The organism is Arthrobacter sp. MYb221, from assembly GCF_002979835.1.
Taxonomy (GTDB): domain Bacteria; phylum Actinomycetota; class Actinomycetes; order Actinomycetales; family Micrococcaceae; genus Glutamicibacter.
Genome location: NZ_PCPW01000012.1, coordinates 57672 through 115342, shown reverse-complemented (window position 1 = coordinate 115342; position 57671 = coordinate 57672). Strand labels below are relative to the sequence as shown.

General features: G+C 57.5%; 58 protein-coding genes and 2 pseudogenes (2 of these 60 cut by a window edge). 11 read left to right on the top strand and 49 right to left on the bottom strand.

Annotated elements, in window-relative coordinates:
- The 7 genes and pseudogenes from CQ015_RS14495 to CQ015_RS14465 all read right to left on the bottom strand — a co-directional run.
- Positions 1-1754, bottom strand: partial view of an ATP-dependent endonuclease gene (locus CQ015_RS14495; protein ID WP_105650456.1) — the 5' portion only. The gene continues 178 nt to the left of window position 1, outside the view; the window shows 1754 of its 1932 coding nt (coding positions 1-1754); the start codon lies at positions 1752-1754; its stop codon lies off the left edge, out of view.
- Complete coding sequence (locus CQ015_RS14490) at positions 1751-3157, bottom strand: Shedu immune nuclease family protein (RefSeq protein ID WP_105650455.1); 1407 nt, start codon at positions 3155-3157, stop codon at positions 1751-1753. Before CQ015_RS14490 ends, CQ015_RS14495 begins: the two co-directional genes overlap by 4 nt.
- A gap of 34 nt (positions 3158-3191) precedes the next feature.
- Positions 3192-6233, bottom strand: a complete 3042-nt coding sequence (locus tag CQ015_RS14485; protein WP_105650454.1) for a type I restriction endonuclease subunit R — start codon at positions 6231-6233, stop codon at positions 3192-3194.
- Positions 6230-7072, bottom strand: coding sequence for a GIY-YIG nuclease family protein (locus CQ015_RS14480; protein ID WP_105650453.1), 843 nt, complete (start codon positions 7070-7072; stop codon positions 6230-6232). Before CQ015_RS14480 ends, CQ015_RS14485 begins: the two co-directional genes overlap by 4 nt.
- Positions 7069-8250, bottom strand: a complete 1182-nt coding sequence (locus CQ015_RS14475; RefSeq protein ID WP_105650452.1) for a restriction endonuclease subunit S — start codon at positions 8248-8250, stop codon at positions 7069-7071. Before CQ015_RS14475 ends, CQ015_RS14480 begins: the two co-directional genes overlap by 4 nt.
- Positions 8247-9803 (bottom strand): type I restriction-modification system subunit M, encoded by a 1557-nt coding sequence (locus CQ015_RS14470; protein ID WP_105650451.1) that lies wholly within the window; start codon positions 9801-9803, stop codon positions 8247-8249. The genes CQ015_RS14475 and CQ015_RS14470 overlap by 4 nt, the downstream gene beginning before the upstream one ends.
- A gap of 240 nt (positions 9804-10043) precedes the next feature.
- Positions 10044-10808 (bottom strand): annotated as a pseudogene (locus CQ015_RS14465) (tRNA (adenosine(37)-N6)-threonylcarbamoyltransferase complex transferase subunit TsaD); the annotation flags it as partial.
- Between CQ015_RS14465 and CQ015_RS19030 the strand changes: the two are divergent.
- A complete protein-coding gene (locus tag CQ015_RS19030; protein ID WP_181150434.1) occupies positions 10773-11144 on the top strand; it encodes a fumarylacetoacetate hydrolase family protein in 372 nt (123 codons plus the stop codon). The pseudogene CQ015_RS14465 and the gene CQ015_RS19030 overlap by 36 nt on opposite strands.
- Before the next feature lie 278 nt (positions 11145-11422).
- Here the strand turns inward: CQ015_RS19030 and CQ015_RS14460 are convergent, their stop codons facing one another.
- From CQ015_RS14460 to CQ015_RS14425, 8 genes are all read right to left on the bottom strand, one after another.
- Complete coding sequence (locus tag CQ015_RS14460) at positions 11423-13015, bottom strand: glycoside hydrolase family 32 protein (RefSeq protein WP_258138563.1); 1593 nt, start codon at positions 13013-13015, stop codon at positions 11423-11425.
- On the bottom strand, positions 13012-13959 hold the full coding sequence (locus CQ015_RS14455; protein ID WP_105650449.1) for an ABC transporter ATP-binding protein: 948 nt from the start codon (positions 13957-13959) through the stop codon (positions 13012-13014). Before CQ015_RS14455 ends, CQ015_RS14460 begins: the two co-directional genes overlap by 4 nt.
- A complete protein-coding gene (locus tag CQ015_RS14450) occupies positions 13956-14873 on the bottom strand; it encodes an ABC transporter ATP-binding protein (protein ID WP_105553110.1) in 918 nt (305 codons plus the stop codon). The genes CQ015_RS14455 and CQ015_RS14450 overlap by 4 nt, the downstream gene beginning before the upstream one ends.
- Positions 14870-15844: an ABC transporter permease gene (locus CQ015_RS14445; RefSeq protein ID WP_105650448.1), complete on the bottom strand. Its 975-nt coding sequence runs from the start codon at positions 15842-15844 to the stop codon at positions 14870-14872. The genes CQ015_RS14450 and CQ015_RS14445 overlap by 4 nt, the downstream gene beginning before the upstream one ends.
- Before the next feature lie 5 nt (positions 15845-15849).
- Complete coding sequence (locus tag CQ015_RS14440; RefSeq protein ID WP_096256852.1) at positions 15850-16827, bottom strand: ABC transporter permease; 978 nt, start codon at positions 16825-16827, stop codon at positions 15850-15852.
- 72 nt (positions 16828-16899) lie between these two features.
- The gene (locus CQ015_RS14435) at positions 16900-18576 is read right to left on the bottom strand and encodes an ABC transporter substrate-binding protein (RefSeq protein WP_105650447.1); all 1677 of its coding nucleotides are present in this window, start codon (positions 18574-18576) and stop codon (positions 16900-16902) included.
- 44 nt (positions 18577-18620) lie between these two features.
- Positions 18621-19646, bottom strand: a complete 1026-nt coding sequence (locus tag CQ015_RS14430) for a LacI family DNA-binding transcriptional regulator (protein ID WP_105650446.1) — start codon at positions 19644-19646, stop codon at positions 18621-18623.
- A gap of 395 nt (positions 19647-20041) precedes the next feature.
- Positions 20042-21070, bottom strand: coding sequence for a LacI family DNA-binding transcriptional regulator (locus CQ015_RS14425; protein ID WP_258138566.1), 1029 nt, complete (start codon positions 21068-21070; stop codon positions 20042-20044).
- A 121-nt stretch (positions 21071-21191) separates the two neighbouring features.
- On the opposite strand from CQ015_RS14425, the gene CQ015_RS14420 reads away from it, so the two are divergent.
- From CQ015_RS14420 to CQ015_RS19595, 4 genes are all read left to right on the top strand, one after another.
- Entirely contained in the window at positions 21192-22664 is a 1473-nt protein-coding gene (locus CQ015_RS14420) for a glycoside hydrolase family 32 protein (RefSeq protein ID WP_181150433.1), read from the top strand.
- On the top strand, positions 22661-23566 hold the full coding sequence (locus CQ015_RS14415) for a carbohydrate kinase (RefSeq protein ID WP_105650444.1): 906 nt from the start codon (positions 22661-22663) through the stop codon (positions 23564-23566). The genes CQ015_RS14420 and CQ015_RS14415 overlap by 4 nt, the downstream gene beginning before the upstream one ends.
- A 36-nt stretch (positions 23567-23602) precedes the next feature.
- Positions 23603-24898: an MFS transporter gene (locus CQ015_RS14410; protein ID WP_105650443.1), complete on the top strand. Its 1296-nt coding sequence runs from the start codon at positions 23603-23605 to the stop codon at positions 24896-24898.
- A gap of 93 nt (positions 24899-24991) precedes the next feature.
- The gene (locus CQ015_RS19595; protein ID WP_105650442.1) at positions 24992-25165 is read left to right on the top strand and encodes a fumarylacetoacetate hydrolase family protein; all 174 of its coding nucleotides are present in this window, start codon (positions 24992-24994) and stop codon (positions 25163-25165) included.
- A gap of 63 nt (positions 25166-25228) precedes the next feature.
- Here the strand turns inward: CQ015_RS19595 and tsaD are convergent, their stop codons facing one another.
- From tsaD to coaA, 7 genes are all read right to left on the bottom strand, one after another.
- Entirely contained in the window at positions 25229-26311 is a 1083-nt protein-coding gene (gene tsaD, locus CQ015_RS14400; RefSeq protein ID WP_105650441.1) for a tRNA (adenosine(37)-N6)-threonylcarbamoyltransferase complex transferase subunit TsaD, read from the bottom strand.
- Positions 26308-26781: a ribosomal protein S18-alanine N-acetyltransferase gene (rimI, locus tag CQ015_RS14395; protein WP_105650440.1), complete on the bottom strand. Its 474-nt coding sequence runs from the start codon at positions 26779-26781 to the stop codon at positions 26308-26310. The genes tsaD and rimI overlap by 4 nt, the downstream gene beginning before the upstream one ends.
- Entirely contained in the window at positions 26778-27455 is a 678-nt protein-coding gene (gene tsaB / locus CQ015_RS14390) for a tRNA (adenosine(37)-N6)-threonylcarbamoyltransferase complex dimerization subunit type 1 TsaB (protein WP_105650439.1), read from the bottom strand. The genes rimI and tsaB overlap by 4 nt, the downstream gene beginning before the upstream one ends.
- Positions 27448-28026 carry a tRNA (adenosine(37)-N6)-threonylcarbamoyltransferase complex ATPase subunit type 1 TsaE gene (tsaE, locus tag CQ015_RS14385; RefSeq protein ID WP_105650438.1) on the bottom strand — a complete coding sequence of 193 codons (579 nt, stop codon included), beginning with the start codon at positions 28024-28026 and terminating at the stop codon, positions 27448-27450. Before tsaE ends, tsaB begins: the two co-directional genes overlap by 8 nt.
- Entirely contained in the window at positions 28019-29218 is a 1200-nt protein-coding gene (alr, locus tag CQ015_RS14380) for an alanine racemase (protein WP_105650437.1), read from the bottom strand. The genes tsaE and alr overlap by 8 nt, the downstream gene beginning before the upstream one ends.
- Before the next feature lie 146 nt (positions 29219-29364).
- Positions 29365-29757: a large conductance mechanosensitive channel protein MscL gene (mscL, locus tag CQ015_RS14375; RefSeq protein ID WP_105553122.1), complete on the bottom strand. Its 393-nt coding sequence runs from the start codon at positions 29755-29757 to the stop codon at positions 29365-29367.
- Positions 29758-29852: 95 nt separating this feature from the next.
- Positions 29853-30812 carry a type I pantothenate kinase gene (coaA, locus tag CQ015_RS14370; RefSeq protein ID WP_105650463.1) on the bottom strand — a complete coding sequence of 320 codons (960 nt, stop codon included), beginning with the start codon at positions 30810-30812 and terminating at the stop codon, positions 29853-29855.
- 167 nt (positions 30813-30979) lie between these two features.
- Here coaA and glmS point away from each other — a divergent pair, with 167 nt between their 5' ends.
- The 3 genes from glmS to CQ015_RS14355 all read left to right on the top strand — a co-directional run bounded on the left by glmS (position 30980) and on the right by CQ015_RS14355 (position 34876).
- A complete protein-coding gene (glmS, locus tag CQ015_RS14365; RefSeq protein ID WP_096283615.1) occupies positions 30980-32851 on the top strand; it encodes a glutamine--fructose-6-phosphate transaminase (isomerizing) in 1872 nt (623 codons plus the stop codon).
- An 88-nt stretch (positions 32852-32939) separates the two neighbouring features.
- Complete coding sequence (locus CQ015_RS14360) at positions 32940-33290, top strand: holo-ACP synthase (protein WP_096283617.1); 351 nt, start codon at positions 32940-32942, stop codon at positions 33288-33290.
- 59 nt (positions 33291-33349) lie between these two features.
- On the top strand, positions 33350-34876 hold the full coding sequence (locus CQ015_RS14355) for an NAD(P)H-hydrate dehydratase (RefSeq protein WP_105650436.1): 1527 nt from the start codon (positions 33350-33352) through the stop codon (positions 34874-34876).
- A gap of 77 nt (positions 34877-34953) precedes the next feature.
- Here the strand turns inward: CQ015_RS14355 and CQ015_RS14350 are convergent, their stop codons facing one another.
- From CQ015_RS14350 to truA, 5 genes are all read right to left on the bottom strand, one after another.
- On the bottom strand, positions 34954-36285 hold the full coding sequence (locus CQ015_RS14350; RefSeq protein WP_105650435.1) for a UDP-glucose/GDP-mannose dehydrogenase family protein: 1332 nt from the start codon (positions 36283-36285) through the stop codon (positions 34954-34956).
- 126 nt (positions 36286-36411) lie between these two features.
- Entirely contained in the window at positions 36412-37758 is a 1347-nt protein-coding gene (glmM, locus tag CQ015_RS14345) for a phosphoglucosamine mutase (protein ID WP_096283776.1), read from the bottom strand.
- Between the two features lie 162 nt (positions 37759-37920).
- Complete coding sequence (gene rpsI, locus CQ015_RS14340) at positions 37921-38421, bottom strand: 30S ribosomal protein S9 (protein ID WP_096283623.1); 501 nt, start codon at positions 38419-38421, stop codon at positions 37921-37923.
- 38 nt (positions 38422-38459) lie between these two features.
- Complete coding sequence (gene rplM, locus CQ015_RS14335) at positions 38460-38903, bottom strand: 50S ribosomal protein L13 (protein ID WP_096283625.1); 444 nt, start codon at positions 38901-38903, stop codon at positions 38460-38462.
- A 309-nt stretch (positions 38904-39212) separates the two neighbouring features.
- Complete coding sequence (gene truA / locus CQ015_RS14330; RefSeq protein ID WP_105650434.1) at positions 39213-40148, bottom strand: tRNA pseudouridine(38-40) synthase TruA; 936 nt, start codon at positions 40146-40148, stop codon at positions 39213-39215.
- Between the two features lie 150 nt (positions 40149-40298).
- On the opposite strand from truA, the gene CQ015_RS14325 reads away from it, so the two are divergent.
- Positions 40299-40775 carry a hypothetical protein gene (locus tag CQ015_RS14325; RefSeq protein ID WP_146114071.1) on the top strand — a complete coding sequence of 159 codons (477 nt, stop codon included), beginning with the start codon at positions 40299-40301 and terminating at the stop codon, positions 40773-40775.
- A 129-nt stretch (positions 40776-40904) separates the two neighbouring features.
- Here CQ015_RS14325 and rplQ read toward each other — a convergent pair.
- The 19 genes and pseudogenes from rplQ to CQ015_RS14230 all read right to left on the bottom strand — a co-directional run.
- Positions 40905-41351, bottom strand: a pseudogene (gene rplQ, locus CQ015_RS14320) (50S ribosomal protein L17); the annotation flags it as partial.
- An 84-nt stretch (positions 41352-41435) separates the two neighbouring features.
- Positions 41436-42440, bottom strand: coding sequence for a DNA-directed RNA polymerase subunit alpha (locus CQ015_RS14315; protein WP_096283635.1), 1005 nt, complete (start codon positions 42438-42440; stop codon positions 41436-41438).
- A 167-nt stretch (positions 42441-42607) separates the two neighbouring features.
- The gene (gene rpsK, locus CQ015_RS14310; RefSeq protein ID WP_096283637.1) at positions 42608-43009 is read right to left on the bottom strand and encodes a 30S ribosomal protein S11; all 402 of its coding nucleotides are present in this window, start codon (positions 43007-43009) and stop codon (positions 42608-42610) included.
- A gap of 43 nt (positions 43010-43052) precedes the next feature.
- The gene (gene rpsM, locus CQ015_RS14305) at positions 43053-43427 is read right to left on the bottom strand and encodes a 30S ribosomal protein S13 (RefSeq protein WP_096283639.1); all 375 of its coding nucleotides are present in this window, start codon (positions 43425-43427) and stop codon (positions 43053-43055) included.
- Positions 43428-43572: 145 nt separating this feature from the next.
- Positions 43573-43686, bottom strand: a complete 114-nt coding sequence (gene rpmJ, locus CQ015_RS14300) for a 50S ribosomal protein L36 (RefSeq protein WP_013349661.1) — start codon at positions 43684-43686, stop codon at positions 43573-43575.
- A gap of 135 nt (positions 43687-43821) precedes the next feature.
- Positions 43822-44043, bottom strand: coding sequence for a translation initiation factor IF-1 (infA, locus tag CQ015_RS14295; RefSeq protein WP_096256877.1), 222 nt, complete (start codon positions 44041-44043; stop codon positions 43822-43824).
- Between the two features lie 207 nt (positions 44044-44250).
- Positions 44251-45081 (bottom strand): type I methionyl aminopeptidase, encoded by an 831-nt coding sequence (gene map / locus CQ015_RS14290; protein ID WP_105650462.1) that lies wholly within the window; start codon positions 45079-45081, stop codon positions 44251-44253.
- Between the two features lie 135 nt (positions 45082-45216).
- On the bottom strand, positions 45217-45789 hold the full coding sequence (locus CQ015_RS14285; protein WP_096283641.1) for an adenylate kinase: 573 nt from the start codon (positions 45787-45789) through the stop codon (positions 45217-45219).
- The gene (gene secY / locus CQ015_RS14280) at positions 45786-47090 is read right to left on the bottom strand and encodes a preprotein translocase subunit SecY (protein WP_105553129.1); all 1305 of its coding nucleotides are present in this window, start codon (positions 47088-47090) and stop codon (positions 45786-45788) included. Before secY ends, CQ015_RS14285 begins: the two co-directional genes overlap by 4 nt.
- A 254-nt stretch (positions 47091-47344) precedes the next feature.
- Positions 47345-47797 carry a 50S ribosomal protein L15 gene (gene rplO / locus CQ015_RS14275; RefSeq protein ID WP_096283645.1) on the bottom strand — a complete coding sequence of 151 codons (453 nt, stop codon included), beginning with the start codon at positions 47795-47797 and terminating at the stop codon, positions 47345-47347.
- A gap of 2 nt (positions 47798-47799) precedes the next feature.
- Positions 47800-48006, bottom strand: coding sequence for a 50S ribosomal protein L30 (rpmD, locus tag CQ015_RS14270; protein ID WP_096283647.1), 207 nt, complete (start codon positions 48004-48006; stop codon positions 47800-47802).
- A 3-nt stretch (positions 48007-48009) separates the two neighbouring features.
- Entirely contained in the window at positions 48010-48690 is a 681-nt protein-coding gene (gene rpsE / locus CQ015_RS14265) for a 30S ribosomal protein S5 (protein ID WP_176484079.1), read from the bottom strand.
- A 29-nt stretch (positions 48691-48719) separates the two neighbouring features.
- Entirely contained in the window at positions 48720-49091 is a 372-nt protein-coding gene (gene rplR / locus CQ015_RS14260) for a 50S ribosomal protein L18 (RefSeq protein ID WP_096283652.1), read from the bottom strand.
- A 2-nt stretch (positions 49092-49093) separates the two neighbouring features.
- Entirely contained in the window at positions 49094-49630 is a 537-nt protein-coding gene (gene rplF / locus CQ015_RS14255) for a 50S ribosomal protein L6 (protein WP_096283654.1), read from the bottom strand.
- 20 nt (positions 49631-49650) lie between these two features.
- A complete protein-coding gene (rpsH, locus tag CQ015_RS14250) occupies positions 49651-50049 on the bottom strand; it encodes a 30S ribosomal protein S8 (protein ID WP_096283656.1) in 399 nt (132 codons plus the stop codon).
- 57 nt (positions 50050-50106) lie between these two features.
- Positions 50107-50676, bottom strand: a complete 570-nt coding sequence (gene rplE / locus CQ015_RS14245) for a 50S ribosomal protein L5 (protein WP_096283658.1) — start codon at positions 50674-50676, stop codon at positions 50107-50109.
- Positions 50676-51020 (bottom strand): 50S ribosomal protein L24, encoded by a 345-nt coding sequence (gene rplX, locus CQ015_RS14240; protein ID WP_096256888.1) that lies wholly within the window; start codon positions 51018-51020, stop codon positions 50676-50678. The genes rplE and rplX overlap by 1 nt, the downstream gene beginning before the upstream one ends.
- A 2-nt stretch (positions 51021-51022) precedes the next feature.
- On the bottom strand, positions 51023-51391 hold the full coding sequence (rplN, locus tag CQ015_RS14235) for a 50S ribosomal protein L14 (protein ID WP_096283660.1): 369 nt from the start codon (positions 51389-51391) through the stop codon (positions 51023-51025).
- Between the two features lie 325 nt (positions 51392-51716).
- Complete coding sequence (locus tag CQ015_RS14230) at positions 51717-52679, bottom strand: endonuclease/exonuclease/phosphatase family protein (RefSeq protein ID WP_105650432.1); 963 nt, start codon at positions 52677-52679, stop codon at positions 51717-51719.
- A 382-nt stretch (positions 52680-53061) separates the two neighbouring features.
- Here CQ015_RS14230 and CQ015_RS14225 point away from each other — a divergent pair, with 382 nt between their 5' ends.
- Entirely contained in the window at positions 53062-53886 is an 825-nt protein-coding gene (locus CQ015_RS14225) for an MBL fold metallo-hydrolase (RefSeq protein ID WP_096283664.1), read from the top strand.
- A 33-nt stretch (positions 53887-53919) separates the two neighbouring features.
- Here CQ015_RS14225 and CQ015_RS14220 read toward each other — a convergent pair whose 3' ends face one another.
- The gene (locus CQ015_RS14220) at positions 53920-54429 is read right to left on the bottom strand and encodes a glyoxalase/bleomycin resistance/extradiol dioxygenase family protein (protein ID WP_105650431.1); all 510 of its coding nucleotides are present in this window, start codon (positions 54427-54429) and stop codon (positions 53920-53922) included.
- A gap of 69 nt (positions 54430-54498) precedes the next feature.
- On the opposite strand from CQ015_RS14220, the gene CQ015_RS14215 reads away from it, so the two are divergent.
- A complete protein-coding gene (locus tag CQ015_RS14215) occupies positions 54499-55338 on the top strand; it encodes a helix-turn-helix transcriptional regulator (RefSeq protein ID WP_105650430.1) in 840 nt (279 codons plus the stop codon).
- 371 nt (positions 55339-55709) lie between these two features.
- Here the strand turns inward: CQ015_RS14215 and CQ015_RS14210 are convergent, their stop codons facing one another.
- Both CQ015_RS14210 and rpsQ read right to left on the bottom strand, forming a co-directional pair.
- Positions 55710-57302 (bottom strand): exo-alpha-sialidase, encoded by a 1593-nt coding sequence (locus CQ015_RS14210; protein WP_105650429.1) that lies wholly within the window; start codon positions 57300-57302, stop codon positions 55710-55712.
- 276 nt (positions 57303-57578) lie between these two features.
- Positions 57579-57671 carry the 3' portion of a 30S ribosomal protein S17 gene (gene rpsQ, locus CQ015_RS14205; protein ID WP_096256894.1) on the bottom strand. 195 nt of this gene lie beyond the right edge of the window, so 93 of the gene's 288 nt are visible here — the last part of the coding sequence; its start codon lies beyond the right edge, outside the window; the stop codon is at positions 57579-57581.

Sequence of the window (57671 nt, the reverse complement as noted above, 5' to 3'; positions counted from 1 at the left end):
CCCTTCTTTTGCCTGAGCATACGAGCGAATTCCTTTGAACGAATCTTGGTGTCGTCTTCAAGTTCACTGAACGCATCTTCCCACTTTTTATCTGAACGTGGATGTATTTTCTTGTAAGCATCCTTTAGTAGTTTTTCGTTTTCAGACATCCCAAAAATGTCCGCTTCAAGCGTCGTGAGGCCGTGCCGAACGAACAGTCGGTCTGCGCTGACGTCATTTGCAAACTTCGTCTCGATGCGCTCTTTGCGCGCTTTACCTTGGGATGCACCAGTCTTATCTATGTCTCCGTCCGTCAAGACAACCACGCGGTCTACTCGTGGAAAATCTCCTTTAAGCAGTATGTTCAGGTAGGGGTCAAAATCAACACCATCTATGGGAATATATGCGACCGATGACAGATGTCTCTTGGCCTCTGTACTTTGTGCTCGGGGGTGCCGTCTCGCCACTTCTGGAATAAGGATGGATTCTGCAACACCTTCTACCAAGAAGACGTGTCTTGCGAACAAAAGTGCTGAACGCGTTGCATTGAGGTATCGGTTAATCTTCCGGTAATCCCACTCGTCTAGATCGAGGTCACCTAATGCTGTTGTCTTCGTGCTCCATTGCTCAGGAATATTCAGGCTTGTGCTAGGTACATCTTCATTCCTTACAGTTTGCTTGGTTGATCCGGAGCCAGAAATACTAGCGCTTATGTGTGTCTGGTGGCGCGAAACGACCACAATATCTTCAACATCCACGGAACTCGCCAGCTGCGGCGAATGCGTAGATACTACAACCTGAATTCTTCCAGCCGGTTCAGTAGACGAATCCTCTACATCGACGGCACTCTCTTTGGCTTGTTTCTCTAAATAGTCAAGCAGTACGGATTGTAGCTGCGGATGAAGATGAGCCTCAGGCTCTTCAACAAGCAAGAGGGTGAGATCATAATCTCGTGCGTTCGTCAGCTGTAAAACGATGGTTGCAATGAATACAAGATTTGCATACCCCAATCCTGAAGCGCCTAGTTCTTTTGGATTAATCCCGGCCTCCGTTAGTTGAAGACGCATCATGCCAGCTAGTCGTCGAAGTTCATGTCGGCGGCCATCAAATTGAACTTTATGCTGCCTAGTTGGAGGTGTTATCTGACTAAGGTGAGCTTCAATCTCACTGCGTGCTTTCTCTGGAAGGGAAAGCTTTACAACTCCGTCTACGATCAGGTTTGCTTCATCAACAAATTCCTGACGGGTAACATCATCTCCAGTCGTTAGGACCTTGAGAACTTCTGCCAGACGGTCTCCGCTCCCGCTATCGAGCTCGCGAAAGGCATCACGTAACGGGGGTAAATAAACATGTGCGAGACGCATTCTATTGGAAGGCTCAGCATCTTCAACTTCGATAGAACCAACAGTGTGAGAAGCGCGTTTCCAATAAGGTACGTCGGCTGACGCATTGAACGTATATGTGTATGTAAGGCTCTCATCTTCGTCCACAACTTGCGTCAGAAACGTCGCAAGTTGGCCAGGTGTCAGATTCTCATATCTGAGAGCAATTTTCGAAGCTGTACCTTCAGGTGCGGAATGAGTCAGATCTCGCTCGGGAGCAAAGGATATGCCGCGACCTTCTAGCGCTGATTGTGTGCCTAGCCGAATCGCATCGATAATTGCAGTTTTTCCTGATGCATTTTCACCGACGAGAATAGTGATGTCTTCCGACAGGTCAACTGTCGTTTCGACACAAGATCGAAAATTTTCTACCCTGAGTTGCTTGAGCCTCACGATCTGGCCTCCATAGGCTCATCTACTGTTGTCTCAACGGGAAGGAGAAAATCACGAAGTAGCTTTATCCTCTCCAGAATTTCATCGTAAGTAACAATAGTTACACTTCGCGAATTCGCACGGAAAAGCTCTAGCGACTTTTGCTTTGCCGGGTTGTCGGCGTTCGGTGTTCGTCCAGCAATTACGAAACACGAGACTGCGTACGACTCCAAGTCCCACTGACGCGAACTCTCCTTCAGCCCTGCAAAATTCTTAGTCAGCTGATAAGCCTGATCAAGCACTTGCGTTACGGCGCCGTTCAACTCTTTCGAAGCACCAAAAACGCCTTTTCGATACTCACGTGATTCGAGCAAGTCAGTTGTTGGCTTTTTGATTTCCACGAGGGCCACGTTGTTCGTTAGCGAGTTTTTGAATAGATAGTCTGCAATCTTGTCGCCACTTCCTGAAAATCCTCGGCCACCGACTGACGCACCAGACTGAACACTTACCATCGGCACACCGAACACCTGTTGCAGAGCGAATGCATTGTCGTCAAAGAAAGTCTGCCAGTACTTCTCATTCTTGCTTTGACCTAAAGAATGCGAATAAGTTTCAATGAGCCGGTCGAGACTAACCAGCTCAATATCCCGTTGGAGCTTCTTGAATTTTTCTGGTGCGCTCTTTGCGATCGCCACAGATTCGGAAGTCACCGCACCAATGAGATTATTACGATCGGCATCAGTCAGCTCATCAACTCCGTTAGCTGCCTTCGTTATGATGCGTGAATCACGGAATCTTCCGAGTGATAACTCAACCGTTGAAATATTAAGTTCCTTGGCTAGTTCATTATGAACGAAGAAGTCTTTCACTCGTCCGGTAGCGCGGCTTCCACGGCCACCTATCCGATTAATCTCGCTCAAGATAGCCGCGAATCTCGACTCTCCAAGAATGAAAGTTGTGTCGTCGATTCTTGCCCCATCACCGTCCGTAAAAGAGATCTCATCGCAGGATGTCTTATCTTCAATCAGTCGTATAAGGCGATTACAGTCCTTGAGTAGTCCCAGTCCATACGTGAAATCCTTCACGAATCCCGACGGTAGTGTTGCAAAAATGAACTCAAGTTCTGCATCTTCGGCATAGTCTTCCAGTGCCGAAGTTCTATAAGTGAGCGTATGTATTTTGTCGTATTTAGGACCCAAATATCCCGCGGTGCCTGCCAGCGTGTTAATTGGGTAGATCTTGATGATTCCCAAACTAGGATCAAACTCCGCAAGCTTTATTCCTTTGGAGAGGAGTTTTGCTGCGGCTGAGTTTTCCGGCGGTTTCTGGGTCGGCGTATAGAATGCTTGAAATCGGCGACTATCGCTAACAGGGCGGAGCTCCATTGTTGCGGTTCCTGCCTGGTTGTTGCCAAACTCGGCCATGATTATATGCACTCCTTTATGCGCAAACTGTCTGTCATCTGCCAGCCCCTGAATCTAGCCCAAAGAACCGCTCAAAAAAGGCGGTTAGTCTTTCAATCACACGACGTTTCTTTTCACCATGATTCTTCTCTTTCGAGAACCGAGACACTGGTGGAAGAATCTTCGTGACTTCAGTCCCTGTCGTGCGCAGCACTCCATCGGTAAACGCCAAGTCAACAAATCCGACGGTCTGCTCTCGCTTCAGATTCTCCGAAGCTATGATCTCATCAAGCTCACTCTCACGTCGTGCCTGAACATACGCACGCCATTCGTCCTCGACGGTGCCATCCACTGAGACAGAGTCCACGAAATTTTCGATGAGGTCCTTCTTGTTACGAAGGGAAGGGCTAGAGTCAATCGCGCGCGAGATCCCCGCACGCAGTTCCTTGTCATCGCCGTCGCCACGTTCTTCTCGGTACTTCTGTACGAGTAGCAGAATGTAGTCAACGTTGATTTCGACCTGTTTGATCAGCTCGATCTCGAACACCAGATCACTGGTGATCTGTTCCTTCTCACCGGAATCCTGTTTCTTCCGCTGATTCCAAAGATCCAGATATACCGACTGGTAGTCTTGTGCCTGGCGCTCCGAGAGGATCTCGTTTCCGGCAAACTCGTCAAACGAGGTCAAGATGTTCTTCAGTCGGAGAATCTCGCCATACAGCTTGATGAATTCGTTCTGCCCAGCTTCACTCTCGATTACCTGGCCGGGAACGAACTTCTCCAGTAGGTCCGAGACCTTCTGCGCGTATTCGTCGTAGTACTCCCGGTACGGGCGTAGCAACACAATCCCGGCCGCGTCCTTATTACCGAAGAGGGCAATCGCGTCGTTCGTTGCTTCTTCCAGATCACGGAAGTTCACGATATTCCCGTAGCTCTTCACTGAGTTCAGGATACGGTTCGTGCGTGAGTACGCTTGAATCAGCCCGTGGGAGCGCAAGTTCTTATCCACCCACAGAGTATTCAATGTGGTCGCGTCAAAACCAGTGAGGAACATGTTCACCACAATGACCATATCTAGATCACGATTCTTGAGCCGAAGCGATAAATCTTTGTAGTAGTTCTGGAAGCTATCCGAACTCGTATCGTAGCTCTGACCAAACATCTTGTTGTAGTCGGCAATCGCCGTTTCCAAGAACGAGCGGGAGTCTCCCGAAAGATTCTCTGTTTCAAACCCTTCTTCTTCCAGCACTCCGTCCTCGGAGTCTGGATTCGGGGCGTAGGAGAAGATCGTGGCGATCTTCAGCCTGCGATCAGGTGTCAGGTCAGCTTGTTGGCGCTTGAACTCGTTATAGTACGTCCTTGCAGCCGTAATCGATGCCGTGGCAAAAAGGGAGTTGAACCCACGAACACGCTTCTCCCCCAGCGCATAACCAACGGATCGCTTCGTCTTTTGATCGAAGTGCTCCAAGATGTATGAGGCCACTTGGGCCACCCGCACAGGCGACAGCAAAGCGTTCTCTGTGTCGATCGATGACACTTGCTTGTCGATGACCGAGCCAACCTTCATCGTATTCACATAATCAATACGGAAGGGAAGAACGTTCTGATCGGTGATCGCGTCCTTGATCGTATAGGTATGGAGCTTTTCTCCAAAGGCCTGGGCGGTGGTCTTCAACTGCGGGTTGCCACCACTGCCAGAGTTCTCAGCAAAAATCGGGGTACCGGTAAACCCGAATAGGTTGTACCGCTTGAACGCCTTCGTAATGGCCGTGTGCATGTCGCCAAACTGGGAGCGGTGGCACTCGTCGAAGATCAGCACAATATGGTCTGAGTAGATCTCATGACCCTTGTTCTTTGCGATAAAGGTTGACAGCTTCTGGATCGTCGTAATGATGATCCTCTTCGAAGTATCCTCCAGCTGCCGCTTCAACACTGCCGTCGAATTGTTCGAGTTAGCCGAGCCCTTTTCGAACCGGTCATACTCCTTCATCGTTTGGTAGTCCAGATCCTTACGGTCAACGACGAACAGTACCTTGTCGACGCTTTCCAGACGAGACGCGAGCTGCGCAGCTTTGAAACTGGTCAACGTCTTGCCAGAGCCAGTCGTATGCCAGACGTAACCGCCCGCTTCCTGAGCGCCAAGCGTCTTGTAATTCGTGGAGATGTCGATCTTCTGCAAGATCTTCTCGGTCGCCACAATCTGGTACGGACGCATCACCAACAGCAGTCGGTCACTCGTGAGCACGCAGTAGCGGGTGAGGATATTCAGCAGTGTGTGCTTGGCGAAGAAGGTCTTGCCAAAGGCAGTCAGATCAAGAATCGGCTTATTCTGCGCGTCAGCCCACCACGACGTGAATTCGAAGCTATTGGACGTCTTCGATTTCTTCTTCATACCCGTCGCACCAGCAACATGCTGACGACGAGTTGTGTTCGAATAATACTTCGTTTGCGTACCGTTGCTGATCACAAACAGCTGCACATACTCGAACAGGCCAGAGCCAGCCCAGAAGCTATCTCGCTGATACCTGTCAATCTGGTTGAAGGCTTCACGAATCGGCACGCCGCGGCGCTTCAACTCGATATGTACCATCGGCAACCCATTGACCAGAACGGTCACGTCATACCGGTTCGAGAAGCTTGCGCCACCCTCACCACGATCCACCGCATACTGGTTGATCACCTGCAAACGGTTGTTGTGAATGTTCTGCTTATCCAGCAGGGTGATGTTCTTCGTCGTGCCATCATCACGGGTCAGTAGCTGGACGTGGTCTTCTTGGATACGCACCGTCTTTTCGACGATCCCGTCCCCGGTGCTGGCGATCCGTTCTTTGAAGAACCGTTGCCACTCCTCGTCCGTGAAGGTGAAGCGATTCAGGGCCTCGAGCTGAGTTCGAAGATTCGTGACGAGGTGTTCTTCACTCGTCAGCTCCACATACTCGTAAGCTTGGCCTTCTAATAGGCGAATAAATTCACGTTCCAGCTGTGCTTCCGACTGGTACGAAGTTTCTTTTGACGGATCGGCATCATAGACCGAAACGACAGTGCTCTCGTTGCTTACTGCGATAGTGTCGTATTTACGTGCCTGCGCTTCGATCATTTTTCTGCCTCCTCCGCTTGTTGTATTAGCCATTGTTGTCGCAACGTATCGAGCGGCGGACCGGACTGACTGCCCACCTTCCATGTCATCCAGCCGTTAGAGGATTGCAATTCTAGGGCTTTTGCGGCTGCGGTGCTCGGGGATTTATAGGAAACACTGCGAACGATAATCTCTCCGTCCGCGGTGACGCTGCCTTCGGCTTCCTTGCCCGCTTGACTTAAGAAAAGTGAGTGGCCCGCCTGAAGCAGTCCGCTAGACACCAAATCGGCAACGGTCACTGTCTTATATGGCTTGTTAGATGGCACTGGCGCAGATGAAGGTTGTTCGTCTTCGGTCAGTGTTTGAGGATTACTCCGGCTAATATCCAGACCAGCTAGACGCAGGGCACCGAGGATGCTTTTCACGAAAGCATCCAGGGAGATCATCATGTGCTTTGGCAACGTCTCGTCACCGCTCGTCTGGCCTTCAATGACCGTGATCTGGTGCAAGGCGTTCAGTTCGGCCGCAATGCGGCCTTCCAAGTACCCGATTTCGGCCGTGTTGAACCCAGCGGTCGTATCGCGCTTAACCGCAAGAGCCCGACTCCAAGGAAGCTTTTCCTTGTTGTTGTGCTGCAGCAAACGGCCACGCAGTTTGCGTGCTTGCCCTACATACACTCGATTCGATCCGTCGTTTGTCATCAGGACATACACGCCAGGCGCGTCCCAGTCGCTAGAAGGCAGTGATGCCCAGTGTCGCCGATCAAAATACGCCACACGCAGAGCGTGCTCGACAAAGTCAGCAATGATCGGCGCTTCAGTATCCGAAGGGATCTGCACGTTCACCGGAGTCGTACTCATGATGCAGACTCCAACTTCTTGAAGGTCAGAAGTTCGTCGCGGTAATACTCGTACTGCTGACGACGCGCAGCCAACTCCGCAGGCAAACCAACGCTCAGGTCGTTTACGAGGGCGTCGAACCTATCGAGAATATCAACGATGTTCTGTTGTTCTTCCAACGGCGGAAGAGCTACTGGATATTTCAGAAACATCGGCCTTCGCAGAGAAGTAACTGAAGCATGTACAGATGTACGCTCTAGATACCGAGAAAAATCGGCCCGCAAATAATGGTAAAGATAACGAGGAACAACATTTGCGAAAGGCACGATTCGGTAAGCTCGCTGGTGTAGCGCATACTTTCCTGATGCAAAATGAAAGACTTTTCCCACACCTACACCATCGCCTGCAGTGATGATGGCATCTTCATCAAAATCATAAGTATCCAGCCGAAGTGGCTCACGGCCACGTGCGTAGAAGACAAACTTACCTTCAGAAAGCGCGTCTTTGGTGTCGTGGTTCCCAGTACCAATGGTGGAGATATCACCAAGAGAAACTTTATCAGCTTGGTTAGTATCGACCATTAACTGGCTGCGAAAATAGTTATACTGGTGCTTCCGAGCTTCCAGCTCCGCTTCCAGCTCCGCTTCCAGCTCCGCTTCCATTTTACTAAAAGTATCAAGGATATCAGCGATATGACGCTGAATTTCAAAGGATGGAACAGGAATAATTATTTTCGCCAACTGCTTTGCGGAGACATCAATTACTTTTGTTCCGGTCGCAAGCTTTTTCTTTTGAAAATAAAAATCAGGGGTTTGGAACCAGTATGCTAGGAATCGAGAATCGAATTCATGCTTTATGACCGTTGCGTGACCGCCGGTTACAATCTGATCATTACCGAGCCATGCGACCGCTTTACCGACGTCATCCAGATTTTCACTGGTGTTAGTGATAATGATGTCCCCAGGATCCGACTTAGTAAGCTTCTTCGCGTCCTCTTCAGTAACAAATGAGAAGGTTTCAGTCGCACTCGTGCCGTACCGGGTATAGATTTGCCCATAATGAATGGCTCCAACGCCAGATTCAGTCAGCATAGTCTTGGGCATGCCATTTCCACGAAGGAGTGTGGCAATATCTCCGAGCTTTCTGTGGGGAACCCCGTTCGGATAATGCTCCGTCAGCAGCTGGTCTAGTTCGCTCATTTCGCGATCTCCAAATCTGCCACAATCGCATCAATCGACCTGCGCAGCTCAGCTTGCCGAGCAACAATCTGTTCGATCCGGGCATTCAACTCAGTTATATCGATGACTTCACGAGTATCCTCAGCCTCAACGTACGAAGATACCGCAATGTTGTAGTCATTTGCCGCGATATCACTGTTGTCAACGAGTCTTGCGAAATGCTCTGATGATTCACGATTCATGAACGTATCAAGCAAGACCTGCTGATTGGCTTCACTCAGCTTATTTTTATTGCCTCCGCGCACGAACTCAGCCGAACCGTCAATAAATAGCACGTCATTGGTCTTCTTCGACTTCTTCAGCACGATAATGCAAGTGCCAATCGTGGTACCAAAGAACAGATCAGAAGGAAGCTGAATCACCGTATCAACGTAATTATTGTCGATCAGGTACTTACGGATCTTTTGCTCAGCGCCGCCACGGTAGAGCACGCCAGGGAACTCAACAATCGCTGCCGTACCGTTAGTCGCCAACCAGTGCAGCATATGCATCGTGAAAGCAAGGTCTGCCTTCGACTTAGGTGCCAGCACACCAGCCGGCGCATAGCGTGGATCGTTGATCAAGATTGGGTTAGCGTCACCCTCCCACTTGATCGAATAAGGCGGGTTAGAGACGATCGCTTCAAACGGCTCATCGTCCCAGTGGTGCGGTTCCAGTAGCGTGTCGCCCAGGGCCAGATCAAAGTTCTCGTAGTTCACATCGTGCAAGAACATATTGATACGAGCAAGGTTATACGTGGTGAGATTGATTTCCTGACCATAGAACCCACCCACGTTCTCTTTGCCAAGTACCTTGGCAAACTTGAGCAGGAGTGAACCCGAACCAGCCGCTGGGTCATACACCTTGTTCACTCGCGTCTTACCAACGGTGGTGATCTTTGCTAGCAGCTCAGAGACTTCCTGCGGGGTGTAATACTCGCCGCCAGATTTACCGGCACTGGATGCGTACATCTGCATCAGGTACTCGTACGCATCACCAAATAGGTCAATGGAATTGTCTGAGAATTTGCCGCCCAAAGGGAGGTCACCGATCGCGTCCAGAAGCTTGACCATCTTGGCGTTACGCTTGGCTACTGAATTGCCGAGCTTGCTGCTGTTCACGTTCAGATCATCGAAGAGGCCCTTGAGGTCGTCTTCACTGTCGCTGCCTCTTGCTGAGCCTTCGATATCGCGGAAAATACTCTCAAGCGATTCATTGAGGTTCTCATCCTGAGGTGCGCGCTTGCGAACGTTCTCGAATAGTTCCGAAGGGCGAACGAAGAAGCCTTTTTCGTTGACAATTTCCTCACGAGCGAATTCAGCTTCATCATCAGAAAGCTGTGCGAAATCAAACTCAGCGTTGCCTGCCTCGTGCTCGCCGGCATTGATGTAACTGGTGAGGTTTTCGGAGATGAATCGGTAGAAAAGTATGCCCAGGACGTACGATTTGAAGTCCCAGCCGTCCACCGAACCGCGAAGATCGTTGGCTACTTGCCAGATAGTTTTGTGCAGTTCTGCTCGCTGCTGTTCCTTCACAATGACAACCTTCAGCTTTCTGTCTTTAATTGTGGTGTTTTCTCGCGCTTGATTAATAGCAACGATACCCCAACCGTGGGACAGTTTTCACTGGTCAGACGTACGTATAATCGATCAGATTCTTCCTCGGTGGTGAACTAAGCAACCAATTAATTGGCGTCAAAAACGTGCCTACTACGGAGATTGAATTGCCCGTAGACAGACACGTTTTCCAGAATCTAAATCGTTAAAATAAACCTGCTAGCCCAGAACAATTCGGGTAACAGGCTGCGACGAATCCGTCGCGAAGTCCAGGCCCTGAGGAGCCACGCCGTCGGTCACGAGTTGCGCTCCGAGAGCAGCGACCATGCCCCCCCTGTTATCCGTGCACAGCGAGAACGGCGGAACCACTAACGTGATGCCAGCCGAAACACAACGCGCGGCCAACAGCTCGCGCAGACGCGTATTCGCCGCAACTCCCCCACCCAACAGCAAAGTCTTCAATCCATGCTCCTGCATAGCTCGCACAGCCTTGGACGTAATCACGTCCACCACCGCTTCCTGGAAAGAAGCGGAAATATCCGCCACCGGGATCGGCTCCCCCGCCGCTTCGAAATGCTCAACGCAGCGAGCCACGGCGGTCTTCAAACCGGAGAAGGAGAAATTGTTCCGGTGCTTGCCCGGTTCTTCGGCGGAGCCCACGAACTTCGGCAGCGACAGCCCGCGCGGGAAACGGAACGCCTCTCTATCTCCGTCCTTGGCGGCCTTATCGATGGCCGGTCCACCCGGATAGCCCAGACCCAGCAAGCGGGCGGTCTTGTCATAGGCCTCGCCGGCCGCATCATCGATGGTCGCACCAAGCAGCTGCACATCGTTGGTCAACGAGGTGACCTTCAGAATTTCGGTATGTCCACCGGAGACCAGCAGTGCTCCGAAGGTCGGTGGAAGCACGGTACCTTCAAGCACGCCGACACCCACGTGCGTCACCTAGTGGTTGATGCCGTACAGCGGTTTGCCGGTAGCCAACTCTGGACTATTTTCGATTCCCCGGTCTCCACGCCAGCTGCTACCAAAATCGATGCTGCGCTTGCCGACTGGGAAATCAGCGTTGTCCATTGCGGAGAACCACGAGTCCCTGCAACAACCAAGGCTTTAGATTGGGAGGATGGAAGACATCTTGGTTTTTCTCAGTGGTTCATGACTCTGCAACACGGTGACGTCATTCTGACTGGCTTCCCCGGGCAATGCCGCCGGCTCACCCATGGTGACGAATTCAGTTGCCGAGTGTGGGGTAATGCTGAACTGAAAACTCCGGTAATCCCAACGACAAAACTTGCTTCACAAATGATCAACTGGGCATAAAGTGGCTGATTCCTCTCGAACTATCCTATTCAGGACTTCACCGAACTTATTGGGACTCTGTTGAACCGTGACCTGATGCCAGCACTCTTTATGGCGGAAAAATCCTCAGCGCGATTCGTAAACGCCTGTCACATCCCATTGCGCTGCCAGCCAGGAACTCCTCTTTGCGCCAGGAAAAGTAGGGTTGGCCCGGGGGAAGCAAGGTTCCCCGGGCCATCACCGGGTTTCGGGAACTGGCCTAGCACCATACCAGGCTTGCCCGAGCCCCCGACTAACTTCTAAGCGAATGCCAGCTTGCGCACGGTGAGGTTCTTGTACGTTGCCGTCCCGCCCGAAACGAACAATTTGATCCCGGAATCCGAAGCCAGCGGGAATACCCGGTGCGAGTGGACGATCCTGCCGTCCCCCAAGAACACCTCGACGCTGGAGCGGTCCACCAGGATGCGTACCTTGAGTCTTCCGCTTGGTGCCTCTATTGGGCTCTTGGTTTCGCTCTTATCCCCGGGGTGGAAGCTTGGTTTGCGGTTCACGTAGGCGAACCCTCCGGCCAGATAGATTCCGGTGGCCACGTGACGCGTGCCGGTTTTTGCCCGGCATAGCTCAAATCCCACGTTCTCCGGCGGGCTAGCCGGATCCCAGCTCAATTCGCATTCCAGCTCATAAGCGCTGCTAGAGAAACCCAGGACGTAGTCCCCAGATACCACCGGGCTGCCTAGACTTTTAGCCGGACCGGCCAGCTTGTCCAACTGCTTTACCGGAAGCGAGGCGAGGTAGTAGCCTTCAGCACCGGCGATCATTCGCACCTCGCGCACAATCATGTCATCACCGTTATAGCCATCTGTGGCCATGCTTGGGGCATTGTGTGGGTAATCCCAGAAGTTGTTCCACCCAATGACACGGCGCAGTTCAGGATTTTCACTCCCGTCGACATGATGGTCCGGATAGGTCACCGCACCATAGAAGTCAAAGCCCCAGTCAAGCCATTGCGGATCATCTTCCTTGGTGGTGAAGGCCTTTCCATCAAAGTCGCCCACCCAGTATGCGTAGGTGGCGGGCAGATCACGTGGCTTGCCATTGGCGCTGGTGCCAAGCACCCAATGATTGGTTCCGTCAGAAGCCTGGATCTGGAACAGGTCCGGGCATTCGAGGGTGCCCAAGGTGGTGCGTACAAATTCGCTGGTTCTTTTCCACCGCTTCAGGTTCACCGAGGTATACAACCCAATCCGGTCCCCCTCAGCATTAAGCATGACCCACTGTGAGCTTTGCTCATGCCAGATGATCTTCGGGTCCCGGAAGGCTTCCACGCCCGGGTTAGCCAGTACCGGCTTGGTTCCACCGGGCTTGAAGCTGCGTCCCTTATCGGTGGAGTACCAGAGGTACTGCGCTTGCACCCCGCCCGGTGCCTGGGTGACCAGAGCAATCAACGCGCCTTCCCCGTAGCCCGCGGTGTTCTTTTCGTCGATGACAATCGAGCCGGACCAGCAATCCCCGTTAGGGCTTTCATGCTTGCTGATGGCTACTCCGTGGTCGGTGAAGTTCACGTGGTCCGTGGTGGTCGCCAAGCGCCAGCTCGTACCGCTGCCACCGAGAATGTAGTCCTCGTTGTAAAGGTAGTAGTACAGGTATTCACCGTCCAGATACACCGGACGCTGCGGGTCATTCTTCCAATTATCCGGAACGCTAAAGTGATAACTGGGACGGTAGCTCATCGCAGCAGAAGCCTTCTTATCATTTTTCCCCCGTTTTGCAGGGGCCGCAAAGGCTGCCCCAGCGCCTAGTCCTGCCAGTGTCAATGCAGTGGCCGAGGTCAGGGTCGCAACGACGCTTCGTCTGGACGGCCCGCCAATGGCCATGTCTTTTTCTGGGCTCATGTCATTTCGCTTTCGTCCGCCAACACCCAGTGCTGGCTTGATTCATCGATAACGTGCTTTTGCAGGTTGGCGCTGGTGGACCAGCGCTGGATTTGTTCGCGTAAGGCCGCGCGCTTTGGTGCGTCGAGGCTACTGTCTCGGTCAGGGTCAGGCACCGCACCCACGAGCAGCTGAGTATATGGATGGCTCGGGTTATCCAGCAGTTGCACGGATTCTCCTGATTCCACGATTCGCCCCTCGTTGAGCACGGCAATTCGGTCCGAGAGGTAACGGGCCGAAGCCAGATCGTGGGTGACGTACAAGATGGTGATCCCATGCTCGTCACGCAGCTTATGCAGCAGGTTCAACACACCAATGCGCACCGAGACATCTAGCATTGAAGTCGGTTCGTCGGCCAGAATGATGCTCGGCTTGGCCGCCAGCACACGGGCAATGGCGATGCGCTGACGCTGTCCCCCAGAGAGCTCATGCGGGAAGGAAGAGAGCACATCCGGGCTAAGGCCCACGGTACTCACCAGCTTTGCCATTTCACTGCGCTTTGATTTAATTTCTGGCTGGTGCAGAGCCAATGCACGTTCTAAGATATGCTCCACGCGGAAGGTAGGATTCAGCGAACCGAATGGGTCTTGGAAGACCATCTGCACTTCGCTGCGGTACTTGCGCACCGCTGCCCCCTTCAGCCCCGCAATGTCTTTTCCATTAACCAGAACCTCGCCGGAATCCGGAGTTTCAAGCAGAGCAAGACAACGGGCCAGCGTTGACTTGCCGGATCCCGACTCCCCAACCAGTGCCACGATTTCCCCGCGTTGCATCTCCAGATCGATATCCCGCAAGGCAGGAATTTTCTTTCGACTAAACAGCGCCGAGCCGGTGAACGATTTGCTCAGCGAACGGATTCGCACGGCCGGGCCCACTGCGGTCCGTAGGGTAGCAGTTGAAGTCATAGCAGTTCTCCTTGCGACAGCACAGGCTGATCCGAGGGAGCCACCCAATGGCCCTCGCCGGTGTCTTCCAGATCCTGGATGTTGGTGAATTTGGTGCCTTCGGCCAGCCCTGTGAGCTTAACCCGTGGGCCATGCAGAGGTGGGAAAGCTCCCAGCAGCGCTTGAGTATAGGGGTGCCGAGAACCATGTCGCAGCGTTGTCGCCGGAGCCAGCTCCACAATACGACCGCCATACATGATGCCAATACGGTCAGAAAGTTCAAGCATCAACGACATGTCGTGGGTGATGAACAGAATCGCGAAGCCGAGTTCTTTTTGCAGTTCACGGATCTGCTCCAAGATCTCCTGCTGAACCACCACATCTAGCGCAGTAGTAGGTTCATCAAGGATCAACAGCCGCGGGTTCAAAGCACAGGCCATGGCGATGACAATGCGTTGGCGCTGGCCTCCGGAAAGCTGGTGCGGGTAAGCGCGCAACCGTACCGGATCGATGCGCACCATCTTAAGCAGTTCGTGGGCACGATGCAGCGCGGCCGCCCGGGTACCGCCACGGTGGGTGCGGATCACGTCGATGAATTGCTCACCGATACGGGTGACCGGGTTCAGGGAGTTCATGGCCGACTGGAACACCATGGCCACGTTATTCCAACGCCAGGCGCGCAACGCTGCCTCATCCATGCCCAGCACATCGGTCCCGTCAAAGAGGACTTTGCCGTTGCTGATCCGGGCAGGGTCTTTGAGCAGACGCATGATCGAGTTCGCGATCGTGGACTTGCCGCAGCCGGACTCACCGGCCAGGCCAAAGATCTCACCGGAATGGATGGTGAAGCTGACCCGGTCCGCACCGCGAACTGCACGCTCGTCGCTGACGTATTCGACGGTCAGGTCCTGAACTTCCAATACCGGGACGCTCATTTTTCTTCCTTTCGCGCCACGGTGGTCGCCGCGGTGCTCTTCGTTGCATGCTTTGGCCGGCGCAGGCGCGGGTTGGTAATCTCATCTACCGCGTAGTTGCACAACGCCAAGGCGAAGGCCACCAACGCAATAGCCAGACCCGATGGAACAAAAATCCACCACTGTCCGAGCATCAGCGAACCATCGCTGGTAGCCCAGAACAGGTTGGTACCCCAGGAGAGTGTGTTTACGTCTCCCAGACCCAGGAATTCGAGCCCGGCCTGGGCACCAATGGAACCGATGATGCAGCCCAGCAGAGTGGTCATGACCACCGAGGCCATATTTGGCAAGATCTCGCGCACCATTATGCGCAGTGGACGTTCACCGGATACCTGAGCGGCCGCCACATAATCTTTGCCCCGAATGGACATGGCTTGAGATCGCATGACGCGGGCGCTACCGGCCCAACCGGTAATCACCAGCACCACGATGACCGTTCCAAGACCCGGCGGCATGAATGCTGCCAGGATGACCAACAACGGCAGACCCGGAACCAGCAGGAACACGTTGGTCACCAGCGAGAGCGCCTCGTCCAGACCACGGCCGAAGTACGCACCGCTCAAACCGATCAGCACGCCAATCACGGTGGACAAGATACCAGCGGCAAAGCCGACAAATAGCGAGGAGCGCGCTCCCCACAAGGTCAAACCAAGGACGTCTTGGCCCTTAGTGGTGGTGCCCAGCCAGTGTTCCAGACTCGGCGCGGCGGCACCGGCAGAGGTGATGCGCGCCGGATCTCCCGGGAAGAACACCGGGGCCAGCAGGGCCAGCGCAATGAACACTACAATGATGCTCAGCCCAGCCACCGCCTTGCCGTTGCGCAGCAAGGTTCGCAGCAGGCGTGTGGCACCCAGCCGAGCGCGATCCGTGGCGCTTTCTGCCGCCGGGTCCTCGGGAATCAAGGTCAGGGAATCTGTGGTTATCTGGCTCATGAGGTTCAGCCCTTCCGCACACGAGGGTCGAGTCGGACGTAGACCAGGTCTACAAGGAAGTTCGCGATCAGCACCGCGGCGGTAATGGTCAGGAACATGCCCTGCATCAATGGGTAGTCAAGGCCTTGGACTGCAGCGAGCAGCTGGTAGCCAACGCCCGGGTAGGCGAACACTACTTCGGTGAGCAAGGCTCCACCGACGATAAATCCGATGCTCATGCCCATGCTTGTCACTGAGGGCAGCATTGCATTGCGTGCGGCATAGTTCAGCATGATGCGGTGCGGGCGCAGGCCCTTGGCCTCGGCCATCAGAATGTAATCCTCGGAGTTGGTTGCGATCATGGTGTTGCGCATGCCCAGCATCCAGCCGCCCAAGGACACCAGCACAATAGTTAGTGCCGGCAGGAACAGGTGAGCTGCCACATCCAAAATGAATTCAAGGTTGAATCCGGGGACCAGACCCACGGAGAAGGCGTGACGCATCGGGGCGACACCCATATTGATGCCAAAGATGTACAGCGCTCCCATGGCGAGCCAGAAGTACGGGAAGGAACCAATGAATACCAGCAGCGGCGGAGCCACCGAGTCCAGGAAACCGCCACGGCGCCAGGCCGCGAGGATACCCAGCAGGTTGCCGAGGATCACCGCGATCACCAATGAGGTGATACCGAGCAGCAGGGTCCAAGGCAGCTGAGAGGCGATAACTTCGGAGACTGGCGTGGGGAAACGGGAAATCGACATGCCGAAATCGCCGGTGAGGATGCGGCCAAGGTAGCTGAAGTATTCGGGGATGAGCGGGCCGCCGTCTACGCCCATCATGGTGCGTAGCGCGTCGACCTGCTGTGGTTCGAGGCGTTGCTGCGAGCGGGAAAGCATGCGGGTGACCGGGTCACCGGGCATCAGCCGCGGCAGCAGAAAGTTCAGGGTGATGGACGCCCAGAAGGCTAGCAGGTAAAAGCCCAGACGCCGGAAGAGGAAGCTCATAATATGTGTCCTTCACGAAAGATCGCGTCGTGGTGGGCAGCTAGTGACTGCCCACCACGTGGGAGCTTGATGCTATTTCGCGGGTTCTAGGTTGGTGAGCACCAGCACGGTGGTCGGTGCGCGGTTGCTCAGAGTCGCGTAAGGGTTTTCCTCGGTGGGCCAACCAACAAAGTTCTCGGTGGTGTAGGCACCCCACTCCGGGCCAGGGAACAACGGCACAACCGGAGCTAGTTCGCTATACAGCGACTGCAAGTCATTGATGACCTGCTTCTGCTCGCCTTCATCACTTGTGGCAACAAACTCATTCAGCAGGTCATCTGCTTTTTTGTCGCTGAAGCGGTGGTAGTTGTCAAAGGTCTGCTTGCCGACCGGCTTGACGTTTTGGCTTCCCATGAGGTTCAGGTAGTACTGATACGGGGTCGGAGCGTTAGCAGTCCAGACGATGCCGGTATCAAATTCACCGGTCTCGTAGGCTGCGGTCACCGCGGCCCAGTCAGGGGAATCAACGGTGGCCTTGATGCCCACGTCCTGAAGGTTCTGCGCGATGATATTTGCTACCGACAGCCAGTCAGTGGAGCTTGAACCCACGGAGATGTCGAAGGTGAATGATTTACCGTCTGGGGTGGTGCGCTGCCCTTGGGCGTTTTCCTTGTATCCAGCTTCATCCAGCAACTTCTTCGCGCCTTCAAGATCGCGCTTGGTCCAGTCGCACTTCTCCACGACGGAGGCATCACGCCACTTGTCGTAGTTGCCCGACAGTCCGGTGCAGTCGGCCGGAACGGTGTAGTCGGTCATGCCGACCTTAACAACCTGCTCACGGTCCACGGCCATGCTCAGCGCCTTGCGCACCCGGACGTCGGAGAATTCTTCCTTGGTGGTATTCAGCTGCCAGTTGATCTCTGCCCCGGTGGTTGGGAACCAGTAGTGGCGGTGTTCTGGATCCTTGTCCACATAGGTGGTCTGGATATCTGGCATGTAGGTCTGGGTCCAGTCGACATCGCCGGAGATCGCGGCCAGGTTGGCACCGTCGTTACCGGCGAAGGCGAGCATCCGGATGCCGCCAAGCTTCTGCTTCTCGGGCTGCCAGTAGTTCGGGTTCTTTTGCAGCTCGAAGGACTGGGCCTGGAAGTTGGCGATCTCGGTGTACGGGCCTGTGCCGACAGGGGTCGGGTTCTCTTCGTTGCCCGGCTTGTCGAACTTGGACCAGATGTGCGCAGGCACGATGACCTGCTGTCCCAATTCGTACAGTGCCGGAGCGAAGGCCTTCTTGAAGGTGAACTCCACGGTGGTCTTATCCGGGGTCTTGATGGACTTCAGATAGTCGTAGCCGCCGAGCAGTTCCTTCTGCAGTTCCACCGAAAGCTTCACGTCCTTGGAGGTCAGCTCGGTGCCGTCGGAGAACTTGACTCCTGGACGCAGAGTGAAGGTCAGCGATTTGCCGTCGCTGCCCGCTACCCAGTCGGTGGCCAGCCAGGGTACCGTGTCGCCGCCGGCTGGGTTGTAAACCAGCATGGACTCGTAGATGGACTGGCCGGTCATTGGCGCGGCGTTGGGAGAGAACGGGTTGAAATTCTTGGAGAAGGTACCCATGTCTTCACGCGGGATGGTGAGGAACGCTGAGCTGGTTGTTGCTCCGTCGGCTTCGGTTCCGCCTGGATTTGATGCGACGCATCCGGTCAGTGCGAGCGCGCCGATCGCGGCGGTCGCAGCCACGGCAAGGTGCGCGCGGCGTAAGTATTTGATTATCATGGAAGTTCCTCATCCATTCATGTGATGTGTAGCGGAGGGGAAGCTCATCTTTGGCCGTGCATGGCCACAGATGAACGAATGCGTGGAGGGCAGCCGATGGTAATTTGGCGATTCTCAATCGGTGAGCCCTCTACCATTTGGTTCAGTAATGACACCCCTGCCATACCCATTTCTTCAAAGGGCAAGGCGATGGTTGTCAGTTTTGGTCGCATATGTGGTGCCAGAATCTCTTGATCATCAAACCCGACGATTGAGATGTCTTCCCCCACTCGCAAACCGAGTTCCTTGATTGCGTCATAGGCGCCCATGGCGATCCGGTCATTACCGCAGAAGATCGCGGTCGGCGGATCTGGTTGAGCCAGTAACTCTTGAGTTCCGTGATATCCGCTATCGGCGGTACCGTCACCGGCAACAATCTTTGACTCTTCCTGGCTGATTCCGTGATCACGCAGAGCCTGCTTCATGCCGGTTTGGCGCCCGATCTGAGCAGGGATTCCTTGGGCAACAGTGATATGTCCAATGTTGGTGTGTCCGGCCCGTGCGAGGATTTCGGCTGCGGCGTAACCGCCTGCCACTTCGTCCGGGACGATTGATGGAAATTCTCCGGCGGCGTCGAAGCAGTTGACCAAAACGCAGGGAACCGATTTTGCATTCTCCGGCACGATGATTTCTCGGTGCCAGGTGGTTGCAATGATCAGCCCGCCTACTTGCTGCTCAAGGAGCTTCTCCACCGCGAGCATTTCCATGCCGGGGTCATCATCGCTGGGTGCGATGAGCAGAAAGTTTCCATCTTTCCATGCCGAGCGTTGTGCTCCCTTGATCACGTCGGTAGCAAATGGCGATGTAGCAATCTCGGTCACCAGACCGAACCAGGCGCTGCGTTTGCTAGCCAGAGTTCGTGCGGCCGCATTGGGGCGGTAGCCCAGCATGCGCGCCGTCTGGTTGATTCTCTCTCTGGTGGTTTCGGGGATATTTGCTTCCATCCGGCCGTTGAGCACAAATGAGACGGTTGTTCGGCTTACGCCGGCCGCCTTGGCGACATCGGCCATGGTCACGGATTGCTGCGTCATTTCCCCTCCTCCCCGTTGAGATCAATGCGAAACTGGCCGTATTGCAGATTTGCTAACACGATTCAGTAACGCGCGTTACTACGCTGAGAAATAAGGTAACGCACATCACTTACGGGTGTCAAGCAGTCGATTCTTATTTGTGCGTAAATGCAGATCCCTGCAAAGATCGCGCGCTTTCGACAAAACCGGCATCTCCCGCGGCAAGATATTTGGGCGCACGGAACTACCCAGAAACTATTCTGGGTATCCAGGAATTTGACGATCAGACGCGGTGAAGAGGCTAGTCAATTCGGCTCTCGGCAAATAAGCTTCACGAGTTACACCGGGAGGCCGTGGCACTTCCCTACAGTTCGAGCCCTAAGAATCTTTAGCTCCCAAGCTCGGTCAGCTTTGGTTCAGCGGGCCTTCATTGAATCGCGTTCAATCAGCGGCATCTCCACCTGATGTTCAACAGGATCCAGCTTTCCATCAAGAAGCAACTCAACGGCGAGCGCTCCCATTTCTTCATAAGGAAGTCTGATCGATGTCAGCTGCGGACGCAGATAGCTAGCGATAATCTCATCGTCAAAGGAAAGAACCGAAAGATCCTTGCCGGGAACTAGTCCTTGTTCGGCCAATGCCTGGAAGACTCCCATGGCCACGCGGTCATTCGCGCAGATGACAGCATCAGGTTTGTGCCCATCGGTGAGCATTTGAGCGGTCGCCGCATAGCCGTCGGTGGGATTCCAGTCTTCGAGAACCCATTCGCCGAGTACTTCAAGTTTCGATTCTTGCAAGGCGTTGCGCAGCGAAGTGAAGCGGCGGGTAATACTCGGATAGCTCATCGGGTCATTCTCAGCATTTTGATGCGCCCCGATCAGCGCGACACTTCTAGCACCGGTTTCCAGAACTCGCTGCACCGCACGGGCACCGGAATCCAGCTCGTTCGGCAGCACCGCGGTGCAGGGGCTGCCATCAAGTCCATTGACCAATATGGTGGGCAGACCCGTGGCCGGGATTTTTAAGTCACGTTTCCGTGAATCCATAAATCCCAGGATGAGACCATCAACGTCCCGATGAGCCATCTGCTTGATGGCTTCAGCTAGCTGATCTGGTTTCCCGAAGGTCTCTGCAATCAGCACCGTATGGCCGCGCTCCTCGGCCGCGCGGAGAATGCCGGTGATCATGCCGGAAGCAAAACGTGTGACCGTGACCTGATCAGAAATCAGCCCTAGGGTTCGAGTCTTGCCACTGCGCAATGACTGAGCGGCAGCATTTGGACGGTAACCCAGTTCCTTGGCTGCCGCGCGAACTCTCTCGGTGGCCTCTGCGGAAAGCCTGGTCCCTGGCTTGTTGTTCAGGATCAAACTGACTGCGGCCTTTGACATCCCTGAAGCTTCTGAGACGTCAGCTATTGTTACCCGCTTTGCTTTTTGCGTATTCACGTGTCCTTCTTGCGACTGGGTACCTGCAATTATTCGAGCCTAGCCTATTGCAGCGACGTCCTGACGCTGTTACAGTCTTATGCTAAATGCATTTAGCAGATCTTGATTAAGGATGGCGACGTTGCCCGAACTACAACAAGTCGCGGTCATGCGACCCGAGCTTCACTTCTCCCCCAAGAAAAACTGGATCAACGATCCCAACGGTTTGTTCTTTGACGGCGAGCAATACCACCTGTACTTCCAGCACAACCCCAACGGAGTTGGCCACGGCTACATGTCGTGGGGACACGCGGTCAGCACCGATCTGGTGAACTGGACCGAACTTCCCATCGCCATCCTGCACGGGAATGCCGCAGACATCTTCTCCGGCTCCATCGTTGTGGATCAGGAGAACACCAGCGGCCTCGGAGATGGAAGCACCGCGCCGATCATCGCGGTGTACACCGCGGCAGCCAAGGACGATAGCAACCAGTCCCAAGCGCTGGCCTACTCGCTGGACGGTGGAGCAACCTTCACCAAGTACGCACAGAACCCGGTACTGGACCGTGGTTCCAAGAACTTCCGTGATCCCAAGGTCTTCCGCTACGAATCCTCCCAAGGCTCGTGCTGGGTCATGGTGGCAGTAGAAGCCATCGAACGCCGCGTGCTGATCTACCGTTCGGAAAACCTCATCGACTGGACCGAAGCATCTAGCTTCGGCCCGCAAGCAGCCATCGCCGGCATCTGGGAATGCCCGGACCTCATCCAGCTGCCGGTCACCGGCAACGATCAGCTCAAGTGGGTTCTGCTCGTTTCGCTGAATCCCGGCGGCGTGGCAGGTGGCTCCGGAACCCAATACTTCGTGGGAGAATTTGACGGTTTCACATTCACCCCCGACAAGCAGCAGGAAGCCCATCATTCCCTGGCCTTCGAGCAGCTAAGCCGGGGCAGCTGGCTGGACTGGGGCCGCGACTTCTACGCGGGCGTCAGTTTCCACGGCCTGCCTGTAGACCAGCAAACCATCATCGCTTGGATGAGCAACTGGGACTACGCCCGCGATCTGCCCCACGACGGCTGGCGCGGTTCCATGAGCGCAGCTCGCACCCTGGACTTGGTGCAGCTTGGCGACGGCGGTTTTGAAATTCGTCAACGCCTTAGCGGCCTGCCCGAGTCCCCTGTACCAACCAGCGCGGTGCTTACCGGCGATACGCGCATTGAGCTCAATACCCCGGCACTTTTGGAACTGAGCCTCCCCGCTGACTTCACCGGACAGGCACGATTGCTCCTGCACCGCGCAGATCACAGCGTGATCAGCGAAGTGACCGTTGAACCAACTTTGATTCAGCACCACCGCGGCGCAGGCAAGGTTGAGCATGAGCTCTACGCTTCCAGCCAACGCATGCCTTTACCGGAGGATTCCACCGAGCTAGTCGTCCAGGTTCTTCTGGATCATGGTTCCATTGAAATTCTGGGTGCGGATGGCCGCCGCTCACTGACCGATCAGCTCACCGGCGAAGCTGCGCCAGCCTATGGGGTGCTCCATTACTCCGGCAGCACGCGCGCAGCTGTGGGTGTCCTGCCATTGAGTGAAACGAGCTTGGAGCGCAGCGCATGAGCAGTATTACCGTCATGGGAGAATCGTTAGTAGACGTAGTCTCGGGTTTGGCCCACCCCGGTGGTTCACCACTGAACGTTGCCGTCGGACTCGCTCGCCTAGGACATGTTGTGCAATTCCATACCGAATTTGGCCAAGATGCCCATGGGCAACAAATTGCCGAGCATCTGAGGCAAGCAGGTGTGAAGGTAGCTTCCGGCTCGGTCACCGAGCGGGCCACCTCGGTGGCTCAGGTTCACGTTGACGAGCAACTAAACGCCCATTACACCTTTGATATCCACCAGCAGATTCCACCAGTGGCAGCAGACGCCATCACCGAACTCTTGCATACTGGCTCCATAGCCGCGTGGATTGAACCCTCGGGGCAGAGCATCGTTGATGCCTTCACTCATGCCGCAACTAGTTCACTGCGCAGTTACGACCCAAATCTTCGTCCAGATCTGGTGGAAGACCGCGAAACAGCAATCGAACGAATCGAATTGCTGATGAGACTGAGTCATATCGTTAAGCTCAGCGATGTAGACGCTCAGTGGCTCTACCCTGATCTGGATCTGTGGGACGTATTGGCGCATGTTTCCAGCCTCGGGCCAGCTTTCGCGGTGATGACTCAAGGTGGTGACGGCTGCCTAGCTGTAACCCACGGAAATCGATATGACATCTCGGCCTTGCCGACAGACCTCAAAGACACCATCGGCGCCGGTGACGCGTTCATGTCCGGACTTCTTTACGGTGTGCTCTCGCTGCCTGAGCTAGCTCAAGCGCTCCGCACCGGAACCGCCTCCGAACCAGCTGATATCAGGCAAGCGCTGCACCACGCGTTAACTTCGGCAGCATTAACCGTGGGACAGGCCGGTGCGAATCCACCGTGGGTCGACGATTTCTCCCGCGCATTAGCTCACTAAGAACTTTCCAACGATTACAAAGAAACCAGGGCAAAGATGACTGGACTAAGCACAACTCTTAGAAACCCTACGTACCTTCACAGTTCCTTCTCGATGCTGCTGTTCTTCGCATCATGGGGAATTTGGTGGTCATTCTTCCAAATTTGGCTCACCAGCGAATCCAACGGTTTGGGACTCAGCGGCGCACAGGTCGGTACCGTCTATTCGGTGAACTCGCTCGTGACGCTGTTCTTGATGTTCGGCTATGGTGCACTGCAAGACCGTCTGGGTCTGAGAAAGCATCTTGCGGTAGTAATTGCCGCGGTGACCGCGCTTACCGGACCGTTCTGCATGTGGGTCTACCAGCCGCTGTTGCAGTCCCATTTCATGATGGGTGTTATTGCCGGCGCAGTCGTATTCTCCGTTGGATTCCTTGCAGGCGTAGGCCTCTTTGAAGCGCTTACCGAACGTTACAGCCGCCGCTTTAACTTCGAATACGGACAAGCGCGCATGTGGGGATCATTCGGTTACGCCGTCGTGGCACTGGCTGCAGGCTTCCTGTTTACTATCAACCCAATGCTGAATTTTTGGATCGGCTCGGTACTCGGACTGGTCCATTTGCTGATGTTGTTGCTTTGGCGCTTCGAAGCCAAACCAGTAGCTCCTCTCCCAAGCAGCGGAAAACTGTCTCCAGCATCTACTCCGGGCTTCCGTGAAATGCTGGGCCTTTTCCGTTTACCAAGCCTGTGGCTCATCATCGTATTCGTGATGCTGTCCTGGACGTTCTACACGGTCTTTGATCAGCAAATGTTCCCCGACTTCTACACGGGACTCTTTGAAGACCAGGAAACCGGTCAGCAAGTCTATGGCATCCTCAACTCGGTGCAGGTCTTCGTTGAAGCCGCCATGCTGGGACTCGTACCTCTGCTAATGCGCCGCGTGGGCGTGCGTTCAGCACTGCTCTTGGGTGTCGCCATCATGTTCGTTCGTATCTTGGGCTGCGCGCTCGTTGATGATCCGCTGCTCGTCTCCGCAATTAAGATGCTGCACGCCATCGAAACGCCGTTGTTCATTCTTCCGGTGTTCCGTTACTTCACCCTGCACTTCAATCCGGCGTTGTCTGCAACCTTGTACATGGTTGGGTTCCAGGTATCTTCGCAAATTGGAAACGTCTTGCTCTCCACACCGTTGGGCATGCTCCACGACCAGGTGGGCTACCGCCAGACCTTCATCACCATCTCGTTGGTAGTGCTGCTTGCTGGAGTATATGGATTCTTTGCGCTGAAAAAGGACGATCAGCAAGTCATGGGTGACCCATTCATTCGTCACTCAAAAACTGCTGTTGACGCCTAACTGAGCATTCGTTCAAGCGGAGCGGGTTGCCTTTGAGACTCACAGCATCCCGCTCCGTTGGCGCGTTTTCAACCGTTCGCCAGAATCTAGCTCATGTTGATGCATCATCATCGTTCTTTCATGACCCTGCGCCCGGGTACTGTCGTTTTGACCGGACTGCCTGCTAGATGTCACCAGAACACCCCGGGCGATGAGGTCTTCTGCCGTGTTGAGGGAATTGGCGAACTCCGCAACCGGGTTATTGCAGGCTCCTACTCATCTACATGATCAACGCAGTAAGCGTCCGCACCCCGAAGGGTACGGACGCTTACTGCATCTCTAGCCAGATACTTAGCCGCGTGGCTCCAGCACAATATTAGTGACCGGTTGCGACGAATCTGTAGCAAAATCCAGGCCCGAAGGCTCGGCGCCAGCGGCCACTAACTGAGCTCCAAGCGCGGCAACCATGCCCCCGTTATCCGTGCACAGCGAGAACGGCGGAACCACTAACGTGATGCCAGCCGAAGCACAACGTGCCGCAAGCAGTTCCCGAAGACGAGTATTGGCTGCGACTCCCCCACCAAGCAGTAAGGTCTTTAGCCCATTCTCCTGCATAGCGCGAACAGCCTTGGAGGTAATCACGTCCACCACAGCTTCTTGGAAAGATGCGGCAATATCTGCCACGGGGACTACTTCCCCGTTGGCTTCGAAGTGCTCCACGCAGCGAGCCACCGCGGTCTTCAGCCCAGAGAAGGAGAAGTTGTTCCGGTGCTTGCCCGGTTTTTCGGCGGAGCCCACGAACTTCGGCAGCGACAGCCCTCTCGGGAAACGGAACGCCTTTTTGTCTCCGTCTTTGGCGGCCTTGTCGATGGCCGGTCCACCCGGATAGCCCAGGCCCAGCAAGCGGGCGGTCTTGTCATAGGCTTCGCCCGCCGCGTCATCGATGGTCGCACCGAGCAGCTGCACATCGTTGGTCAACGAGGTGACCTTCAGGATCTCCGTATGCCCGCCGGAGACCAGCAGCGCTCCGAAGGTCGGTGGAAGGACCGTGCCTTCCAGCACGCCGACGCCCACATGCGCCACTAGGTGGTTGATTCCGTACAGCGGCTTTCCGGTAGCCAGCGCCAGCGCCTTTGCCGCAGCCACACCCACCATCAGCGCACCAGCTAGCCCGGGACCGCTGGTCACTGCGATCGCGTCGATTTCTTCCAGAGTTACGTCTGCTTCGGCGAGCGCCTGCTCCAAGGTGGGCACAAACGCTTCGAGGTGCGCGCGTGCGGCGATCTCCGGGATGACTCCCCCAAAGCGCACGTGTTCATCCATGGAGCTGGATACGGTGTTGGCCAGCAATTGGGTGCCGCGCACGATCCCGATTCCTGTTTCATCACAAGAGGATTCGATGCCCAGTACTAGGGGGTGCTGTGGGGTGCTCATTCGGTGGCCTCCGGAGTATCTAGCGCGTGCAGTGGAAGGCGCATGATCAGCGCATCGATGCCACCCTTGTAGTAGCGCGGGCGGCGATGGATGGTCTCAAATCCCATGGACTCATAGAGTCCAATGGCTGAGGGGTTGTCAAAGCGCACCTCGAGCATCAGATCCAAGGCACGATTGGCCCGTGCGGTGTTGATCAGTTCCGTCAGCAGTGCCCGGCCTAGTCCTTGGCCTTGGTACTCGGGAATGATCGCGATGGTTTGCACGTCGGCGATTGGCAGCACGGTGCATAAGCCGGCGTAGCCGATGATCTTACCGGCGTCCTCATAGACCCAGTATTTTCGAGTCTCCAGCTGGGCCAGCTCGGCTTCGAATCCGGCCAGTGGCCAAGCGTCCTCGGGGAACAGCTGGGTTTCCAGCGTGTGGACTGCGGGAATGTCTTCGGATGTCATCTCGCGAAGGGTAATGCTCATGCCTTGGCCTTCTTCATGAACGCCGGTACCTGGGCATCGGATTCACGCAGGTATTGCGGAGCGGTATCCGACAGATCGAGTCCAGATGCCAGGTCATCCATGCCACGATGGGCCAGATGCCGTGCATCGATTACCCAGTCAAAGGAACGTTCCCGTGGCTGGCTACCAACGGATTCCAGCTGTTCCTTATACAAGCCAGCGCCCACGCCATAAACCGGTAGCACAGGCAGCTCAGTAGCAGCGGATACATGCGGACCGTCCAGCAGTTTACCCTCTGCGTCATAGCGCGCCCAGTACAGTTCCTTACGACGGGCATCCGAGGCCACCACGAATTCTTTCGGGTTCTCACCGGAACGAAGCACACGTTCGGCGAGCGCATGCAGCGACATGACTCCATGGACCGGAACGTTCCAGACAAAGCCGAACGTGCGTGCAGCCACCAGGCCGACGCGCAGTCCGGTAAAGGGGCCAGGGCCCACACCAACGAAGATGCCAGCCAAGTTCTTGCCCTCTTCATTGTTCTCCTCCAGCAGGTCCCGGACGTAGCTGGCCAGAGTTTCGGTCTGGTCGTTGCCTTTCGGCGAGGTTCTCTGAGCGATTACTGAACCAGTGGTGTAATCGACCAGCGCCACCGAGGCATGCGCCGAGGTGTCTATGGACAGATAGTTAGGCATGTGTTTCTCCCGAGTGTTGCAGCCCGATGGCCTGCAGCAAAGCGTTTTTCAGTTCGGTGAAATTCTCGTCGGCCCAGCGCGGGCCTATGGCCTTGAGCGTGAATAGGCGAGGCTCGTCGAGCTCTTCGTCTGATTCTTCCCACGGGTTGCTCGCCGGAACGGCCCAGACCTCACGGTCCAGCTGGATTTCCAGCCGCGAATCGCTCAAGTGCTCAACCTTGCCAAGGCCCCACTCCACCACGGTGACCGAATCGGTCAGGGTGGATTCCAGATCCAGGGTGTCCACGTCGCTATCCCCGTTGAGCCGGTAGGCGTCCACATGGATCAGCCCCGGCCCATTCCCCAATGACGGGTGCTGGCGGGCGAGCACGAAGGTGGGCGAGATGATTCCCTCGCGGACGTTCAGTCCCAGCCCGAGCGATTGCGTCAAGGTGGTCTTGCCTGCTCCAAGAGATCCGGTGAGGATCACCAAGTCCCCTGCGGACAGCTGACCGCCCAGGGCTTCACCGAGTGCTTCGGTAGCGGTCAGGTCTTCTAATTGGCAGCTGAATTCCAGAACTTCTTTAGTCACCGGCTTGGCCCCAGGTTCCCTCAACGTAGTAGCGCGGTACGCGCGGCGAGATGCGGGTGACCATCTCGTAGTTGATGGTGTTGGCCGCGTGCGCCCAGGTGGTCGCGGACTCTCCCCCTTCGCCGAAGATGATCGCTTCGGCACCGAGGAATTCGGTCGGATCAATATCCAGCCCCAGATCAATAACGCACTGGTCCATGGCGATCGTGCCACGCACCGGATAGGTCTTGCCGTGGATGGTGACCGGAGCACCGGTAGCCACGCGTGGAAGTCCATCGGCGTATCCCATCGGGATCAGCGCCAGATAGGTTTCTTTTGCGGTGAGGTAGCGCAGCCCGTAGGAGACGCCCTGCCCGGTGTTGACCTTTTTCACGTTGGCGACCTTGGTGACCAGCTTCATTGCCGGACGCAATCCATAGGTGGCCGGTGTTTCACCTTCGAACGGGCTCAACCCGTAGAGGCCAAGACCTAAGCGCACCATTTCGTGGTGCGAGTCCGGGCGGGAGAGAATCGCCGGGGTATTGGCGACGTGGCGCATTTCGAGATTGAAGCCGGCCGCCTCCACCATTTCGATGGCCTGGTCGAAGACCTCGAGCTGCAGATCCGTTTCGGGGCGCTCTGGTTCATCGGCGACCGCAAGGTGGGAGAACACTCCTACGACGCGCAGCAGGCCTTCGGATTGGAACTTCGCGGCGCGTTCCAGCAAGGAGGGAAGGTCGGCCATGGTGGATCCGTTGCGTCCAAGCCCGGTATCAACCTTCAGGTGGATGCGGGCCGGGGTCTGTACCGCCTGCGCGGCGGCCGCGATCAGCTCCAGATCCCAGCCGGAGACTCCGAGGTCGATTCCCTCGGAGATGGCCTTTTCGAATGGCGTGTCATTGGTGTGCAGCCAGGCGAGCATGGGCGCCTCGATGCCCGCCTCGCGCAGGGCGAGGGCCTCGGCCACATGGGCGCAGCCAATCCAGCGCGCACCGGCCTCCAGTGCCGCGGTGGCAACCGGCAAAGCTCCGTGCCCGTATCCGTCGGCCTTGACCACGGCCATGACTTTAGCCGGGGCCACCAGGTCGGCGACTTGCTTGACGTTGCTGCGGATCGCGGACAGGTCGATTACTGCACGGCGTTCCCAACCAATGTAAGGAGCGGTGTCGCCTGCTTCCGGCGCGTTGATTTCCTCAAGAGATTCAGAGTTCACCAAACTATCTTCCCACTTTTCCGCAACCGATGCCGCGCTGGTACCCGTCGCCGCCGGACCACCGCCCGTTGGCAGGTTAAAGGTAAAGGGCCACTACGCTCAAAACATGTTTGAGAGCAGCGGCCCTTGCGCGTTTGTGTGGGTTGTTAGCGGAGTGTTTTCAGTTCGTCGCGGATCTGCTCCAGCAAGGCCAGCTGTGGGTCGATAGGATCTTCTTCATCGACAATGCCGCGGCGGCGGGCCATTGCTTCGTTGGCCTTCGTCATTGGCAGCACCAGTGCGAAGTAGACAGCTGCTGCGATCAACAGGAAGTTGACCAGTGCGGTCAGGAAGACACCGAACTTGATGTCAACTCCGTTGATGGTCAGTAGCAGGAAGCCATCGAATGATGGCGAACCGACCAAAGCGGCGATCAATGGCATCAGCACATTGTCGACCAGGGCGGTAATTACGGCACCGAATGCGGCACCGATCACAACGGCAACCGCCAGATCGACGACGTTGCCCTTCATTATAAAATCGCGGAATCCCTTAAGCATGATTTGAGCATACACAGCAAAAACACAGCGAGAGCGGACATTTTGCGCGAAAACTTAAATTTTGTAAGAAATTCGGTTCCCGTTAGGAAGAATGTCTAGATTTTGCGAAGCAGCATCCGGTGCACCGAATGATCCGCGCTCTTGCGCAGCACCAACTGCGCACGGCCACGGGTAGGCAGCACATTTTCCTTCAAATTCGGTTCGTTGATGCGCTTCCAGATGCCGTGTGCCGTCTCGCGCGCCTCGTCGTCGGTCAGCTGCGCATAGCGGTGGAAGTAGCTCGCCGGGTCGGCGAAGGCGCCCGAGCGCAGGTTCATGAAACGGCGGATGTACCACTCTTCAATGTCCTTGGTCCGCGCATCGACATAGACGGAGAAGTCGAAGAAGTCGCTGAGCGCCAACCCCACGGTTCCATCCGAACGGGTCCGCGCCGGCTGCAAGACGTTGAGCCCCTCGACGATCAGCACCTGCGGCGAGCGAACCACATTGCGCTCCTCGGGAATGATGTCGTAGGTCAGATGCGAATACACCGGGGCACCGACTTCCGGAACGCCGGACTTCACCGCCGAGACAAAGCGCAGCAGCGCGCGGCGGTCATAGGACTCCGGGAATCCCTTGCGATCCATGATGCCGCGGCGTTCGAGCTCGGCGTTGGGGTAGAGGAACCCGTCGGTGGTAATCAGCTGCACGTCCGGGGTTTCCGGCCAGCGGCGCAGCATGTCGCGAAGCACGCGGGCGGTGGTGGACTTGCCTACCGCCACCGACCCGGCGACGCCGATGACAAAGGGCGTGCGGTTCGTTTGCTCGCCGAGGAATGTCGTTGTTGCCCGGTGCGTCGCCCCGGCGCCTTGGACATAGAGGTACAGCAAACGGCTCAATGGCAGGTATACGTCGCGAATCTCATCGAGGTCCAATGCGTCGCCTAAACCGCGCAGCCGTTCAATATCCTCTTCGTTGAGGGGTTGTTCCATCTTGTTAGAGAGACGGGCCCAGGTCTCGCGCTCTAGCTCGACGAAAGGGGTAATCGGTGTCTCTAACGTTCCTTGTGGTTCCACGGAGACAAATTCTGCCAAGGATTACCCCAACAACCCAAACTTTGCCATCGCTTTCTTTGCACATGACCCCTAAGTCGCGTTCTCCGGTGACCTATGACACGCGACTTTTTGAGTGATGCGCCACGATATCTCCCATCATTGGGGAATCAACCGGTACGCTTTTTCCTATGTGCGGAATTGTTGGATATGCGGGAGCGTCAAGCTCAGTCACCGATCACGGTGCACTTGACGTTCTAATTGAAGGTTTACGTCGGTTGGAGTACCGCGGTTATGACTCGGCCGGTGTTGCCGTGGTCGCCGATGGTGCCATTCACTCACGCAAGAAGGCTGGCAAACTTGTCAACCTGGAAAATGTTATCGCCGAGGAACCGTTGCCGGGGTCTCACACCGGTATCGGCCACACTCGGTGGGCCACCCACGGCGGGCCAAGCGACGGCAACGCCCACCCTCACCTGGCCGATGGCGGCAAGCTTGCAATGATCCACAACGGAATCATTGAGAACTTCGCGGGCATCAAGGCAAAGCTGGTAGCCGAAGGGGTCGAGCTCCTCTCGGACACCGATACCGAGGTTGCAGCCGCCCTGCTGGGCAAGCTCTACAGCACCGAAGCCAATGGGGATCTCACCCTGGCCATGCAGCTGGCCGTGAAGCACCTCGAAGGTGCCTTCACCCTGCTGGCAGTTCACCAAGACCACCCGGGCGTCGTCGTGGCAGCCCGCCGCAACTCCCCGCTCGTGCTGGGCCTGGGCGATGGCGAAAACTTCCTCGGTTCCGATGTCTCTGGCTTCATCGATTTCACCCGTCGTGCGGTGGAACTGGGCCAGGACCAGATCGTGACCATCACCCCGAATACCCACAGCATCACCGACTTCGACGGCAACCCTGCCGAAGGCAAGGAATTCCACGTTGACTGGGATGCGGCCAGCGCCGAAAAGGGCGGCTTCCCTTCCTTCATGGAGAAGGAAATCTTCGACCAGCCAGCCGCCGTGGCCGACACCCTGCTGGGCCGCTCGGACGCCGATGGCCGGCTGACCCTCGATGAGCTGCGCATCGATCCGGAAGAACTTTCCAAGATCTCCAAGATCGTTGTGCTCGCCTGCGGTACCAGCGCTTACGCCGGTTCCGTGGCCAAATACGCCATCGAATCCTGGTGCCGCATTCCGGTCGAGGTGGAGCTCTCCCACGAGTTCCGCTATCGCGAGCCGATCGTTGACGAAAAGACCCTGATTGTTTCGATCTCCCAGTCCGGGGAAACCATGGACACCTTGATGGCCGTGCGCTACGCCAAGGAGCAGGGCGCCAAGACCATGTCGATCTGCAACACCAACGGGTCGACCATCCCCCGCGAATCCGACGCGGTGCTCTACACCCACGCCGGCCCGGAGATCGCGGTGGCTTCCACCAAGGCCTTCCTGGCGCAGATCACCGCCACTTACCTGCTGGGCCTGTACCTGGCGCAGCTGCGCGGCAACCTCTTCCAGGGCCAGATCAAGGACATCTTGGCCGACCTGGGCAAGATCCCGGCGAAGATCCAGGACATCCTGGACCGCGCGGACGAGATCAAGGAACTCGCCCGCTCGATGGAAGACGCTTCCTCGGTGCTGTTCCTGGGCCGCCACGTCGGTTACCCGGTAGCTATGGAAGGCGCGCTGAAGCTCAAGGAGATCGCCTACATCCACGCCGAGGGCTTTGCCGCCGGCGAGCTGAAGCACGGTCCGATCGCCCTGATCGACGACGGCCAGCCGGTCTTCGTGGTGGTTCCTTCCCCGCGCGGCCGCGATTCGCTGCACTCGAAGGTTGTCTCGAACATCCAGGAGGTCCGCGCCCGTGGCGCCAAGACCCTGGTCATCGCCGAAGACGGAGATCACGATGTGAAGGACTACTCCGAGTGGGTCTTCTACGTCCCGGAGACTCCAACGCTGCTGATGCCGCTGCTGGCCACCGTGCCGCTGCAGCTCTTCGCTTGCGAACTTGCCTCGGCCAAGGGCTTCGATGTGGACCAGCCTCGAAACCTGGCCAAGTCGGTGACCGTGGAGTAATCCACTCTGCACCATAGAATCTTGCGGGCGTCCCTTCGGGGGTGCCCGCAATTTTTTGTCTTCAAGAGCTCTGGATAGACTGGAGATCATGATTGCAGGAATCGGTGTCGACATTGTCGACGTGCCACGCTTTGGCCGACAGCTCGAACGCACCCCACGCCTGCGTGAACGACTCTTCACCGCCGTGGAACGCGATTTGCCGCTTCGCTCCCTGGCCGTGCGATTCGCCGCCAAGGAGGCCATCGCCAAGGCTCTGGGCGCCCCGGTGGGGATGAATTGGCAGGATTGCACCATCGCCAAGGACGAGGCCGGAGATCCGCAGGTGCTCATTCGCGGGACCGTCGCCGCCGCCAGTGAACTGCGCGGCATTACTTCCTGGCATCTGACCATGTCGCATGACGGCGATATGGCCGTGGCCATGGTTGTCGCCGAGCGATAAAACGACACGTTAGCAGTTAAAACGGGCGTATCACCGCTTGGGTGAGTAAAGTTTGTCTTATGATCCCTGTCTACAGTGTTGCGCAAGTCCGTGCGGTCGAGGCCCAAGAGATCTCCACACGTGGAAGTGAAGCGCTGATGCGCGCCGCCGCCGGTGAACTCGCCGCCGCGGCCGAGAGCATGCTGTCCCAAGCGCCAACGGCCACCGACACCCTGGTGGTCGCTCTGATCGGCCCGGGCAACAACGGCGGTGATGGGCTCTATGCCTTGGCCGAACTGGCCCAGCGCGGCTACCAGACCCTCGCCCTGCAGTGCACCGACACCTGCCACACCGAAGCCTTGAAGGCCTATACCGCTGCTTCCGGCACCGTGAAGCCGGTGGCAGCAGGCCAGTCCGAACTGGCTGCGGCGGCCTTGGTCATCGATGCGATCTATGGAATTGGCTACCGCCCCGGAGCACAGCTGCCCCAGCTGCCCACCGGCGCGCGCGTCCTGGCCTGCGATGTTCCCTCGGGGCTGGACTGCGAAACCGGCGTTGCCGATGACCGGGTGCTGCTTGCCCAGCGCACCGTCACTTTCGGGGCGCTGAAAACCGGACTGATCTCCCGCGATGCTCCCTTGGTGACCGGTGAGATTCAGGTGGCCAGCCTGGACTTTGATTTTTCCGCGCTCAGCCCGGAAACCGATTTGGTCGATGAGCTCTCGGCCCGTGCGCTGCTGGACGAGCACCGCAGCTGGCGGGACGCCGGGCGCCACAAGTACGAACGTGGCGTCCTCGGCCTCATTGCCGGCTCCGCGCTCTACCCCGGTGCCGCGCTGCTGACCGCACGGGCCGCGGTGGCCTGCGGTGCAGGCCTGCTGCGTACCCATGTACCCGGAGAGGTGCAGCCACTGCTGTCCATCGCCGCACCGGAAACCGTTCCGCTGGATGACCAGCAGATCTCCGAGGCTTTGTCTTTGGCTCGGCGCCACCTCCACGGGCGCGGCGCGAAGATTTCGGCCTGGGCCATTGGCCCGGGAATCGACAGCCGCACTCCCCCCACCGGGGTTATCGCCAACGTATTCGACAGCCGCCAGCCGGCGGTCATCGACGCCAGCGGACTGGACGTGGTTCCCGCCGGACCCAGCGAGCAGCCACGTGTGCTGACCCCGCATGCCAAGGAGCTTCGCATGCTGCTGCGCCGCGCCGGGGTGAGCGTCACCACCGAGGAAGTCGCCCAGGACCCGATCCGCTGGACCCGTTGGGTGGCTCTTGCCTACAACGCGGTGGTGCTGCTGAAGGGGCCGACCAGCTATGTGGTCGCCCCGGACGGTGCCAACCTCGTGGTCTGCCATGCGGCGGCCCAGCTGGCGACCGCAGGCTCTGGAGACGTGCTCACGGGCATTCTCGGCTATCTTCTCTCCGACAGCTCGCTGACGGGCATCCAGGGCCTGGAAACCGTCAGCAATGGCCGCCTGATGGAGCTCACCGCCTGCGCGGCTGTCATCCATGGCCATCTGGGCCGGGTGAGCGCCGCAGAGGGTACTGTGAGCGCCTCGCGCTTGATCGACAACCTGCCGGCGGTCATGAAGGAATTCGGCTTCTAGGCAAAAACCTTTTAAATCAGAAAAATGTGGTCTCTGCGCGATACGCAGAGACCACATTTTCTTTTCAGGGATTACTGTTAGTCGAGCGCGAACTTCTCGCCGGGCCCGGTGATAACCCAGCCCTGCTCGCGCCACATCGGGCGGTCCAGCACATTGCGCCCATCGATCAGGGCCCGGGTGCCAACGACCTCGCCGAGCTCTTGGGGGTCCAGCGCCCGGAATTCCTTCCATTCGGTCAGCAGCAGCACCAGGTCCGCGGCCTTCGCCGCCTCGCGCCAGGAGTCCACGTAGTTCAGCCTTGGGAATCGTCCGGCCGCGTTCTTATTGCCCTCCGGGTCATAGACCGAAACTTCGGCCCCGGAGTTGTACAGCCGCACCGCGATATCCAGCGCCGGCGAGTCACGCACGTCGTCGCTGTCGGGCTTGAAGGTCACCCCGAGCACGCAGATCCGCTTGCCCGCCAGCTGCTCCCCCAGGATCGAGGAGGCCAGCGACACCACGCGGTCGCGGCGGCGCAGGTTGATCTGGTCCACCTCGGCGAGGAAGCCCATGGTCTGGCTCAGGCCCAGCTCGCTGACCCGGGCCTGGAGGGCGCGGATGTCCTTGGGCAGGCAGCCGCCGCCGAATCCGACGCCGGCGTTGAGGAATTTGCGTCCAATGCGCGCATCGTGGCCGATCGCGTCGGCCAGCGTCTTGATGTCCCCGCCGACGTTCTCGGTGACTTCGGCGAAGGCGTTGATGAAGGAGATCTTGGTGGCCAGGAACGCGTTGGCGGCTACCTTGACCAGCTCCGAGGTTTCCAGGTCGGTGACGACCTCGGGGGTGCCGGCGGCGAGGATCGGCGCGTAGACCTCGCGCAGCTTGCCCAGCGCGCTCTCATCCGCCAGGCCGTAGACCAGGCGGTCCGGTGTCAGTGTGTCTTTCACGGCGAAGCCCTCGCGCAGGAACTCCGGGTTCCAGGCCAGGGTGATGTGGCTTTCCGGGCTCGCGGTGGCTTCGATGCGTTCGGCCAGCCGGCGGGCTGTGCCCACGGGCACCGTGGATTTGCCCACGATCAGCGCCTCGCCGCTGATGTGCTCCACCAGGGAATCCACCGCCGCATCCACGTAGCTCATATCCGCAGATTGGGAGTCCGCGCGCTGCGGGGTGCCGACGGTGACAAAGTGGATGTCGGCCAGTTCGGCCACCTGCGCGTAGGAGTCGGTGAACCGCAGGCGCCCGCTGGAAACATGCTTGCGCAGCAGCTCGGGCAGGCCCGGCTCGTGGAAGGGTAGGATCCCGGCAGCCAGTGCCTGGAGCTTCTCCGGATTAACATCCAGGCCGATGACCTCATAGCCCAGTTCTGCCATGCACGCTGCATGGGTTGCACCAAGATAGCCGGTGCCGATGACGCTGATACGCAAAGTCACGAAGTACTACTCCCCAGATATCTAACCCAATAACTACTAGTTAGCATGCCACACCCCCGCACCATGATCCCTGCGGGAACGCGGTACGGGGGTGTGAGTTTTCTTGATGTTTACTGGGTGGTTGCCTTAAAGCGCCAGGTGGGTTGCCACGGCGCCGGCCAGCAGCTCCGCTTCGAGCTGGGCCTGGTCCTGGGTGGCGGCCTCGACCATCACGCGAACCACTGGCTCGGTGCCCGAGGGGCGCAAGAGCACCCGTCCGGTGGAACCCAGGCGGGCCTCGGTCCCGGCGATCTCATTGAGCAGCGGTTCGCACTCGGCAACCCCTGCCTTGTCCACGCCGCGCACATTGATCAGTACCTGCGGCAGGACGGTGAGCACGGAGGCAAGCTCCTTGAGGGTCTTGCCGGTGGCCTTCACGCGGGCTGCCAGCAGCAGGCCGGTCAGCACCCCGTCACCGGTGGTGGCGTACTTGCTGAAGATGACATGGCCGGACTGCTCGCCGCCCAGCGAGTAGTTGCCTTCGCGCATGCCTTCGAGCACGTAGCGGTCTCCGACGCCGGTCTGCTTGAGCGTGATGCCGGCTTCTTCCATGGCGATCTTCAAACCGAGATTGCTCATCACGGTAGCTACCAGAGTGTCATCAACCAGCTCGCCGCGGGCTTTGAGGTCGATGGCCATCACGGCCATGATCTGATCCCCGTCAACGACGGTGCCCTCGTGGTCCACCGCGAGGCAGCGGTCCGCGTCGCCGTCGTGGGCGATGCCCAGGTCCGCACCGTGCTCGAGCACGGCGGCCTGGAGCTTTTCCAGGTGGGTGGAGCCGTAGCCGTCATTGATGTTGATGCCATCTGGCTCGGCGCCGATGACAATGACCTCTGCGCCGGCGTTCTTGAATACCTCTGGCGAGCAGCCCGAAGCCGCGCCGTGGGCGCAGTCCAGAACCACCTTAACGCCTTCGAGGCGGTTTGGCATAGCCGCCAGCAGGTGCATGATGTAGCGGTCCTCGGCGTCGGAGAAACGCGAGATCCGTCCTACGGCGCCACCGGTGGGGCGCGGGTTCGGCATGTCCAGGCAGGCTTCGATCGCGTCTTCCAACGCGTCGTCCAGCTTCTTGCCTCCCCGGGCCAGGAACTTGATGCCGTTATCCGGCGCGGCATTATGCGAGGCGGAGATCATCACGCCGAAGTCGGCGTTGAGATCACCGACCAGGAATGCGGCGGCCGGAGTCGGCAGCGTGCCCGCATCCTTAACGTCAACACCGGAAGCGGCCAGACCAGCCTCGATCGCGGCGGAGAGGAAGTCGCCGCTGATACGCGGATCCTTCGCCACCACGGCAACCGGCTTGCGTCCGTCTTCCGACTGACTTAAACCAAGAACCACCGAAGCTGCTTGCGCTAGATCCAGCGCCAGCTCGGGGGTTAATAACTCGTTTGCTTTTCCTCGGACCCCATCGGTCCCAAATAACCTTGCCATCATCGTCAATCATAAGCCCTGCGCATCGATTTACCCGTGCGTATGTGAGCTTTGGAACGCTATGTGAGAAAACTTTAATGGCCAGGAGGTCACAAACGGCCGTTTAAAGGCCAAAGGCCCGCATCCGAAGATGCGGGCCTTTGGGAAACCTGTGGGTAAGGTTTAGCGCTTCGAGAACTGCGAAGCCTTGCGGGCCTTCTTGAGACCAGCCTTCTTGCGCTCGATGACGCGTGCGTCACGAGTCAAGTAGCCGGCCTTCTTCAGCGCCGCGCGGTTTGCATCGCGATCGATCTCGTTCAGCGAGCGGGCAATGCCAAGACGCAATGCGCCGGCCTGGCCGGAGATGCCGCCACCGTGGATACGGGCGATAACATCGTATGCGCCTTCTAGACCCAGAACCTTGAATGGCTCGTTAACATCCTGCTGGTGCAGCTTGTTAGGGAAGAAGTTTTCCAGGGTGCGGCCGTTGACGACCCAGTTGCCCGAGCCTGGGATCAGGCGAACGCGGGCAATAGCCTGCTTGCGGCGGCCTACTGCGCCACCTGGAACGGTTAGTGGAGCGCGCTCGGTGTCGGCTACGACGGTCGATGCAGCGGTCTCGGTGGTGTAAGTCGAAGGGGTTTCGCCTTCGAATTCGGTGGTCTCTTCAGCGTTCTCAGCCACGATAATCTCCTATTAAGTCTTTGTTCTCGGGGCCAGTACTACTGAGCGACCTGGCTGATTTCCAGTACCTTTGGAGCCTGAGCAGCGTGTGGGTGCTCGGCGTCGCGGTATACCTTCAGCTTGGACAGCTGAGCGTCGGAAAGCTTGTTCTTTGGAAGCATGCCCTTGATGGCCTTCTCGACGGCCAGAACTGGGTTCTTCTCGAGGAGCTCGGCGTAGTTAACGCTCTTCAGACCGCCCGGGAAGCCCGAGTGACGGTAGGCGCGCTTGTCCTTCAGCTTCTTACCGGTCAGGGCGACCTTCTCGGCGTTGATGATGATGACATGGTCGCCCATGTCCATGTGAGCTGCGAAGGTTGGCTTATGCTTGCCGCGCAGCAGGGTTGCGGCCTGGACGGCGAGACGGCCGAGTACTACGTCGGTGGCGTCAATGACAAACCACTGACGAGTCTGGTCAGCCGGCTTAGGGGTGTACGTACGCACAGTAATTGCCTTACGTTGATTCGTTTCTGGTCAAACAGTCGCAGGTGTCGAGGCGTGAGATCCTCCAGTGACGAGCACTGTCGTGTTGTTCTTGTGCTTAGACCAGTACGTCAGGTGAGGACTGATGATGACCGGCCGTCCATATATTGTTCGCACACCCAGCAGACCAGCGACTATGCAACTAAGCCGTCACGCTTGGGCGTGTAGTGTCGAACGTGGACATACACAACTCATAAAAGTTTAGCCGATTAACACTCAGACGACCAAAACAAAGGTGCCTCTTGGTGAGCAATGACACCCAAAGGGTCATTAATCGAGGTCTTTTAATGAATCCTTCTGCGAAACGTCGCGCCTTGCCCTGGTAAGTGCCGCTCGCTCGGCCAGCTCGTGGTCATCAGGATAGTAGACCTCTTCGAGCACCAACGCGTGCGGATGAGCCAGAATCGACTTCGAATCGCGCACCATCAGCGCCAGGCGTTCGGCCAGAAAACCGGGCTCTTCCCTGCCGCTAGCCACACGCAGCGCCGCCCCGATCAGCGAGCGCACCATATTGTGGCAAAACGCGTCGGCCTTCAAGCGCACCAGGATGTTGCCGTCCTCGGCACGGCTGAAGTGGAACTCCTGCAGCGTGCGGATAGTGGTCGCTCGCGGGCGCGGCTTGCAGTAGGAGAGGAAGTCGTGGCGTCCGAGGACCGACCGGGCCTCGGCGTTTAACAGGTCAATGTTTATGTCCTCGCGGTACCACATGGTCAGCTGCCGGCTCAGCGGATCCCAGCGGTGGATGCCGTCGGCGATCCGGTAGGAATAGCGACGAGCCAAGGCGGAGAAGCGTGCGTCGAAACCCTCGGCGGCCTTGGCCACTTCATGAACCCACACGGCCTTATCCTGGCGGCCCAAGAGGCCGTTGATGCGGCGCAGGAGCGCCGGGCCAGGCTCCAGATCCGAATTGCGCGGCAGAGCCAGATACTCCTCCTCGGTCAGATCGAAGTGGACTACCTGCCGGCGCGCGTGCACCCCGGCATCGGTGCGTCCGGCGACGACCACCCGGATCAGGCGGCGGATCAGGGTTTCCAACGCCTCTTCGACCAGCTGCTGCACCCCGACGACATTGGGCTGCCGCGCCCAGCCGTTGTAGGCGGCGCCGTCGTAGCCAAGCACCATGCGCATGCGGATCAGCGCCGGGGACGAACTAGTACCCAGAGCGGTGGTACCGAAGGGATCAATGACCTCTGACTGCGAATTCATGCTTTCAATTATCCTCTGAGATAGCGCCCGAATTCCAACTGGGAATTGTTCGCAATGAACTGAGCAGCCTGGCCTACTGAAAGTGACTGCAAGTGATTGAACGCTTCATGTCGGCTAAATAAGGCTAACGGCTCGCTATAATTGGCGGTAGTGGCTTTTCACGAGTATTTCGTGGTGAGCCTAACGATCATCGAACACCAACGGCTTGGAGCATCCATGAATTTCACCCGCATGACTGCAATAAGCGCTATCACCTTAGCTGCCACCTTCGGCTTGGGCGCATGCGCGGAGAAACCTCTGTCAAATGAAGAAGCCTGCCAAGAGATCATCAACCAGGCCAAAGAGCAGAATCTCGACACCGACAGCACGGGCAGCCTCGGCGATACCGTGGAGCAGGGCAAAAAAATATCTGCAATCTTCCGCAGTGTGGCAGACCAAGCCGAAGCTGAGTTTTCCGCTGATTTGGCCGCCTACGCCGACAATACAGACGAGTTCATTGCCGTGGTCTCCGATGACTCGCTCAGTACCCAGCAGATGCAAGTGAAGATGTCGTTGCTGGATACCGCGGAGAACCGCGCGCTTTCCGACAAGCTGGAAACGACGTGCCCAGGGCTTAACGACCTGTAGGCCCTGCCGCGCTTGCTTCAGCTCTTTCAAATTCTGCGATTAAAGAGAAATCCCCGGACATTCCTTGCGGAATGTCCGGGGATAACTTGACCGTTTTACCGGTGAAGATTCACAAGCTCAGGCTTAGGCTTCTTCGGTGGTAGCTTCGGTTGCCTTCTCGGTAGCCTGGGTGGCTTCCTTGACGACTGCCTGCTTTGGCGAAACCGGTTCCATAACCAGTTCGATAACAGCCATAGGAGCGTTGTCGCCCTTGCGGTTACCAATCCGGGTGATGCGGGTGTAGCCACCCTGGCGATCGGCCATAGCAGGTGCGATGTTCGCGAACAGCTCGTGAACGATCGACTTGTTGGTGCGCGAGCGCGAAGCGATAACCGACTGGACGCGACGACGCGAGGCCAGATCTCCACGCTTTGCGAAGGTGATCAGGCGCTCTGCGTGTGGACGCAGACGCTTGGCGCGGGTCAGGGTGGTGGTGATCTTCTTGTTCTCGAAGAGCTGTGCGGACATGTTAGCGAAGATCAATCGCTCATGTGCTGCACTGCCGCCGAGACGCGGACCCTTAGTAGGGGTAGGCATGGTAGTTCTCCTAGATGAATGACCGAGTCCGCCGGTATGTGACCGGCAGGTCGGGTGAAGTAGTGTGTCGCGAGACTATGGTCTTTACAGGCCTTCGTCGTAGACGTCGTCGCCATCTTCGATGGCACTACGAGCGGCAAGGTCGAACCCTGGAGGGGAATCCTTCAGTGCTAGACCCAGTTCAACAAGCTTGGCCTTGACTTCGTCAATGGACTTCGCACCGAAGTTACGGATGTCCATCAGGTCGGCCTCGGAGCGAGTTACGAGTTCACCCACGGAGTGGATGCCCTCACGCTTCAAGCAGTTGTACGAGCGAACGGTCAGTTCCAGATCCTCGATCGGCAGCGCCATGTCTGCAGCCAAAGCTGCATCCGTTGGCGATGGGCCGATTTCGATACCTTCGGCTGCGGTGTTCAGTTCGCGGAACAAACCGAACAACTCAACCAGCGTGGTACCTGCGGATGCAACAGCATCACGCGGGGTGATCGACGGCTTTGCTTCAACGTCAACGATCAAGCGATCGAAGTCGGTGCGCTGCTCAACACGGGTAGCTTCCACGCGGAAGGTCACCTTCAGCACCGGCGAGTAGATCGAATCAACTGGGATTCGACCGATCTCGGTGTCGGCACTCTTGTTCTGAGCAGCTGACACATAGCCACGGCCACGCTCGATGGTCAGTTCCAAATCGAACTTGCCATTGGCGTTCAAGGTAGCGATGTGCAGCTCAGGGTTGTGGAACTCTACACCCGCTGGTGGGGTGATATCCGCTGCGGTGACGACGCCTGGGCCCTGCTTGCGCAGGTAGGCGACGACCGGCTCGTCGTGCTCGGAAGAGACCGACAGGTTCTTGATGTTAAGAACCAGTTCGGTGACGTCTTCCTTGACACCGGCTACGGTAGAGAACTCGTGCAATACACCGTCGAGTCGAACACTGGTGACAGCTGCACCAGGGATCGAGGACAACAGGGTACGGCGGAGTGAGTTGCCTAGGGTGTAACCAAAGCCTGGCTCCAACGGTTCAATGATGAACCGGGAGCGATTCTCGGAAACTACTTCTTCGGTCAGGGTTGGGCGCTGCGTAATGAGCACTTACATTTCCTTTCAGCGAGCGTCCGCTATATGACGCCTCACGGGGGTGGAAACGACGGTAGCCTGTTGGCCGTTCGTCTGTTGCAGGCATGAGAGTCCAAGAACGTCACCGACCCATTCGGCAAGAATGGCTCGGTGACTTCTTTAGGCTCAGCCTAGCGAATCAATTAGACGCGGCGACGCTTTGATGGGCGGCAACCGTTGTGGGCACTTGGGGAAACATCCTGGATGGATCCAACCTCAAGGCCAGCAGCCTGCAGCGAACGGATCGCGGTTTCGCGTCCCGAGCCCGGGCCCTTGACGAAAACGTCAACCTTGCGCATGCCGTGCTCCTGCGCGCGCTTAGCGGCAGATTCAGCGGCCATCTGAGCAGCGTACGGGGTCGACTTACGCGAGCCCTTCATGCCTACCTCGCCGGCCGAAGCCCACGAGATAACAGCACCGGACGGATCGGTAATCGATACGATGGTGTTGTTGAAGGTGCTCTTGATATGCGCCTGTCCCTGCGCGATATTCTTTTTGTCCTTGCGACGCGGCTTACGTACCGCTCCACGAGTCTTTGGGGGCATTTCTTCTCCTACGAAAAAAGTATTTGAACTAGACCGCTAAGATTTAGCGAGTCTTCTTCTTACCTGCGACGGTACGCTTCGGGCCCTTGCGGGTACGAGCGTTGGTCTTGGTGCGCTGACCGTGGACCGGCAGGCCCTTACGGTGACGAATACCTTCGTAGGATCCGATCTCGACCTTGCGGCGGATGTCAGCCTGAACCTCGCGGCGCAGGTCACCTTCTACCTTGTAAGTGCCTTCGACGAAGTCACGCAGCTGAACGAGGTCAGCGTCGCTGAGATCCTTAACGCGCGTGTCCGGGTTGGTCCCGGTCGCTGCGATGATCTCTTCTGCACGGGTCTTGCCCACGCCGTAGATGTAAGTCAGCGCGATAATTACGCGCTTTTCGCGTGGAATGTCCACGCCTGCTAAACGAGCCAAGTGGCTACCTTTCAACCAACGGAGGTCTGGAGCAGTACCACCCAGGATATCTCCTGGCCCCGGCCTCCGAACCCGGGGGTGTGCATCGAGTCTTCGATGCGGTACTGCCTATATGACTACGCGTGGGAAATTCCGAAGAACGGAATTAGCCCTGACGCTGCTTGTGGCGTGGATTCTCGCAGATCACCATGACCACGCCATTACGACGGATCACCTTGCATTTATCGCAGATCGGCTTCACGCTAGGGTTAACCTTCAAGGCTTTGTCCTTTTGCGGTTGCAGTTATTGAGTGGAGCAGTGAATAAGCAGCTTGTCCCATGGACATTCCTCAGACGGGCGTTCGAACGATCTCTCGTTCAACGTCCGTCAGGCTAATGTCTATGGACTGCAGATTTACTTGTAGCGGTAAACGATACGGCCTCGGTTGAGGTCGTATGGGCTCATTTCAACCTGCACTCGATCCTCTGGGAGGATACGAATGTAGTGCTGACGCATCTTACCCGAGATAGTGGCGAGCACCACGTGACCGTTTGGCAGCTCTACGCGAAACATCGCGTTCGGCAGCGCTTCGGATACGGAGCCCTCTACCTGGATGACGCCTTCCTTCTTGCCCATTTTCCCCGCTAACTTTTGTTGTTGACGATTTTCCATCAACAAGTAATTGGTTCTGGCTGTATACGACTTCACCGAACCCTAAGAGTTTTAGGCTCAGTCAAATAGACAACCAAAAATTAAGAATACGCCATTGGCAGACTCTAGGACAAATCCAAGGACGCACTTAAACTGTTAGCTCCGGCACGCTGGGCGTGCCGGAGCCAGAACTTAAGGCTTGATCGGCGAGGGAGTCACGCCGAATGGCGCCAATCCCGCTTCGCCGCCGTCGTGTGCGGTGAGTACCCAGATGCCGCCCATGTGGATGGCTACGGTGTGCTCCCACTGCGAGGCGTTCGCCTTGTCGTCGGTGACTACCGTCCAGTCATCTTCCAGCACCGAGGTCGCGATCTTGCCGCGCACCAGCATTGGTTCGATGGCCAGCGCCATGCCGGGCTTGATCCGCGATCCGCGGTGGCCGGTGTTGTAGTTCAGCACATCGGGGGCCATGTGCATGGCCGAGCCGATGCCGTGGCCGCAGTACTCCTCCAAGATGCCCAGCGGGGCCCCTGGCTGGGAGCTGACGAAGTCGTCGATCGCTTCGCCGATCTGCCCGATGTACCGCGCCTTGGAGAAGGCGGCGATGCCGGCCCACATGGCCTGCTCGGTGATCTCGCTCAGCCGCTGGTCCGCCGGGTCCACGTTGCCGATGAGCAGGGTGCGCGCGGAGTCCGAATGCCAGCCATCGATGATCGCGCCGCCATCGACCTTGAGCACATCCCCGTCCTTCAGCTCGTACTCGCTGGGGAAGCCGTGGACGACCTCGTGGTTCACCGAGGCGCAGATGTTCGCCGGGAAACCGTGGTAGCCGAGGAAGTTGCTGGTGGCGCCGTGGCGTTCGAGCACCTTCGCGAAGGCCGCGTCGACCTGCTTGGTGGTGACCCCCGGACGGGCGGTGGCGCTGGCCTCATCGAGTGCTTCGGCGAGCACCAGTCCGGCCTCGCGCATCTTCAAAATCTGCGAATTGGTTTTGTACTCAATTCGTGGCTGACCTAGAGCCAATGTCATGCCCCTTAATTCTTTTGGGTCTCAGAACCCAAGTAAGCGTTTGGATATGTGTAGCTAAACCACGCAGGGACCGTGCCACGGCCCTCAGAGGCTGTTCGCGGCACGGTCCCTACGTGTAAGTGGAAATGCTTAGGCGGTAACGTTCAACGCCGAGAGCACACGCTCGGTGACCTCGTCGATGGCGCCAATGCCATCGACCTTGCGCACGATGCCGCGCTCTTCGTAGCGATCCACCACGATGCGGGTCTCTTCGTTGTACAGACCCAGGCGGTGGCGGATGACCTCTTCGGTGTCATCGGCACGGCCTTCGATCTCAGCACGCTTGAGCAGGCGCGCTACCAGCTCTTCGTCATCGGCGGTCAGCTGCAGCACCGCATCCAACTCGACGCCCTGAGCGGCAAGCATGGCATCCAGGGCATCAACCTGAGCGCTGGTGCGTGGGTAGCCATCGAGCAGGAAGCCGTTGGCGACATCTTCCTGGCCCAGTCGATCTTCAACCATGTTGTTGGTGACCGAGTCCGGCACGAAGTTGCCGGCGTCGATGTACTTCTTCGCCTCGACACCCAGTGGGGTGCCGCCCTTGACGTTGGCGCGGAAGATATCACCGGTGGAGATCGCGACGATCTCCAAACGCTCGGAAATCTTCACTGCTTGGGTGCCTTTGCCGGCACCCGGTGGACCAATAATTAACAGTCGACTCATCGCAGTAGCCCTTCATAGTTTCGTTGCTGCATTTGAGCATTGATTTGCTTGACGGTTTCCAGACCCACACCAACCATGATGAGGATCGAGGTGCCGCCAAATGGGAAGTTTTGGTCTGCGTTGAACAGCACGAAGGCGATCAGCGGGATCAACGCGACGAACGCCAGATACAGGGCGCCCGCGAAGGTGATTCGGGAAATCACGAACTGCAGATACTCGGCCGTTGGCTTGCCGGCGCGAATGCCCGGAATGAAGCCGCCGTACTTCTTCATATTGTCCGAGACTTCAATCGGGTTGAAGGTAATCGCGACATAGAAGTAGGTGAAGCCGATGATCAGCAGGGTGTAGACGAGCATGTACCACGGCGAAGAGGACGCCGAGTGCTCCTGCAGCCACATGGCCCAACCCGGCAGGGTGCCGTCATCGTTCTGGTTGAACGAGACGATCATCTGCGGCAGGGCGAGAATCGAGCTGGCGAAGATCACCGGGATCACGTTCGCCATGTTGACCTTCAGCGGAATGTAGGTGGAGGTGCCACCCACGGTGCGCCGCCCGATGGTGCGCTTGGCGTACTGCACCGGAACTCGTCGCTGGGACTGCTCCACGAACACGACCAGCGCGATCACCAGGAAGCCGACGGCGATGACACCGATGAAGGTGCCCCAACCCTGGGACTGCGCGATGGCGCCCATGGCGGCCGGGAAGCCCGAAGCGATCGAGATGAAGATCAGGATGGACATGCCGTTGCCGATACCGCGTTCGGTGATCAATTCGCCCATCCACATGATCAGGCCGGTGCCTGCGGTCAGTGCGAAGATCATCAGCAGAATCACGATAATCGAGTCATCGGGAATCAGCGGCAGGGTGCAGCTCGGGAACAGTCCGCCGGTACGCGCCAGAGTGATCAGCGTGGTGCCCTGCAAGAGCGCCAACGCGATGGTCAGGTAGCGGGTGTACTGGGTCAGCTTGCCTTGGCCGGCTTGGCCTTCCTTGTGCAGTGCTTCGAAGTGCGGGATCACCACACGCAGTAGCTGCACAATAATGGCCGCCGTAATGTACGGCATGATACCCATGGCAAAGATCGAAACTTGCAACAGGGCGCCGCCGCTGAAGAGGTTTACGAACTGATATAGACCACCGGTGGTTGAACCCAATGCTAGACACTGCTGAACGTTGCTGTAATCCACGCCCGGGGCCGGAATAAAAACGCCGACTCGATAGATCGCAATGATCCCGAGGGTGAAAAGCAGTTTGTTGCGCAGGTCAGGCGTCCGAAAAACTCGGGCTATGGCGCTGAACAAGCGTCCTCCTGAAGTATGTGCTTGAGTCTAGGTAAAGACTCTTGCTATGACCTAATGATTCTAGCCGTCTTATGTACTATCTCGCCAAATACGCCACACAGCTATAACCCCATTTTTTCGCAGTGGTTGCGGAAATACGGTGGTTTACTTGGGATTTTACAGCGTAATACTAAGAGTAACGCGAGATAAGAAAATCCCCGGTGAGCTTGTCTGAACAAGCTCACCGGGGATTTAGCTTTAGCGCAAACCCTGAATTAGAGGGTTTCTGCCTGGCCGCCAGCAGCAGCGATCTTTTCGGTTGCGGAAGCCGAGAAAGCGTTAACCTTCACGTCAACCTTGACCGTCAGGTCGCCGGTGCCCAGCACCTTGACAGGCTGGTTCTTACGAACAGCGCCCTTGGCAACGAGTGCCTCGACGGTAACTTCGCCACCTTCTGGGAACAATTCCGAGATCTTGTCCAGGTTTACAACCTGGAACTCGACGCGGAATGGGTTCTTGAAGCCACGCAGCTTTGGCAGACGCATGTGCAGTGGAAGCTGTCCACCTGCGAAACCTGCCTTGATCTGGTAACGAGCCTTCGTACCCTTGGTACCACGGCCTGCAGTCTTACCCTTGGATGCCTCGCCACGACCCACGCGGGTCTTGGCGGTCTTGGCACCCTGAGCTGGACGCAGGTGGTGAACCTTAAGTGCTTTTTCTTCAGCCATCTTTACTTCGCCTCCTCAACCTTCAACAGGTGTGGAACCTTGTTGACCATACCTACGGTCACAGGGTCAGCGGAGCGGACAACGGTGTGTCCGATGCGCTTCAGACCCAGCGAGCGAACGATGTCGCGCTGAACCTGGCTACCACCAATGATGGACTTAATCTGGGTGATTTCCAGCGTGGCATCGCCTGGAACAATGTTCTTAGCCATTGATTAAGCACCTGCCTTCTGGGTCTGGATGTGACGCAACATTGCTGCTGGTGCAACCTCGTCCAGCGGAAGACCGCGGCGAGCTGCAACTGCTGCAGGCTCTTCGAGACCCTTCAGCGCTGCAATGGTGCCCTTCACGATGTTGATCTGGTTGCTTGAACCCATCGACTTCGAAAGGATGTCCTGGATACCAGCGCATTCCAATACCGCACGCACCGGACCGCCGGCGATAACGCCGGTACCCGGAGCAGCTGGACGGAGCAAGACGACGCCAGCGGCGGCCTCGCCCTTGACCAGGTGCGGGATGGTGCCGCCAACGCGTGGAACGCGGAAGAAGGACTTCTTGGCTTCTTCAACGCCCTTGGCGATAGCTGCTGGAACTTCCTTGGCCTTACCGTAGCCAACGCCAACCATTCCGTTGCCGTCGCCCACGACGACAAGTGCGGTGAAGCTAAAGCGACGACCACCCTTGACGACCTTGGATACGCGGTTGATAGCTACAACGCGCTCAAGGAACTTGTCCTTGTCGTCATTGCGGCTGTCCTTCGAATCGCGGCCTCGGCCACGACCCTCGCCACGGCCACGGCCTTCTCCACCACGGCCACGACCCTCGCCGCGAGCGGCGCCGGTCTTCTCCGTGGCAGGAGCTGCAGTAGTCGAGGCTGCTTCAGTAGCTTCAGACACCTGAGTTTCCTTCTTGTTAGTAGCTTCGCTCACAGTGCCAGCCCACCTTCACGTGCGCCGTCGGCAATGGCTGCCACGCGACCATGGTAGCGGTTACCGCCGCGGTCGAAGACAACTGCTTCGATGCCTGCAGCCTTGGCGCGCTCTGCAACGAGCTCACCAACGCGCTTGGACTTTGCGGTCTTGTCGGCATCGCTTGCGCGAAGATCTGCTTCCATGGTCGAAGCGCTGGCCAGGGTCAGACCCTGTGAGTCGTCCACGATCTGTACGAACATGTGACGAGCCGAACGGTTGATGACCAAGCGTGGGCGTACCGAGGTACCAACGATGCGCTTGCGCACACGCAGGTGGCGACGACCGCGTGAAGCGGACCTGCTCTTGCCCTTGATTCCGATAGCCATAATTATTTACCAGCCTTTCCGACCTTGCGGCGGATGATCTCGCCAGCGTAGCGAATGCCCTTGCCCTTGTAAGGCTCGGTCTTGCGCAGCTTGCGGATGTTAGCGGCAACTTCACCGACGTGCTGCTTGTCAATACCAGCGATGGTGATTTTGTTGTTGCCCTCGACGGTAAAGGTGATGCCGTCAGGAGCCGTGACGCTAACTGGGTGCGAGTAGCCGAGAGCGAACTCCAGGCCGGCGCCCTTAGCGACAACACGGTAACCGGTACCGTGGATTTCCAGCTTCTTTTCGTATCCGTCGGTCACACCGATGATCAGGTTATTGATCAGGGTGCGGCTCAAGCCGTGCAACGAACGCGCATCGCGCGAATCGTTCGGGCGGGATACGGTAACGGTGTTCTCATCCTTGGCAACGGTGATAGGAGCCGAGATGGTGACCGAAAGCTCACCCTTCGGGCCCTTTGCGGTGACCTGCTGGCCATCCACATTCAGCTCAACGTTTGCCGGGACGGTGATCGGAAGACGTCCAATACGTGACATTGTATGTTTCTCCCTTCCCGTTACCAGACGTAGGCGAGGACTTCCCCACCTACGCCCTTCTTTGCAGCCTGACGGTCAGTAAGCAGACCGGAGGAGGTGGACAGGATTGCGATACCAAGGCCACCGAGCACGTGAGGCAGGTTGGTGGACTTTGCGTATACACGCAAGCCTGGCTTGGAGATACGGCGTACGCCAGCGATTGAACGCTCACGCGATGGGCCGTACTTCAGGGTGATGGTCAGCGTCTTGCCGACTTCTGCTGCTTCTTCCTCGAAGGAGGCAATGTAGCCCTGATCCTTCAAGATGTTGGCAATGCGCACTTTGAGCTTGCTCGACGGCATCGACACGGAGTCGTGGTGTGCCGAGTTGGCGTTGCGCAGTCGAGTCAGCATATCTGCGACTGGATCTGTCATAGACATGTGGGCTTCAGCCCTTCCTCGTTACGGTTTCCGCTAGGGACCTGTAACGTAGCGAGTTTAGTTGTTGGTCTTGAACGGGAAGCCCAGAGCCTTGAGCAAGGCACGGCCTTCATCGTCAGTCTTGGCGGTGGTCACCACAGTGATGTCCATACCGCGCACGCGATCGATCTTGTCCTGGTTGATTTCGTGGAACATCGACTGTTCGGTCAGACCGAAAGTGTAGTTGCCATTGCCATCAAACTGGCGGTCGCTCAGACCGCGGAAGTCGCGGATACGAGGCAGTGCCAAGGTGATCAAGCGATCGACGAATTCCCACATGCGATCGTTACGCAAGGTGGTGTGGGTACCAATCGGCATGCCTTCGCGCAGCTTGAACTGTGCGATCGACTTGCGAGCCTTGGTGACCACTGGCTTCTGACCGGTAATTGCGGTCAGATCGCGCACGGCGCCTTCGATGAGCTTCGAGTCCTTAGCGGCCTCGCCGACACCCATGTTCACGACGACCTTGGTCAGGGTTGGTACCTGCATCGGGTTGACGTAGCTGAACTGCTCCTGCAATGCAGGGCGGATGTCTGCGGCGTACTTTGCCTTCAGACGTGGCTGGATCTTGGTGGCTGTCTCAGTCATTACAGATCCTTTCCGGAAGCCTTGGCGTAACGGACGCGCACAGTCTTGGACACACCGTTCTTCTCGACGGTTTCCTCGCGGAAACCAACGCGGGTTGGCTTCTTGGTCTCTGGGTCAACCACTGCAACGTTGGAAACGTGCACTGGAGCCTCGACAACCTCGATGCCACCGGACGTGGTTCCGTTTTCGGACTGTCCAGCCTTGGTGTGCTTGGTGACGCGGTTAACGCCCTCAACCAGAACGCGCGAAGTGGCGGTGATGACAGTCAGGACCTTGCCCTGCTTGCCACGCTCTTTGCCTGAGATGATCTGAACCAGATCACCCTTTTTGATCTTTGCACCCATGCTTACAGCACCTCCGGAGCCAACGAAACGATCTTCATGAACTTCTTGTCACGAAGTTCGCGACCCACTGGACCGAAAATACGGGTTCCGCGGGGCTCACCTTCGTTCTTCAAGATCACAGCAGCGTTCTCGTCGAACTTGATGTAGGAACCGTCTGCACGACGGATTTCCTTCTTGGTGCGAACAACGACAGCCTTGACGACGTCGCCCTTCTTCACGTTGCCGCCTGGAATTGCATCCTTGACGGTAGCGACAATAGTGTCGCCAATGCTTGCGTAGCGACGCTTCGAGCCACCGAGCACGTTGATGGTAAGGATTTCCTTAGCACCAGTGTTATCGGCAACTTTTAGTCGCGACTCTTTCTGAATCACTTCTTACTCCTGTCGTCTCGCTGGTTCTCTCTGGGAGCCTTGCGGAACGGATATGGTCTCCACGATACGATCGCTTACCCCCACCGGCGCGGGCGCACCGAATGCTGGTCCCAATTGCTGGCAGGGCCGAGGCGTAAAATATCGAGGCTGTACTACGCAACCCGACGGTGTCAGGCCGCACTGCATCGCACCGAAGGTGGATAGTCCTCGAATGAAATGCGCACAGAACCTTAAGTCTAGCCTAGATTCACGCCATTTAGAAATGGTGTGGTAATAGGAAAGCTAGCGTTCTTGGTCACACCCGCGGCCCGGATTGTTCCCGGCTTTACGGGCTTGCTGGCGGATGCAGATGCAAAGTTGCGCTGAGCGCCAAATGATCTGAGCCGGGCAATCGGGTCGCTTTCGTCTCCGAGACCGTAAACCCACGAGAAATGATGTGATCAATCTCTATGACTGGACTCGGCAGTCGCGTGGCCGGCCAAGTCGCCGCAGGAACAAACCCCGAAGCTTCATCTAGCCCCTGCACCGCGCGGCGGTATTGCGGATGGCCGCGCGTGGCATTGAAGTCGCCCGCCAAAATCACCGGGTTTTCACCATGCGTTTCGATCCACTTCTCCACGCTGCCAAGCCCCTGCTCCCAGGTTTCCGCATTGCCCAATGGCGGATACACATGCACTGCGGCCAAGGGCACCTGCTGTCCCTGAACCTCGATCAGCACCGTGGGCATGCTGAACCACCCGGTCTCTTCGGTACTCAGCTCCGTCTCGGTCTGGGTCAACGGGAGTTTTGAAAAGATGACTGTGTCCCGGTTTCCATCTTCCGGCGCCGGAGCTGTCCGGTAGAGATATTCGGTCATGGCCCCGCGGGCCGCGAGCGATTCATGCAACGGCTCACTGGTCTCCACCAAAACAAGCACATCTGGATCTTCGCTGCTGATCTCTCGCGCCAGCTCGGCGGGATCTGCCTGGGCCTTATAGGTATTAAACGAAAATACCTTCAGCGCCGGTCCAGGTTCTGTGCCGGCCGGCGGATTGAACTGCAGGTAAGGCTGCAATCCGAAGATGAGCACCAAAAGCAGCACCGCTCCCGGAAGCAATTTGCGCCGCCAGCAGGCATAGACCAGCGCAGCAAATGGGATGAGCAGAAGCCACAGCGAGGCCGCCTGCACCTTGGGAAGCACTCCCCCGGCGAGCCACGGTACATGCGCGAGCCCCGCAATCAGCAGTGACATCAGCACGACTGGGATCCACAAGGTCTTTTTCCGTTTTTGCAGATCAATTGTAGGCATACCGGGAGCTTATCCTGTCGGGATGTTTAGCAGGAATCAGCCCCACGGCTCACAGTATTTATTCCATTGCCCAGCCGGTAGCGTTGCACAACTCGCAGGGATTCTCGTGGCGGATCTGGCCGTTGGAGCCGCCGGTGGGGGCCAAACTTCTCCGGGTAGGACGAACGGTGAGTGTTGCGGCGATTAGTTGACTGCCATAACCCGCACTGCACGGATGCAGCGCTCCCCTGCGACGGTTGCCTAGGCGCGCTGCTCGTGGAGCACTCTGCGCTCCCGGACACAGCCGAGATGACCCTGGAATTTGTGCTGATGCCGATGGCCCAGGCCCATTGCTGTCGGCTGATCCAACATTTCGACCACCGACGGCTGTACCGTTGTGGTCATGTCTTGGGTTGAGGTCGCAAACGACGTATTCGTGAAATCTTTTGGCGCAGATAGCGTCAACATTGCCGCGATCCTCGGGCCTAGCGGCACGACCGTCGTTGACACCGGCGGTTCACCCAGTGAAGCCAGGGCAATAGTCGATGAGCTGAGGCAACGCTTCGGCAAACCAATCGTGGGCGCGATCAATACCCACGCGCACTACGATCATTGCTTTGGTAATTCCGTATTTGCCCAATTGGGCGTTCCGATTATCGGCCACCAGCGGATCCCTGCCCACTTCGATTCCTTTGAAGCACCACGTTTGAAGGCATGGCGCAAGGATCCCAGCCGAGAAACAGACAAAGCATGGGACCAGGTCGCCTTGGTGCACCCGTCCGTGCTTGTGGAACAAGCGGCGACGCTGACCGCTGGTGGACGCGAGATTGCCTGTTTGCCCGTATCGCGTGGACACACGGACACAGATCTTGCGGTCTTCGTTCCCGACGCCCGAGTATGGATGCTTGGGGATGTGATCGAAGAATCCGGGCCTCCCATGTTCGGTTCGGGAAGCTGGCCGCTTGACTGGCCCGAATCCTTGCGCACGCTGCTGACTGGAATCGGGCCAGCGGATGTGATCGTTCCGGGGCACGGGCGGACCGTGGATCTCCAATTTGCCAACACGCAGGCCTCAGAACTCCACGCTGTGGCTCATGCGGTTCGAAGCGCATGGAACGCCGGGCGCAGCATTGATGAAGCACTAGCCGCGGCCGAATTGCCTTGGCCCCGCTGGATGCTGCACTCCGCATTTGAACGAGGATTCTCTGAACTATCCGCACAAGGGTGAAGTCGATGCGGAAGCACGCAGACCACGCGCAGCTCAGGCCTGCTGCTCGGCCGCCCACCGGGCTACGCGTTCCTTGCTCTGCGCTTCGGAGAGATCCTCCACCCTGGACATCAGCGACCAGCGCACTCCAAAGGGATCAATGATCGAGGCAAAACGATCACCGGACACGAAGGTTGCCACCGGCTCCCGGATTGCGGCGCCCGCCGCCTCGGCCTTTGCCACTAGCTCATCGACGTTCGGGCAGTACAGGCCCATGGAGTAGCAGGCTTCGGGTTGCGCTGGTGGTGCAACGAGTCCGTAATCCGGGCTCGGCTCTCCCAGCTGCAGTTTGCCGTTGCCAAAGTCCAGGTCTGTGTGGACCATCACTCCCCCGATCTCGGTGGAGTCCACGACTCTGGCATTAAAGACCTCACGGTAGAACTCCACGGCCTGTGCCGCATTCCGGATCGCCAAAAACGGGGTCAACGATGTGGATCCGCGAGGGATTCCTGCGACTGTGTGCTGCCCGGTCACACCCATTGTGTTTTCTTCTCGATATTCCATACCTTCACCCTAGGAGCTTGTAGCACGCTGAGTCTTGTAGATTCGCGCCAATCGTGGAGGTGAACAGTCATGGACAGCTCGGCCGAACGTCGTGGCGTGCTCTACCCCGCGAAGTTGCCAGACTTCATGCGAGTGCCGGCTCCCGAAGAGTTGCGTGACCGCGTGGGCTGGTTCTGGCTGGCTCGCTGGGATATTGCCCCAGGCCGTTCCTCGCGCCAAGAATTGCTTCCGTTCCCCTGCATGAATGTGGATATTCAACGCCAGGGCGTGACGCTCTCCGGCGTTGCTTCCGGTGCCTCGCATCGTGATTTGAGCGGAACCGGCTGGGTCCTCGCGGCCATGCTCCTGCCTGCGTCCACCCCGGCCTTCGGCCTTGATCCGCGCAGCTTGCTCGGAGCCGAGATGCGCATCCCGGGACCGACACCGCACGAACCGATCTGCGCATTGCTGGCCGGCCCGGTGAACAGGGAAACCATCGAATCGGCGATCAGGCTCTTCGCGGCCTGGCTCGAAGCGAAGATCCCGCGTGCTTCGGTCCAAGGGCTTCTGGCGAATCGCATGCTTGAGCTGGCCGCCGGGCAGAGGGAAATGATCAATGTCCCCCAGCTGGCACAGGTCATGGGGATATCGGTGCGCAGCGTCCAGCGCCTGGCAAATGATTACGTGGGGCTCGCACCGTTGACCATCATCCGCCGATACCGTCTGCAAGAAGCCGCACAGCGGCTGCGTGAAAGCCCTGAAACAACGATCGCCCAGATTGCCGCCGAGTTGGAGTACGCAGACCATGCGCATCTGACCACCGATTTTCGCCAGGTACTCGGTTTCACCCCGAGCGCCTACCGCGCAAATTCGAAAGCAGCAGACACGGTCTTTCGCGAGCCTAGCCAGACAGCGCGGCGACCGCACTGATTTCGACGAGCGCACCCTTCACACCCAAGCCTGCGACGAGGCTCGCGGTAACCAGTGGCGGATTCGCGGAGCGCAGTATGCCGGCGATAGCCCCGTAGGCGCGGGATACGTCGACGCCCGCGGCGAGTTGGACGTTCCAGGAGAATCACATCGGCCAAGATCCGCGCCGGTGGCGTTCAAGGCGACGCGTTCGTTGTTCAACGCCCGGGCGGCACCACCGCCACGTGGCTGAAGGCTGTCGGCCGACCAATCTCGGCATGGTGTCTTGCCCCTGCTTATCCAAAAGTCCGGGGGGTGTTGCCACCGAGATTGGGATGGCAGCTGACTGGCAACGCCTGTTGAACAGTTCCTGCGAAGTTCAGGGAAACCGTTTACGCGGGAGCCGGATGGATAATGCCGGTGGCGGTATCAACGACAAAGTTGTTGTGCCAAGAATCATCACCAGCTTTGAGTGAGCAACGCACCTCAGCTGATCCGCGCCTGATGTCAGCGGATGTGAGGGTATAGGTCGGTGTGAAAAAGTTGATGGCCTTCCCCGGAGGCACCACTGCTTCTGGGAACTGCTGGTCGAGATCCCCATCAAAGTTTCCATTTAGCGCAACCTTGAGCGAGGACTTTCCTTCATTGGAAAAACGTCCCGTAAAAGCGAGGATATCGCCGACGCGGAGACTCTGCTTTGGCGCCCCGTAGTTGGCTTCCTGCGCTTCGCGTGTACCTAGGATCTGGTCACCGCCAGCGTATCCCTGCCCAACTTCTTTCCATGCATGATGCCCCCATTCGCCGGCATTGGCGGATATGACATGGAATTCACCGACATTGACCCACTTTTCTGGTTGCCCGGGAGTTATAGAACGCAGCACCATGATGAATGGGCCCGTTTCTAGATCCGTATACGTGTCGGCGGCCTGACGAAGTGAGCTTTCGCTGAGCGCGGCCGATTCTAGCCGCGCAAAAACAATATTTGTGTATCCACTGTCCTCCAATAGAACTCCGAGTGACCCATCTGCCAGACGCGTTCCCGTGGAGTACGCAGAACTTCCGGGACATATGGAGGCGACCGGTTGCCATTGAGTGCCTGCATCAAATGACACGCTCAGAACGGTGTTGCGGCGAAGTGAGCTATCGCGGTTATTCGTGGCCAACAAGATAGGTCTCGGCTTGTCATTCTCGATAGAAAATATGCTGCCGTTATCACCAGGATCCGGCAGTGAAGGAACCGGAAGTAGCGGCCCGTAGCTGTGCCCACCATCGCTGGATACGGCTTGGACCCGGTGACCTGGTGCGCGTGAGTTCAGCAGGACTCGACCATCCGAAAGCTCGACTACCTTATTCTCATTTGCTTCCTCCGCCGTAGACTCGCCAAGTGTCCAAGTCTGACCGTGATCATCGGAATAGGCCGAGGCGGCTTTGATGACACCGTTTTCAAGCAGCACCATTTGCTGCAGCATCCGGCCAGCAAAGCGACCTTGGGTCAGTTGAATGCCAGCACCGGCGGCGGCAAAAATCCCAGTGATCCCCGGGCGCTTGAGCTGTTCTGTGATCCTGCGGTATCGCCAGCTCAATCCGTCATCATCCGAATAGGCAAGATCCACATGTTGCACCGCATCCTCGGGCTCGATGCCTTCTACGGACTCGAAGAATCCAGCATGAGTGCCCGCAGCGTGGAAACAGAATATACGTGAGGTCTGCTGATCTACTATCAGGCTGGGGTCGCCAAAGCCTTGCAGTCCTGTGCCGGTACGGATATTCAGCTGTGCGCCCCACGAAAGGCCATGGTCCGTGCTTCGCCGAAGCAACAGATCGATAGTGTTGGGCAGATCGTCAAGATTTGGGCGGCCGTCGTAGGCTGCGAGTACGGTTCCAGCGGTCGTGACGGCCAGGGCCGGGATGCGGTACTGGCGGTGTCCGTTGAGACCACGCGTTGCCAATATCTGCGAAGAAAAATTTGGTGATCGATCTGACATGTTCTATGTCTACCGCGGCGGGGAACATGTATCAACTCATCATTGATGTCATTACGCACTGCTCAGCACCGTAGTCCCCTACCTGCCGGCCTGCCGCGAACATCGATATGCGGCCCAGTACGTGAATACGGAATCTTCGCACCCAATTGCAGTCCGTTTTAACGTACTCTGCTGCGGTCGCAGCCCGGGCGCGCAAAAACGCCCCGGGGCTCTGCTTGCGCAGCGCTCCGGGGCGTTTTCAGTTATTCACGTAATCCGTGAAATCACCGAGAAAGCTTACTTAGCCTTCTCAACGATCTCAACGAGACGCCAGTTCTTGTCTGCTGACAATGGGCGAGTCTCTGCGATTACAACCAAGTCGCCAATGCC

Bases quoted from the DNA above. Each gene is read 5' to 3' on its own strand.
- CQ015_RS14490 (WP_105650455.1), bottom strand. From the start codon at position 3,157: ATGGCCGAGTTTGGCAACAACCAGGCAGGAACCGCAACAATGGAGCTC.
- CQ015_RS14485 (WP_105650454.1), bottom strand. From the start codon at position 6,233: ATGATCGAAGCGCAGGCACGTAAATACGACACTATCGCAGTAAGCAAC.
- CQ015_RS14480 (WP_105650453.1), bottom strand. From the start codon at position 7,072: ATGAGTACGACTCCGGTGAACGTGCAGATCCCTTCGGATACTGAAGCG.
- CQ015_RS14475 (WP_105650452.1), bottom strand. From the start codon at position 8,250: ATGAGCGAACTAGACCAGCTGCTGACGGAGCATTATCCGAACGGGGTT.
- CQ015_RS14460 (WP_258138563.1), bottom strand. From the start codon at position 13,015: ATGAGCCCAGAAAAAGACATGGCCATTGGCGGGCCGTCCAGACGAAGC.
- CQ015_RS14455 (WP_105650449.1), bottom strand. From the start codon at position 13,959: ATGACTTCAACTGCTACCCTACGGACCGCAGTGGGCCCGGCCGTGCGA.
- CQ015_RS14450 (WP_105553110.1), bottom strand. From the start codon at position 14,873: ATGAGCGTCCCGGTATTGGAAGTTCAGGACCTGACCGTCGAATACGTC.
- CQ015_RS14445 (WP_105650448.1), bottom strand. From the start codon at position 15,844: ATGAGCCAGATAACCACAGATTCCCTGACCTTGATTCCCGAGGACCCG.
- CQ015_RS14440 (WP_096256852.1), bottom strand. From the start codon at position 16,827: ATGAGCTTCCTCTTCCGGCGTCTGGGCTTTTACCTGCTAGCCTTCTGG.
- CQ015_RS14435 (WP_105650447.1), bottom strand. From the start codon at position 18,576: ATGATAATCAAATACTTACGCCGCGCGCACCTTGCCGTGGCTGCGACC.
- CQ015_RS14430 (WP_105650446.1), bottom strand. From the start codon at position 19,646: ATGACGCAGCAATCCGTGACCATGGCCGATGTCGCCAAGGCGGCCGGC.
- CQ015_RS14415 (WP_105650444.1), top strand. From the start codon at position 22,661: ATGAGCAGTATTACCGTCATGGGAGAATCGTTAGTAGACGTAGTCTCG.
- CQ015_RS14410 (WP_105650443.1), top strand. From the start codon at position 23,603: ATGACTGGACTAAGCACAACTCTTAGAAACCCTACGTACCTTCACAGT.
- CQ015_RS19595 (WP_105650442.1), top strand. From the start codon at position 24,992: ATGTTGATGCATCATCATCGTTCTTTCATGACCCTGCGCCCGGGTACT.
- tsaD (WP_105650441.1), bottom strand. From the start codon at position 26,311: ATGAGCACCCCACAGCACCCCCTAGTACTGGGCATCGAATCCTCTTGT.
- rimI (WP_105650440.1), bottom strand. From the start codon at position 26,781: ATGAGCATTACCCTTCGCGAGATGACATCCGAAGACATTCCCGCAGTC.
- tsaB (WP_105650439.1), bottom strand. From the start codon at position 27,455: ATGCCTAACTATCTGTCCATAGACACCTCGGCGCATGCCTCGGTGGCG.
- mscL (WP_105553122.1), bottom strand. From the start codon at position 29,757: ATGCTTAAGGGATTCCGCGATTTTATAATGAAGGGCAACGTCGTCGAT.
- glmS (WP_096283615.1), top strand. From the start codon at position 30,980: ATGTGCGGAATTGTTGGATATGCGGGAGCGTCAAGCTCAGTCACCGAT.
- CQ015_RS14360 (WP_096283617.1), top strand. From the start codon at position 32,940: ATGATTGCAGGAATCGGTGTCGACATTGTCGACGTGCCACGCTTTGGC.
- CQ015_RS14355 (WP_105650436.1), top strand. From the start codon at position 33,350: ATGATCCCTGTCTACAGTGTTGCGCAAGTCCGTGCGGTCGAGGCCCAA.
- glmM (WP_096283776.1), bottom strand. From the start codon at position 37,758: ATGGCAAGGTTATTTGGGACCGATGGGGTCCGAGGAAAAGCAAACGAG.
- truA (WP_105650434.1), bottom strand. From the start codon at position 40,148: ATGAATTCGCAGTCAGAGGTCATTGATCCCTTCGGTACCACCGCTCTG.
- rpsK (WP_096283637.1), bottom strand. From the start codon at position 43,009: ATGCCCCCAAAGACTCGTGGAGCGGTACGTAAGCCGCGTCGCAAGGAC.
- infA (WP_096256877.1), bottom strand. From the start codon at position 44,043: ATGGGCAAGAAGGAAGGCGTCATCCAGGTAGAGGGCTCCGTATCCGAA.
- CQ015_RS14285 (WP_096283641.1), bottom strand. From the start codon at position 45,789: ATGAGTCGACTGTTAATTATTGGTCCACCGGGTGCCGGCAAAGGCACC.
- rplO (WP_096283645.1), bottom strand. From the start codon at position 47,797: ATGGCTGAAGAAAAAGCACTTAAGGTTCACCACCTGCGTCCAGCTCAG.
- rpmD (WP_096283647.1), bottom strand. From the start codon at position 48,006: ATGGCTAAGAACATTGTTCCAGGCGATGCCACGCTGGAAATCACCCAG.
- rplR (WP_096283652.1), bottom strand. From the start codon at position 49,091: ATGGCTATCGGAATCAAGGGCAAGAGCAGGTCCGCTTCACGCGGTCGT.
- rplF (WP_096283654.1), bottom strand. From the start codon at position 49,630: ATGTCACGTATTGGACGTCTTCCGATCACCGTCCCGGCAAACGTTGAG.
- rpsH (WP_096283656.1), bottom strand. From the start codon at position 50,049: ATGTCTATGACAGATCCAGTCGCAGATATGCTGACTCGACTGCGCAAC.
- rplE (WP_096283658.1), bottom strand. From the start codon at position 50,676: ATGACTGAGACAGCCACCAAGATCCAGCCACGTCTGAAGGCAAAGTAC.
- rplX (WP_096256888.1), bottom strand. From the start codon at position 51,020: ATGGGTGCAAAGATCAAAAAGGGTGATCTGGTTCAGATCATCTCAGGC.
- CQ015_RS14230 (WP_105650432.1), bottom strand. From the start codon at position 52,679: ATGCCTACAATTGATCTGCAAAAACGGAAAAAGACCTTGTGGATCCCA.
- CQ015_RS14225 (WP_096283664.1), top strand. From the start codon at position 53,062: ATGTCTTGGGTTGAGGTCGCAAACGACGTATTCGTGAAATCTTTTGGC.
- CQ015_RS14220 (WP_105650431.1), bottom strand. From the start codon at position 54,429: ATGGAATATCGAGAAGAAAACACAATGGGTGTGACCGGGCAGCACACA.
- CQ015_RS14215 (WP_105650430.1), top strand. From the start codon at position 54,499: ATGGACAGCTCGGCCGAACGTCGTGGCGTGCTCTACCCCGCGAAGTTG.
- CQ015_RS14210 (WP_105650429.1), bottom strand. From the start codon at position 57,302: ATGTCAGATCGATCACCAAATTTTTCTTCGCAGATATTGGCAACGCGT.